The organism is Butyrivibrio sp. VCB2001 (genome assembly GCF_000423965.1).
Taxonomy (GTDB): Bacteria; Bacillota; Clostridia; order Lachnospirales; family Lachnospiraceae; genus Butyrivibrio.
Genome location: NZ_AUIZ01000008.1, coordinates 1 through 57,671, shown reverse-complemented (window position 1 = coordinate 57,671; position 57,671 = coordinate 1). Strand labels below are relative to the sequence as shown.

Genomic DNA, 57,671 nt, shown 5'->3' with positions numbered 1-57,671 from the left:
AAGACACCGGTGATGGTCTTTAATATTATTTTAATATCAAGGAGCATACTCCAGTTATCAATATAATCTGTGTCAAGCTCTACAATTTTATCGAAATTAGTTACAGAGCTTCTGCCATTTACCTGCCACATTCCGGTGATTCCTGGCTTAATACTAATTCTTCTCCACTGCTTGGCAGTGTATTTTGAAACTTCATCAATTGTCGGTGGCCTTGTTCCTACAACAGACATTGATCCAGCAAGTACGTTAAAGAATTGTGGTAATTCATCAATACTTGTTTTTCTGATAAAGCGACCTACCCTTGTTATCCTTGGATCGTTCTTTATCTTGAACATCAATCCGTCTTCCATCTCATTTTGATCTTCAAGTTCATCCTTCATCTCTTCAGCATTCATACACATACTTCTGAACTTCCAAATCTTGAAATGCCTACCGTTTTTACCTACTCTGACCTGCTTAAAGAAAACATGACCTTTTGAATCAAGCTTAATTGCAATTGCAGTAACTATCATTATTGGTAAAGTAACAATAATTCCAGCCAAAGAGAATACAATATCAAAACCTCTCTTGAACACTCTTTCAAATGGATTCACCGGAACAGTATGGAATGTATAAACTGGGTATGTTCCGACGCTGCTTACATAAGAGAAAGCCTTTCTTCTTCTGAATGTGTCGATAATAATTCGACAAGTTACACCCATCTCGATGCATTTATCAACGTAGCTCTGAAGAGCAATGATATCCATATCTCTCTTCTGTAAAATATAAATCTGATCAATATTGTATTTTCTGATTATTGATTCAAGATCAGAAATCTTACCAATATATTCCAATGACTCATCATCATCGTCAAAACTTATAAAGCCAATCTCATTTACAATAGTAGAAGTCTTGCCAAGGAAATATCTGAATTTGTTATAAGAGTCCTTACTTCCGACATACAAAACTCTCGGAACATGTTTCCTTGCAATAAACTTATCAATTATTCCCTTAAAAAATACTATTTGCATAGTAAGAAGGAAATATGATGTGCCTAAAAGCCACCAAATAAAATCCAAAATAAATCTTATATCAGATACATTGAAATAGATTATTGCGCCACAGCAAAGTGCACCAACAAAAGCAACAGTCTCTCTTTTAAATATTCTGTCTATATAAAAGAAAACAGTGTTGTTATATATGTTTAAAGAATTATTAATTAAAAGAAAAACCAGTATGCAAACAAGATACAACGAAATAAACGCTTTCCACTGCGCACCTGTGTAAGCATTTCTTCCCCCGAAAAATGAATACGTTATACCAAACGAAATCAAATGAACTAAAGCATCCAAAAAAACATGAACAATATCAAAAGACGCCCTCGAATTTGCTCGATTCATATTAAATTCCCCCTCAACAATACAACCAATTAAAAAAATATTAAAAATTTACTAAAAATTCACCACTGATACTTTAACAGAATGGCATGCAATTAATCAACCCAAAAAGAATACAAATATTAAAATTTTATAAACTAAATTTATGTTAGAATTATATAAAAAAGAGGGAAACTTCAGTTTCCCTCTTTCCTTTGTTTTACCCTACTTTTTGATATATTAGTTTATTTTTGTTTCACTAATAAACGAATTCTACTGTTCGTAATCATACGAATCTGTTCTTACTCCGCAGACAATAAGTCTTGTATTTTCATCTGCAGTACATGTTGACAGAGTAATTACATGATCAGATTCATTTGTCTGAATTCCTGTATCAATTACTGAATCCCGCTCGAGCTTTTTGAGAGTCTTCCAATAATTCGATGGCTCTTTTCCATACGTCCAGAAAACGTCATGGCTATCAGCTACTTCTTCGCAAGCAAAAACCTGATATCTATAAACAGAATCATTTGTGAATATCTGAAAGTACTGATGCTCATTGTAATATTCCGGATCGGTCTCATAGTAGCGCAACTTACCAAACATAGACAGATCTTTCATATTGTGTCCGTAAACCAAGCTATGCGGATCTGAAAAATCCGGTGTAGACTCACAATCAACGAAAATTGAGCCTGCCCTTGCTTTCTCCCCGGTATATGCAGATGTGACATATTTTGAATTATCGCCGGAATACATTACCGGATAACTTATATCCTCATTCTCAAAATAAATCCATCCCACTGCTTCCGGATATTCCTTTTGGAGATCAGTAAGATTAACATTTACGAGATTCCACCATTCATCTGACTTATCTCTTTCTTTTTTGACTCCTGCAACCTGAGGTTTTTCAGGCGAATCAGGTGTTTCCTCAATATATGTTTCTTCTGCCTCACTATAAATGTGCTCGGCTTTTTGGTACTGGTTTCTTGTAGTGATAAGAGCTATTGAAGAAACAACTACTGCTATTGCGCTAACACAGCATATAACTTTAGCCCGGTTTTCACGAATATATTTGATTGTGGACATTGTAGCGGTACTTATTATTGCTCCGAAAAACAGGATAAATCTTTCAAGCCTGCTCAGTTCCGACTTTTCACAGTCTTTTTTACTAGAGTATATTTCATGAGCAGAAAAAGCAAAAGCAATTATTCCTGCCACCAAAATGATCACCCATAGCCATACTATAGGCAATGTATCACCGGTTGCCGGCGCTCGGGAATCATCATCATCTTCAACATCCTTTTGCGCACCATTAACTTCTTTCGCAGCAGTCCAGCCTGCAACCAGTGTTATATTCTTTGTTACGGGTGTATCAAAATTATAAGCAGATGCTGTGGTAGTACTTGACGTCGAGGTCGAGGTACTGCTTGTCGTCGCTCCTTTTTGATACCATCCTTTGAACGTATACCCTTCCTTAGTAGGGTCTTCAGGGCGAGATACTTTATCCCCGGATTTAACTTTAACTGTAGACTTTTCAGTTCCGTTATCAAATGTTACTGTGTAATACTGAGCTGAAGACTGATATGCCACAGCATAAGTTGAGAACTTGTAAGCATAAACAGTAATCTTGCCGTTGTTTTTATCTAAAGTATAATGCTCACCGGAGCCACTTGTGCTCATGGAACTTACTGTTCCTTCATGTTCCCTGAGTAAAGTTATGTTTTTCTTTTCACTAAAATCGTAAGAAATATCAAACGAAAGAAGTACTGCTTTCTTATTGTTATCTACGACTTCTGAAACATTGCTTTTACTTGAAGTACCATTAGTAGTAACCGTCTGATTTACATCAATTTCAATAATATCAGCAAAATATGCTGCTGCACTTCCGACTTCTGATGAATCCTGAGATTCTTTGGTCAGATTCTTTTTCCCTTTAAACTCATCGATTATAGAATCTGACAGTTCAGCGGAAGCAAAGCTCATATTTACTTCAACGTCATCATATGGAGTTCCAACAGTTTCAGCATAAGTCTGAAGCTTTGCTTTGCCTTCATGGTTAAGTGAAACTCCTTTTACATTTGTTTGTAATTCGCTTGGTTTATAATATGAAGAAGTAGAAACTCTTTTATGCTTTTCTAATGAGTATACATCCCATAAAGAATCAACAGAGAAGGCAAACTCAACACTTGAGCCGGCAGGGACATTAACCCATGACATACCCAGTGAGCTGAGTTTGTTCTCAAGCAGATTAAGCTCACTACTTGTATAAGCCAGTGGATGTGAAGGATTTTGAATTCCCATCCATACCCTTAGACCTGTCGATGTTATCGGCACAACTGCATATGCCGGTAACTGGATTGCATCTGCTTTGTTTTTCATTTTAGTAGCTGCTGTTTTAATTGAATCTACAGCCATGTAAGAGACACAATCTATGGTGCCACTGTTCTTATTGGCATAAAGAGTACCTTTTGTTGCATAGGTTGCGATTGTATTATCGCCTATAACAGCATCTTCTCCAAATGCAAACGAACGATAGCCATCAAGGAGATTTGCTGTACCATACAATAGCGAAGGATCATTCTCATTAAATCTGAAATATAACTCCTTTAAAGTTGCACCGGCGCCAAAACTTGTACTTGTCGGGCTTGCCTGCTCGCTGGATAAAACCTTCCATCCTTCACCACTTGCTGTAGTTGCAAGCATATCATCTTCAAAGTCTCCGATAACATCAAAAGTATTTACCAGTCTTCCTCCTGAAGTTGTTACAGAACTAAGTGTATATGCCATAGTTCCATTTGTGACATAGCATTGATCCACAGGAGTATTGACGCCGATCCAATCTCGTAATAAATCGGAGCTTTCAGTTATCACCTGAACAGCATTACTGGCTTTTCCATTGATAAGACATCTGTACCATTTTCCAACAGCTGCTGCAGAACTTGCAGCATATTCTTCGGTATTGGCATACATGATAGGAGTAAAAGAGCTGTCAACATTCGAATCACTGCTCTCCCATTGATAGGAAACAGCTCCCTTTTCTTGCGCATTACTATTAATCCTTATAGGCATTTTAAGTCTAAAGGAATTAATACCAAGTTCTATACCGGATGGATAGCCTCCATTTTCAAAGTCTACTGTTTCAGCGGAAATATCACCAATGGTCAATGTGACAGCATATGTAAGTCCGCCATAAGTTATATCTAATGTCGTTTCGAGATTCTTTTGATCCTTTTGGGGCTTTTGAACTACTAAGAACCACTTACCTGAGCTACTTGGTTTAAACAAACCATTATCATCAATTGTCGGTATTGTTTTGCCTACTGAATCTGTCTCATATTCCAGTGTATCAACATAGATGTAGTTCACTAACGTGTTGTCAGTGGTTACTGCACTGATTTCTTTCCCATCGGCATCTTCGGCGATTTGCAGTTCTTTAAGAACATCATCTAAAGAAATTACTGACTGCTTAACTTCGTAATCCAGTACTCCTTCATAGCTGAATCTGAGAACATACGTCGAAAAGCCATAAGTTACAGCTTCTATTGCCTTAGCATCGTCTGCATCAACAACTACCGATGATAACTTTTCAACCAACATATTTCCTAAAGATGCGCTATCTTCGGACATGCTACGAGTTGCTCCAAGAACAGCTGAGCCGGAATCTTCCGGTTTCTTTTCATCCAATATATGATAAATATCCGCTTTAAGAGATTCGTTTGTTACTTCTTCTGACTCAAAAGATACAATTACACGACCCTTTTCAGTGTCAGGCTCAATTTCTTCACCATTTTCATCAAGAATCTTAATGTCAAATGAGTATGACTTTACAACATTATCATCTGTCTCGATTTGATCTGATAATACGCTGTTTACCTTTTCTTCCTGGTCTTCGTCAAGCTTTGTGGCGTTTACAAAAGCACCTTCAGGAAATACTCCCTTGTCAGCTCTTACTCTGATTTTTACGCTGTCTACTTCTACAGTTTCATCGAACTCAAAGCTATCTTCTATGATCTTAACAGTAATTGTTGGAAGCTCAGCCTCAATATAATAGAAATCCGGAATCAGCAATATCGGTGTGAATACATACTCCATTCCCACCATCTCCGGGTTATATTCGTCAGTTCCGTTTAGAACAGGATTGAGTATCCACTGGATTTCTGAAACCATTTCATGACTAATTTCGTCGTCATCATCTACATCAGCGACATCATTAACTTCATCAATAGTTTCAGTTGCATGGACTCTGCCCATACTAAGAACGTCTTTTATTTTGCCTATGAGCCCCTCTCCGCTCTCGCTTTCTTCCTCATTAACTGGTTCATCCGATTCTTCAAACAACAAAATAGAATTTTCTTCTTCATCATTTGTTTCAATAACAGAATCGATCGAATTGCTTTCATCAACAGCTGTAGATGCCTCACCTGTTTCAGAATCAAAGAATAGAATCTCATCACCTGTTTCTTCAGATTCTAACTCTTGAGCCTCGGGCTCTTCAGATCCCTGCTCTTCAGAATCAAGGTCATAGTCATGCCTATTATTTAAACGTTCTTCACCAAGTTGTCTTGCTATTCTTTCATCACGATCAATATCTTCAACAACATCAATTTCTAAAGTATCCGGAAAGATAATATCTTCTAATGCAGTTCCTGCTTTTACTTCCTGGTAAGCAATTTCTTCCGGTAATTCTTCAAACTTTGATATCTTGACATAAACCTGTTCATCCGGAATTTCAAGCACTTCAGGGATGTCATCTTCTTCAACTTCTTCTATTGAAGTATTCTCATCTAAGCCTGTATCATCTGCAAAGAAAACAGCATCAGATATAAAAGGCGCAAATGCAATGTTTGAGACAAAAATAATATTAGCAATAAGGACAGATACTATCTTTTTCTTCATATCAATCTCCTGCAAAATACTTCGAATATATAGAAAATCTCACAATTATATTTTATCGAATTATTGTTACATTAAATTGAGTTATTAAGAAATTTAATTTTTTTTTTATAATATCGTGTGACAATATAGCGTTAAGTCAGGTTATCTCAAAACTCTATAAGCTATATTTCTGATTAAATGTGCAATAATGCCGTAATCCCTTGTAAGCGTCTGTGGAAGTGAAGGAATTCTGTCAAAAAGCACTGCCTGAAGCCCCTCATGGTGAGATGCTGTGTAAAAATGAAGAACATACATTATATTGTCATACGAAAGTGGATTTCTTACGCATGGTGCAAGGTTTCTGTCATAATCCGGAGTACCGACAAGAATAAGGGAATCAGGATTATTTTTACGTATAATTTTTATTATCTGCTCAGAATATGTATAAACATCATTCCAATCTGTATCTCCATTGGGTTCATTACATGCATCACAGGGTTACCTGATTCATCAATGTGAATCAGTCCTCTTTTTTTGGTTATTCATCATAAAGTTCCATAGCTCTGCGAATATCAGACATTTGGAAACCTTTTCTCAGAAGAAATGCCATTATCTTCTGCTTTTCTTTATATTCTGTCTGTTCCGGATCATAATGTTTCTTGGAAAGTAGCTTTTTAATCTGTTCAAGTTCTATATCAGAGTCCTCTTTTACATATAGTTCCTCAACTATAGGCATAAAGATATCTTTACTGATACCCTTCCCTGAAAGGTCCTGGATAATTCGGTTCTTAGACCTTATGGACATATGATAAGTGATATAATCCCTGGCGTATCGTTCATCATCTAAGTAGTGATATGCTTTTACATAATGAATTGCATCATCAGTGATTTCTCTAGGATAAAGACCTTCTGATAACTTGTCTCGTAGCTGTTTCTCAGTGTAGTCTTTCTTTTGCAAAAGGTTCATAGCCCTTAGTTTGCAGCGCTTAGGAAGAACAACATCCATAATCTCTTGGTAATTTGCCTCAGATAGCTCCTGTCCTTCTCTTATACTGTAATCTCGTAATTCCCCTTTATATAGAACGAATGTAAATTCACCATCCAAATATACTTTGCATCTCTTTTTATCTAATTCAACTATATTTGTGACTGTCATAATATCCCCACACAATATTTAAAGTAATCCCCTGATAGTTATATGAACTATCAGGGGATAAAAAGTCGACTAATTATGGTACTATCATTCAGCCTTGGCTGCTCTGCCCTTCTTAGCAGGCTCTTTCTCTGCAGTCTCAGCTGCCTTAGGTGCTGTCTTAGCTCCATCAACAGGAAGTCCAAAGTGAGCTCTTACCTTGGCATCGATCTCTGCAAGTACCTGTGGGTTGTTCTCAAGGTAAAGCTTAGCATTCTCACGGCCTTGACCAATCTTCTCACCTTCGTACTGGTACCATGCGCCTGACTTATTGACAATGTCAGCGTTTGCTGCAAGATCAAGGACATCACCGGTCATGGAGATTCCCTTACCGAACATGATATCAAACTCAGCCTCTTTGAAAGGAGGAGCAATCTTGTTCTTAACCACCTTAACTCTTGTTCTGTTACCGATGTTCTCACCATTCTGCTTGATAGCTTCAATTCTACGTACATCCATACGAACTGATGAGTAGAACTTAAGCGCACGTCCACCGGTTGTGGTCTCAGGATTACCGAACATAATACCAACCTTCTCACGGAGCTGGTTGATGAATATTACTGTGCAATTAGACTTGCTGATAACTGCTGTAAGCTTACGAAGAGCCTGTGACATAAGTCTTGCCTGAAGACCAACATGTGAATCTCCCATATCTCCATCAATCTCAGCCTTGGGAACAAGGGCTGCAACAGAGTCAACTACTACGATATCAATTGCTCCGGATCTAACCATTGTCTCTGTGATCTCAAGAGCCTGCTCACCTGAATCAGGCTGTGAAATATACAGGTTGTCAACGTCAACTCCGATATTCTTGGCATATACAGGGTCAAGGGCATGCTCAGCATCGATAAATCCGGCAATACCACCCCTCTTCTGAACTTCAGCGATCATGTGAAGTGTTACGGTTGTCTTACCACTGGACTCAGGTCCGTAGATCTCAACGATTCTTCCCTTAGGGATTCCACCAAGTCCAAGTGCAATATCAAGGCTCAGAGATCCTGTAGGGATAGTCTCAATGTTCATTGTATCCGAGGAATCACCAAGCTTCATAACAGCGCCTTTTCCGAACTGCTTCTCAATCTGGCCAAGGGCTGCTTCCAATGCTTTCTGTTTTTCTTCTCTTTCCATATTTCCTCCTTTTAGAACATCCGTTCGTCTTGATAATATAAATATAAAACAGATGTTCGATTGTGTCAATAAATTTTTAACTGCAAAAATGAAAATTCCGGCAGATTCGCCAGACGTTTAGTCCCCACTAAACACACAAGTCATTGCACAGACACTGCAATGACTTGGTTATAATATCATATTCAAATTTTAGTGTCAAAAGAAATTTCCTTATCACATGGACATGTCATAATGGCTACAGCGAACTCTGTACTCTTCATTAATAAGCTGCACCATGTAGGAGTCACCACTAACATTATCCGGGTGGAACATCTTCATGAGGTCCTTATATCTCTTTTTCAAAGTAAGCGGACTGTTAACGCCTCTAAAGAGCATATCCACGGCATCATACTCATCCTCTCTCTGATAAGCCTTTTCTCTCTCGAGTCTGATAAATTCACTCTCGAGCTTCTTTTTATCAGAGTTGAGCTGGTCAAAGCCATTGTTTAATATCCTAAGTCTCTGGTCGAATAAGGCCTTTTCATTGTTGAGCTTCCTGGTTGCTGTCTCAAGCTTCTTCTCAGCAGCATCCATTCTCTCTTTAAAAGCCATTTCATCCCTGTAGAGTCCTTCATACTGCTCAGAAAGAGCACTTTCCTGATTCTCCAGGCGAACACTCTCCTTGAAAAGCCAGATCCTAAGCTCTGCAAGTTCGTCTTCTGTTCCGTTTAAAATGATTTCTTCGATATTTCTTTTTTCTTCCATAAGGAATCCCCCCGCCTTGTGGATTTATTACTTCTCCTCAGTGCCCTCAGGGAAAGCAATATTTACTGCTTCATCATCATCCATGATTCCTTCGTTCTTAGCGCTGAACTTGTTCATTATGTCCGGAACCAGATCAAGTACTTTGGTAACTGCGTCCTGATTCTTGATGTTTACAAGTTTAGTCGAACCGTTCTTTATAACAAGGACTGCACTTGGTGACATCTTGGCACCAAATCCGCCACATCCTCCATTCTTTTTATCGGCAGAAGTTGAGCCTGCCGCAACCCCAAATGAAACATCTACGAGCGGAAGTATGATTGTATCTCCAACCTTAGTAGGCTCACCGATCACTGTCTTGGTGCTCATTACTCTGTTCATGCCGCTGAGTAAGGACTCTACAACACCGCCAAAATTATTATCTGCCATGATACCCCTCCAAAAATATGTAAATTATGAATTGATAATCTTCTTAAACCTCTTTATTGTCTTCTTAACGTCTTTATTGAAGTAACAAACAGCGGCGCTATAGACAATGGTAAATAATGTTATATGACCTTTGATATGAGCATCCGTCATTATGACCTTCCGCTCGAAATCAGGTTCAAATCTGACCTTCTTATACAGATACGGATAAAGCGCTCCATAGCCGGCCATGATCTCTGCTGTCTGGGCCGGATCTCCGGTGCCAAGCATTAAATCTATATCGTATTTATCCGGCAGGATCATCTTGATTATCTTGATCAGTTTCTTCTTAACAAGTGCAAATGCTCTCTTGAAAATATCGTTTTCAAGGGTGCTTTTAATCATATCTATCTTATCACAAACTCTAGATATTGTATATCGTATTTTTTCAAACACATTTAGTGGTGTTTTCAGAATATTGTCTATTTTATCTATAATATTCCATAAAACATCAAGGAAAGATTTTGGCTCATCATCCTCAGTTTCCGTTTCAAGCTCAGAATCTGTTTCTGAAGCCTCAGAATCTGTTACTTCTTCACTTGGTTTAACATCCTCCGGTTTCTCTTCTTCCTTCTTTTCCTCCGAAGGCTTATCTTCTACCGGCTTCTCATCAGTCTCTTTTTCCTTGTCCTTATCCTTGTCCTTCTTTTTGTCTTCTTTTTCAGGCTTCTCTTTCTTTGGAAGGATCTTTATTCCAAAAACTCTCAGCGTGAACTCTTTGTTCTTGGGGAACTCGATTCCTCCTCTTATAACAAACAGCAGCCAGTGAAAAGACACTTTGGCAAATACCTTCTCCATATCAAAGCTGTTATCGAGCTCTGTTTCCGGGATATTTGCATCTATCCTGTAAAAGATCGGTGCAAACAAAACCAATAAAAGAAGCAAGAGGATAACTGCCAGTATCACCAGCAGCACAATTCCTATTATTTTTAAAACCGTCAAAACTCCAGTCAGTAACATAAAACACTCCGGTAATTATTTTTTATTATCCTTATCATCCAAGTAATCCAGAATTCTTCCCTCATAACCGGCTTCCATAGCCTCTTCTGTAATCTTAAGTACAAGGTCAAGGGCTTCTTTATAACTGCTTGCAATTCCGTATATATATGCAGGATTATCTCTGAAATATTTCTGTTGAAGGAATGCGCTGTGGATAATATCAAGCTGATCACCGTCTGAATCAGCTCTTTTTATGCAGTAGATGGTGAACTGACCGCTTCCATGATAAAGCTTCCATTTCACCTGCGAATGCATCTTAATAGAATCTCCCCAATAGAGGTTCTTATAGAATCGGCAAAAGCCTCTTGATCTCATACCCCAAAACATCTCCCAAATATCGTTTATCTGCATAAAAACAAATTGAATGTCGCCATATAAACAGATATACTTATATTATCATATTGATTTATATTTTTAAATTATGATTGCACTTCATTTATCGGAGGAGTTGTATGAAGTCTGTTGCTAGAATGGAGCTAAAACCGGGGATGGTTGTAGCTGAAGACGTCTTAAATTATCAGAATGAGATCATCGTTTCAAAGAACACCAAAATAAATGATACAATCATCGAGAAGCTGGCAAGGCAGTCTATTTTGGTTGTTCCTATCAAGGAAGAAGCAGACTTTGCCACCACTCATTTCGAAAAGGTCCGTCTGACTGAAGGCTTCAAGGCCTTTGAGTCCACCTATAGAATTTATTTTCCTGTTTTCAAGAATCTTGTGGTAAGTGCGGTAACCAACAGAACTCCCATCAACATGAACCAGCTTATGGAGGTTTATCGCAATATAATAGTATGTGCAAAAAGCGGTGAACTACTGCTCGACTACCTCTACAACATGCTTCCGGGCGAGGATGACATGACTCATGCTCACTGCCTCAACTCCGCTCTCATCGCCGGTGTATTTGGTACCTGGCTCGGTCTTTCCAATGAGGACATCAACCTTCTCATTCAGTGCGGATTTGTCTATGATATCGGCAAGCTCAGCATCCCATATCAGATCCTATGGAAGCCTGAGAGGCTCACTTCCGAAGAATACAGGCTTGTTATGAGACATACCACCATCGGATATGACTTTTTAAAAAGCTATGGTTCTTTTGACGAGCATATTTTAAATGCTACTCTTCAGCATCACGAGAGGTGCGATGGTTCTGGCTATCCCAAATCACTTCAATCAAATGAAATCGATCAGTTCGCCAAATATATAGCAATCATCGATACTTACGAAGCTATGACTTCACCCAGAACCTATCGTCAGAAGCTCAATCCTTTCCAGATCATAGCTAACTACGAAAACGAAGGTTTCGTTAAATATGACTTTGCTGCCATCAAGTCCATCCTGTCACATATAGCAAACTCTCAGCTTGGCTTTAACGTACAGCTTAGTAACGGCCAGATCGGAGAAGTCATATTAATAAATGAGAAGGCGCTCTCACGCCCTCTCGTTAAGCTTAGTGACAATTCACTTATTGATCTTTCAGCCAACATGCAACTGGCCATTGTTTCAGTATTCTGATGCTCACTCCACTCCGAAGTATGCATCGAATATTCTCTTAGCAATAGGTACAGCGAAACTTCCGCCGCTTCCTGCGTTCTCCACGATAATGGTCACGCAGATCTCCGGATCATCAGCAGGTGCAAATCCTGTAAACCATGCATGAGAATCAGTTGTAGTATTGGTAAATTCAGCAGAACCGGTCTTTCCTGCCGCTGTGTAGGAAAGGCCTTTTAATTTGCTTGCAGTTCCGGACTCAACAACTTCTTTCATCATGCCCTTTATTGTATCGGCCTCGAGGGCTGTCATTAGTCTCTTATAGGAATCCGGCTCATAATTCTTAACAGTCTTCCCGTCTACACTCTTTATTGAATCCACCAGAAATGGTTTCATCAGAACACCTTCATTGGCTATTGCACAGGTGATCATATTCATGTGCATAGGGGAAACTGAAGTTGCTCCCTGACCAATAGATAGCTGCATTACATCTCCCACACTTGTGCTCTGGTCAACTTTGGCACTGCTCTTTGCATACAGGATATCTATTGGAAGCTCCTGGTTGAACAAAAGCTGGTTTATTGTTTCGGAAAAGACCTTTCGATCAAGGCTTACACCTATGTTGGCAAATGATGAATTACATGACTCGGCAAATGACTTTGTAAGATCCACACTGCCATGTACCTCTCCGTGAAAGCACTGAATGCTCTCTCCCTCAGCCTGAAACCTTCCATTACAGCTAAACTTATAATTTGGATAATCCTGTGGATGCTGCTTTAAATATGCAAGGGTTGTAATGATCTTAAAGGTAGATCCCGGAGGATACATTCCCTGTGTTGCCCTGTTTAAAAGCTTGGCATCAGGAGATTTGTCAGCAAGAAGGCTCTCCCAGTCACTCTGAATGGTGTTTGGGTCAAAATCAGGTTTTGACACCATGGCAAGGACTTCTCCTGTCTTCGGATTTGTTACAACTATTGCTCCCTTTCTGGCTGAAAGTGCGTTGTAAGCGACCTCCTGGAGATTTACATCAAGCGTTGTTATACACATGTCTCCCGGATACTTGCTTCCCTGTGTATCCAGTGCAACCTTGTCAGGAAGGTCAATACTGGTGTTTATCAGGTAATAGTTGGCAAGGGCTTCTATTCCGGCCTTTCCGTTTGTCGAATAACCTACCACATGAGCAAACTCTTTTCCATAGGGATAGACACGTGCATCCTTACCATTTGCATCGGTTTCCGAGTAAGCCAGCACATCTCCGTCTCTTGAAAGTATCGATCCGCGAAGGTTCTGGTTTAAAAGGATCTGCTGTCTGGTGTTGTAGCTGTTATTCATAAGGACCTGTCTGTTGTTATACGCATAAACACTGATATATCCCAGCATCACACAGAAAATCAGAGCATAAAACGCAGAGATGACAAGTATTGGATATGATCGTATTTTCTTTTTCTTAGGCTTTTGTTGTTCCATTCTGTCTTCTTTCCTGCTCGCGTTTTAGTTTTCGCCTCTCCATGGCTTCGAATCTCTCATCTGTCCTTATCATACAGATACCCTCTGCTATCATGATCATCACAATTGTGACGAGGACTGATGTTCCTCCATAGCTTACAAGAGGAAGTGTTACACCGGTCAGAGGGATGAACTTGGCACCTCCTCCGATAGTAAGAAACGTCTGGAATATGTATGCTACGCCTATTCCGCAAACCACCATTCGGTAGTATTTATCCTTAATATAATATCCTTCGTACATGAGCATAAAGAATGTGCTGACGCAGACAAGCGCCATGAGAACAGCATAAATTACCCCCATCTCCTCAGCAATTGCGGAGAAAATGAAGTCCTGCTCAACATAAGGGATTGATCTTGGCGAGCCACCGTAAAGTCCAAGCCCAAACCAGCCTCCACTACTAATGCCGAACAGTGATTGTGAGAGCTGATAGCCCGAAGTCTCTATATCTCCGAATGGATCAAGCCAGGCCTGAACTCTTAGTCTTATATGGGAAAAGAGCTTGTAAGCAACTATGCTCGCTACCGCACCCAGCCCAAGACCTATGAAGAGATATCCGATGTTCTCAGTAGAAATATAAATCAGTGCCAGATATATCACAAAGAATATCAGCGCACTTCCAAGGTCCCTTGAAAGAACCAGAATTATCACATGTCCTGCTGCAACGACTGACGCAAGAAACAGCTGCCAGATATTCTCAGCCTCAAGAAGTGCCCCGGCCATGAAGAATAAGAACAATACCTTAACTGCCTCAGACGGCTGGAATGTGATTCCCACAAGGGTAAAAGAGATCTTGGAACCATTAGTGACAGCACCATATAAAAGCACTGCTCCTATAGCAACAATCCCGGCTCCTGCGTATATCCAGGTCAGTTTCTTCAGATAATCAAACCTAAGGATAACCTCCGGAATAAAAAAGCCAATGATAAAGGAAGCAGTTACGATAAAGAACTGCTTGACGGCCTTATCATAGGAAAGTCTTGTCAGGATTATCATTCCGATCATCAGAAGAAGGCAGGTGTTGTTGATAAGAAGCCTGTTGCCTTCAGGATAGATAACATAAAACAGCATCAGCACCGATGCGAAGATGATTATCTGAAACGCAAAGAAAAAGAGATAAACAGGCTTACCGGTCCTTGCTATTATCTGGATAAAGCAGGAAACCTGCATGGCAAACATGCAGATGATCTGTCTTATGTATAAGCCTTTTCTCTTCTTCTCTGTCTTGTATCTAAAGGCCATGAAAGCCTCTATTACATAGATCAGCATAAAAAGATCTATGACATATTTTGATATCTCAGTTACGTATAATTCCATTTAAGTTCTTATTCTGCTCCGCGTTTAAAATGTCCTGTGGTAAAGCTGCCACTTTCAAATATATCAGCCGCATCTGCTCCGTTATACAGATCCGTGTAATAATCCAAAACTTCTCCGCATCTCTTTGCACTCTCGACTGTAAAGTCGATGCGGTAGTGATCAAAGCTCTTTTCATTCATGATCTTGCCCATTCTTCCATGAAGAGATGTTGGATGGACGTTCCAGATCACGTTATAGCAATGTCTGCAATTACAGGTTACAGGCAGCACATTGCCAAGTCTGTCTATAATGGTGGTGTTCTCAGTGTAGAGCTCATGAACTCGTCCGCTGCATCTGTCGGTAGTCTTCTTGATACAGCCTGCACTAACCATCATAGGCATATGGCCGTAGAGATTGTATGATACAGGAATATCCACTGTCTTCTTAAGCTCTCCTGCCATATCTCTTGCTTCGCCAAAGTTGAGCTCATAAGGCACAGATACTTCCTCTAATCTGAATCCGCCCTGCTTATTGCAGTCTATGAGTTCCATTGCAGCCTCTTTGTTCCAGGTATACACACTGTAATCAGAGACTGCTTTGCCGGTAAAACCTTTATCGCATAAAAAGCCCAGCTGCTCAAGATTTCTTACAAGAACACCTGTATATCCGGATTCTGGGAGCTTATCAAGTACTCTCTGAACTTCCTCGCTGCCGTCGAAGTCTTCCTGCCTTGTGACATAAGGAAGCGCTACAAACATCTCCATATCCGGAATGTTAGTCGAAAGTTCTTTTACATCAGCAGATAAAAAGACATTGCTGTCTACATATATTCTTCCGATATCAGTATTATTCTCAGCTCTATCAAGTACAGTCACAAGCTGCTCTTTTGTGTTACATAGGACATGCAAAGGTCCTCTCTTAGTGTCTGCAGATTTATATGAATCAAGATCAGTAAAGTGCCTTACATTCTCATAAGAGTTTATCTTCTGCGCACTCTTTTTAATCTCATAAAGCCTTTCGATTACCTTGGCAACGAGAGTTCTTCTTAGTTCGTTAAGCTCACTTACAGCGATGAATATACCGTTTCCACTGCCCTTATCATCAATAGTAATCTCGATGTTCTCGCACTCAAAAGGTGTTCCGCCAAGCTTAAGGAGCTGTTTTCTTACATTCTCCTCTTCAAGAGGTCTCTTTGATGCAGCCTGTACCACACTACCTGTGCACTCTTCGTAAACAACATCGTCACCAAAAGGCAGTGACATTGCGATCTTAGCTGCCTCACCAACTCTAAGCTCACAGAAAATATCGCACTTAAGCTTAAGCTCTGATGTAAGGAACTTCTCATGAACCTCTGAAAGGATTTCATCCGATGTCGGGTTATATGCAGGAGAAATAATAGTTACCATGGACTTGTCATTGTGTCTGTGGTAATATCCGTCGCTGATACCGGTTCTCTGATAGAGGTTTCTAAGTATCTCCATATCCTCTTTGGATACGCTGTGATCACCCTTCGGATTCTCGTAGTATTTATCAATATATTTCCTGTAAAGAGCCGTTACTCCGGCGGAGTATTCCGGCTTTTTCATTCTGCCTTCGATCTTAAAAGAGTCTATTCCTGCTTCTATAAGTTCAGGAATGATAGCAATCGTGCTCATATCCTTAAGACTTAATGGATACTGCTCTCCTGACTTGCCATTCATTCTATACGGAAGTCTGCAGGGCTGAGCACATCTGCCTCTGTTACCGCTTCTTCCGCCAACAACGCTGCTGAAAAGGCATATGCCCGAATAACAGTAGCACATGGCGCCATGAATAAATGCCTCTACCTCGATGTCAGCCTCATCTCTTATAGCCTTCATCTCAGAAAGGCTCAGCTCCCTTGCAGGTACAACTCTGGTACAGCCTCTCTCCTTAAGGAGCTTAGCACCATATACACCCGTCACTGTCTGCTGAGTGCTGGCATGAAGCTCTATACCGGGGAATTCCTGCCTTATAAGGCGTATAACACCAAGGTCCTGAACAATTACTCCATCAAGCCCTCTGTCTGCATACGGAAGCATAAAGTCATAAAGCTCGCCATACTCATTCTCCTTGACCAGCGTATTGACCGTCATATATATCTTTTTATCATGGAGATGGGCGTAGGAAATAGCGTCAAGAACCTGATCTCTGTCAAAATTGTCAGCATAGGCTCTTGCACCAAATTTGGATCCGCCCAGATAAACGGCGTCAGCACCCGCGTTGAATGCTCCCACCATTGTTTCATATCCACCAGCCGGTGAAAGAAGTTCTACTCTTTTCATACGCTTAAAAAAAGGCTGTCCTGAGACAGCCTTAAAATCCTTACTTCTTGCTACCCTTCACCTGAGTTTCAAGCTGAATGATCTTCTTGGATGATTCATCGAGCTTGGTCTGAAGGTTCTTGCTATTTTTCTCAGTGTTCTCAAGCTTGATCTGAGTTGCGATAAGCTCATGCTTGAGGTCATAGAGCTCTTTCTCCTTCTCGGAGAGCTGCTCTTCCATAAGCTCTATCTGCTTCTTGGACTTGAAGTAGTCATCAGCGATATTGAGCTGAAGAAGCACATTCTGAGTATCGATTGGCTGTCTCTTAAAGCCGTCGATCTTGTTGTATTCAGCAATCTTATTGTTGATATAAGAAGCTACCTTCTGAAGGTATTCCTCACTCTCATATCCGCTTAATGTAAAAACCTTGCCCCCGATCAATACTTCGGTATCTGTCTTGGATGCCATATCTTACTCCCTCATAGAACTTTGATATACGAACTATAACTCATTATAATTCGTTATCACTCGGCATTTCAAGCCCTAAATGATGATATGCAGCTTCTGTTACCACTCTTCCTCTGGGTGTTCTGTTGAGGAACCCGTTCTTGATAAGAAATGGCTCGTAAACGTCCTCTATTGTACCGGGATCCTCTCCTATGGCAGCTGCCAGAGTATCAAGACCAACCGGTCCTCCGGAGAACTTATTGATCATGGTCAGGAGCAGATTTCTATCAGTGTGATCAAGACCCATCTTATCAACATCCATAAGGTCAAGAGCTGTTATGGCAACATCCTCTGTGATCTTACCGTCAAACCTTACCTGGGCAAAGTCTCTTACTCTCTTGAGCACTCTGTTGGCAAGACGCGGAGTTCCACGGCTCCTTCTGGCCATCTCGACAGCACCTGCGTTATCAACCTCAACATCAAGAACTCTTGCGGACTGAAGGATAATGCTGCAGAGCTCCTCTATGTCGTAATACTCCATTCGATGAATCATTCCAAACCTGTCTCTTAAGGGCGCTGACAGCATTCCGGCTCTGGTGGTTGCACCAATAAGTGTAAAGTGAGGCAGGTCAAGCCTTATTGATCTGGCTGTGGGACCCTTGCCGATCATGATATCTATGCAGAAGTCCTCCATGGCAGGATAAAGAACTTCCTCTACCTGTCTGTTAAGTCTGTGGATCTCATCTACAAAGAGAACATCGCCTTCCTTAAGATTATTGAGGATGGCGGCCATATCTCCGGGCTTCTCAATAGCAGGGCCTGATGTGATCTTAATGCCAACTCCCATTTCATTGGCAATAATGCTGGCAAGTGTAGTCTTACCAAGTCCGGGAGGTCCGTAAAAAAGCAGATGATCAAGGCTCTCGCCTCTTCCCTTGGCAGCCTCGATGTAAATCTTAAGGCTCTCTTTTATCTTCTTCTGACCTATGTAGTTATCTAAAGTCTTGGGACGAAGGGATCCTTCAATCTTGACATCCTCAGGACTAAATTCCGCATCCATCCCTCTGGCAGTAGTTACAATCTTACGCTTCTCCATCAGAACATCTCCTTAAGAGCAAGTTTAAGCAGCATCTCAGTATCACCGGATGCAGAGTCATTCTCAGCAAGAACTTTCCTGACAGCCTTCATAGCATCGGATGAGTTGTATCCAAGTGCCACAAGTGCAGCTACTGCCTCATCTCTTGCCGATGAAGCCTCGCCTGTAAGATCATCAAGTGTAACGGAAGATGAGCTGCGAAGCATATCATCTTCCGTAGCCTTGATCTTGTCACGAAGTTCAAGAGTTATCCTCTCGGCAGTCTTCTTGCCAACTCCCGGAGCTTTGGAGATAGTTCCTGCATCTCCCGCCATTATTGCAAATCTGAGATCATCCGGTGTCATGACCGACAGAATGGAAAGACCTCCCTTGGGGCCTATTCCGTTGACAGAAATGAGCATCTTGAATAAAGAGAGCTCATCCCTTGATAGAAATCCGTATAGAGTAAAAGAATCCTCTTTTACCGATGTATATGTATAGAGCTTAACAGCCTCGCCGATACCAGGCATTCTGTCCATTGTTGAGCCTGAGATAAATACATTCATCCCGACTCCGCCAACATCGACTATGGCAAGTCCCTCTTCAATACTCTCTAAAATGCCGTTAACATAAGCTATCACAGCAATTTCCCCCACAACCTGATTTTCTAAAGAATATTATAGAACATTTGTTTGCTTTAATCAAGGAGTTCTCCCATCTCCTTGATTGAGTCGAATATAACAGTGGGTTTAACCTCAGAATCCGGCACTTCTTCAAGCTTGCACTCACCGGTCAGAACCAGCACTCCCATTGCCCCGTTATTAACACCGGTGGCAACATCAGTATATATGCGGTCTCCGACAAAAGAAATCCTGGAAGCATCAACTCCTGTCGCATCAACAACCATATCTACCGTCTCTTTAAATGGCTTTCCGACAAACTTGGGACTAACCTTTGTTGAGAGCTCAATTGCAGCACACATTGCGCCGCAGTCAGGAATAAAGCCTTCTTTTACAGGGCAGTTAATGTCCAGGTGTGTTGCCAGGAATTTAGCACCCTTCATGATATAAACGCAGGCGTTTGAAAGCTTCTCATAATTTAAAGTCTTATCAAAAGCTACAACCACAATGTCCGGTATATTCTCGCAGATTGCATGGCTCATAGCTGCCTTTTCATCTCGCTCAGATTCAAAGAGATTGACCCCTGCCTCTCTAAAGCTCTTTTCCAGTTCAGGTGTTCCAAGCAGGTATACACTCTTGTCAGGATATTTATTCTTTAAAAATCTGATCATCACATCTCCGCTGGTCATGATCATGTCCCTGGAAATGTGACAGTTCATCTTTTTTAGTTTCTCAATATAGTTCTCTGATGACACAGATGAGTTATTTGTGAAAAAGATATATTTCTTACCGGCTCTTTTTACAGCCTCAAGGAAATCAAGCGCTCCGTCAAGGATCTCATCGCCCAGATAAAAAGTGCCATCCATGTCAAGCACGAAGAGCTCAGTATCCTTTAAAATCTTTCTCTTTAATTCTATATCCTGTAAGTCTTTTAAAATATTCTCACTCACGGTTCTACCTCAAATAATTATCGCTTGCGCGTGACACATTTGTCACAATTTAGATTATCACTCTCTTATACTTATCCTGTAAAAGAATAACGTCTCCGGCATTTATGACAACACTGCCACGAGGAATGATAGCTTGTCCATTTCTCCTGATAAGGAAAATATGACTCTGCCTTGAAATATCCAGATCTTTTATGGCTACTCCATTCCAGGAATGACCTTCGTTTATTGTGATCTCTCTTAGCTCAATCGGCTGCAGATCTTTTGCCTTCTCGGCACAAAGTGCAACGACGTCTCCTTCTTTAAGGACAACATCTCCCCTCGGAATTATGGTATCATTCTCTCTCTGAATGGAGACAACTATCATATCCTTAGGAAAACCAATCTCAGAGATTCTTTTTCCATTCCATGAATCCTCTTCACCAAGCTTGATCCTGATAAAGTGAATATTTTCTTCCTCTGCAAACTGACCTACTGCCTTAAGCTTCTGATACTGCTCGACGAATCCGGCACTTATGATACCGGTAGGTATAGCTACCATTCCAACGCCCAGAAAGCTTATGAGGATTCCCAGCATCTTACCTGCTATGGTTACCGGATATATATCACCATATCCAACGGTCAAAAGCGTTGATACCGACCACCAGATTCCGGAGAAAGCATTCTGGAACACTTCAGGCTGAGCATCGTGCTCAACACTGTACATGCAAAGGCTGGAAGCCATCATAAGAATCAGAATAATAAATACTGACGCCGTGAGCTGCTGCTTCTTGGATGAAAGGACTTCTGTGATAACATTCAGCTGGTCGTAATAAGAATTGATTCTAAAGAGCCTTAGTATTCTTGCCACTCTAAATAGCCTGAAGACAGTTGTTCCAGCAGGGAAGAATACAGGCAGGTAATATGGCAGGAAAGATAACAAATCTACCAGGCCTGCGAAGGAAAAGATATATTTTATTACCGAATCTTTTTCTGAAAGCTTTGGATACAGCTCTTTTGCTGTAAAAAGACGAAGCACGTAATCAACAGCAAAGAAAAATGTCGTTACTGCTTCAATAGCAAGGAGGAGCCCTTTATAGTGCTCCTCCATATAATCAAATGTTATTGCGAAAGCCGCAAAAAGATTGAGTATTAGGGCAACAATACTCAGGATGTCGTAAAGTTTGTTGATCGGCTGATCAACAACGCCGGTACTGACCATATTAAAGACTTTAGCTCTTACACGGTTTAGATTACGACCCCCAGTTTTTGTCATTTCTTATCCCCGCTCTCCCTGTTCTTCCTTTTTCCGAAGCTCTCCATTACAAGATCGCTCATATCCTGAAGATAATCAAGGCTCCTCTTTTTGTTCTGAGCTTTTACAGACTTCTTTTTGGACTTTGACAGGTTCATGGTGTCCTCGTCCTGTCCGACATACCAGGCTTTGGTTGAGCCCTCGCCCTTGATGTTGATACGTCCTACATTTTCGAATGCATCTGATGAACGCTTTCTTGCAGGTCTGTCATTTGAAGGTCTGCGAGATTTATCAGCTGATCTGTTCTCTTTCTTCTTGTAAATATCCTTGAGCTCGTTAAGATCGCCGATGTCGAGTTTGTTCTCAGGCTTTTTATCAGACTTCTTATTGAATCTCTTCTCAGTCTTCTCGAATTTGCCTTTCTTATCAGAACGTCTTCCACGTGAAGATCTCTTTTCATCATCAGATCTTCCGCGCCTTCCGCCCTCGTCCTCGCGCCTTTTTAGTCTCTCACCGGTTCTTCTGTATCTGTCGCGCTTGGATTCTCTCTTTTCAAAAAGAACTAAATCCTTAATATCAGCGCCCATCTTGAGCTTCATGAATCCGGCTGCCAGCTGCTCAGCTGTGTACTCGCCCTCATCAACCTTGCTCTTTACATACTCAAGAACCTGAGTGATGTCGTCATTCTCAATGATATCGATAACTTCGGCAAAGACCTTCTGAGACTTGGCTCTTGTTATCTCTTTTGCTCCGGGAACTCGTCTCTCTTCGATGGTTGTATGGCAGATCTTCTCGATCTCGCGAAGCTTGTACATTTCTCTGCCGCCGACGAGGGTAAAGCTCTTTCCGCTCTTACCTGCTCTTCCGGTACGTCCTATTCTGTGAACGTAATACTCAATGTCCTCAGGAATATCGAAGTTAAATACTGCCTCAACTCCGCTTACATCAATTCCTCTAGCAGCCACATCTGTAGCAATAAGGATGTTGATTCTGCCGCTTCTAAAGAGATTCATTACGGTATCGCGCTGGTTCTGAGAAAGATCTCCGTGGAGTCCGTCACACAGATATCCCTTGCCCTTAAGTCTCTCAGAGAGCTGGTCTACCATTCTCTTGGTGTTACAGAAAATAAGGCTTCTTGCAGGATTATAGTAATCCATGAGCCTTGTGAGTACCTCTTCCTTCATCTTCTGAGGAACTCTGTAATATGCCTGTTCGATGGCTGCCACGGTTATTTCCTTGGGAGTCATCTTTATAAACTTAGCATCCTCTTTCTGATACTTCTTGGTGATCTCGAGGATGGGCTTTGGCATTGTTGCTGAGAAAAGAGCTGTCTGACGCTCCTGTGGCATTCCCTGAAGGATGGTCTCGATATCATCTCTAAAGCCCATGTCGAGCATCTCGTCAGCTTCATCAAGCACGAGAACTCTGACATCCTTCATCTTCATGGTATGTCTTCTCATATGATCCATGACACGTCCCGGGGTTCCGACTACTATCTGAACACCTGCAGAAAGTGCCTTTATCTGTCTTGAAATATCCTGACCGCCATATACCGGAAGAACTTTAACTCCCGACATAAACTTGGCAAAATCTCTGATATCGTCAGCCGCCTGCATCGCAAGCTCTCTTGTAGGACATAAAACCACTGCCTGAAGGTGCTTGTTATCCGGGTCTACCTTCTGAAGAAGAGGTATTCCAAATGCAGCTGTCTTGCCCGTTCCGGTCTGGGCCTGACCGATGATGTCTACTCCCTCCATCATCACAGGGATTGCAGCTGCCTGAATGGGCGACATGTACTCAAATCCCATCTCGGTTACTGCTCTGATAATTCTCTCGTCAAGACCTGACTCGTCGTATCTGATCTTAACTTCTTCTTTTACTTCTTTACTACTCATTAATACTCCTAAAATCGCTTAAAAGGGACCGCTCATTACGTCCTTATTCTTGATAAGGTAGTCCACAAGTGAAACGATAGTCAGGACAAGAGCTATCCACTTGATGATCTGTGTTATAAGCGGAAATGGTGTCATTCCGATATTGGCAATCATAAGGATTACCATGAACATCTGGAATGTAGTCTTAAATTTTCCCCAATAGCTTGCCGCGATAACTCTTCCGTTATCTGCTGCAATAAGTCTGAATCCGCTGATGATGAACTCTCTTGCAATGATCACGATTACGATCCACGCCTCGATCCTGCCAAGTTCAATAAGGCCGATCATTGCGCTGCAAACAAGAAGCTTATCAGCTAAGGGATCCATGAATTTTCCAAAATCTGTTACAAGGTTGTACTTTCTGGCAATCTTGCCGTCAAGAAGGTCAGTAAGGCTCGCAACAATGAAGATTGCAAGCGCAACCCACTTAAAGTATGGGTTCATTGAATCATTTAAAAGGAAAAACACAAAAAACGGAATAAGAATTACTCTTGCTACAGTTAACTTATTTGGTAAATTCATCTTTCAGCTCTCCTATCAAATCATATTCGTTCGAGCCGGTAATAAGGACATCAACATAATCCCCTGTCATCAGCTCCCTCTGCACTCCTGTTATAAAAAGATATCCATCGATATCCGGTGCATCCTTGTAAGTTCTTGCTACGTATGAAAGGCCATCGTCATCATCAGCATCTGTGATCCTGCCTTCCACAACTGCTCTTACAGTTTTTCCTACCATGTCCTCCGCAGCTTCAAATGCGATCTTCTGCTGAATTCGCATAAGTTTGTTTCTGCGAGTGTTTTTTACTCTCTCAGTAACCTGATCCGGCATTGTGGCAGCCGGTGTGTCCTCTTCCTGAGAGTAAGTAAATACCCCTAATCTGTCGAATCTAAGATCACTAACAAGTTCTTCTGTCTGCTTGTGATCCTCGGCAGTCTCTCCCGGGAATCCACTGATCAGTGTAGTTCTGATGCAGATGTCCGGAATCTCTTCTCTAAGGTGCGAAACCAGCGCTCTTATCTCGGCGCTGCTTGTTCTTCTTCCCATCAGCTTAAGGATCCTGTCAGACCCTGACTGAATGGGGATGTCAAGATAATGACATATCTTGGGCTCTTCCTTCATGACTTTTATAAGTTCGTCGTCAATCTCTTCAGGATAACAGTACAATACTCTTATCCACTTAAAGCCCTCTATCTTACAGAGCTTTCGTAAAAGCTCCGGAAGCATCTTTCTTCCGTACAGGTCTGTTCCATAGATGGTGGTCTCCTGAGCAACGACGAGAAGCTCAGTAACTCCGCCTTCCGCCAGGTCTTCTGCCTCAATAAGAAGCTCATCAATGGGAATACTGCGATATCTGCCTCTTACCTTGGGGATGATGCAGTAGGTGCAATGCTTATCACAGCCTTCCGCAATCTTGAGATAATCAAAGAGTCCTCCTGTAGTGATAACTCTCTTATATCCGCCCTTAGCCGGCTTGTCGATGTCCTCGAAGTAGTTTTCATGGGAAAAGAGCTTGTTTCTCTTTACAGTAGCTTCGATAGCATCAACTACCTTGTCCATGGAAGTAACTCCAAGGATTGCATCTACTTCAGGAATCTCCTTCTGTATCTCATCCTGGTATCTCTGGCCAAGACAACCTGTAACTATAAGTGCCTGAAGCCTGCCATCTTTCCTTCGCTCTGAGAGTTCAAGTATTGTATCTATACTCTCCTGCTTGGCATCATTTATAAAGCAGCAGGTGTTTACAACTGCTGCTTTTGCTTCATCCTCATCATCTGTAAAGCTGTAACCGCGTGCCTGGAGCATTCCAAGCATTACCTCGGTATCAACTCTGTTTTTGTCGCATCCTAGCGAAACAAAAAATATTTTCATATTATTCGTTCTCTGCTGTCTCCTCAGCTGCGGCTGTCTCTTCGTTCTCTGAAAGAAGGGCTGCCTTCTCCTCATCTGTAAGAATACGAAGCTGTGCCTGGTTCATCTCGTCTACTGCAATTGAAAGAGGCTTCTGCTTGTCCTTAACCTTAACCATTGGCTCGTCACCGGCAATGATCTGTCTTGCTCTCTTCGCAGTAGCCATAACTACTGAATATCTGGAATTGATTACAGGCTGCTCGCCCTCTTCAACTTCCTTATTTACTACATTCATAAGATCTACATAAGAAGGGTGTATCATTTTATTCCTTTCCTGCGGTATTAACCGCATATACAAGCTAAAGGTTAATTTAACCCATTAAGCTCATTTCTGATGGTTTCTATAAAATCAAGATTTCTTGAAGGTGCTCCGTGAGCTGCTTCTATTATACTATGAAGCCTCTCTGTGCACTTTTCAAGGTCATCATTGATAACAAGATAGTCGTACTTCTCGATTCCTACGGACTCTTCCTTAGCTCTTTTAAGCCTCTGAAGAATTACTTCCTCAGTCTCTGTTCCACGTCCTCTGAGTCTCTTTTCAAGCTCAGCAACTGATGGAGGCATTACGAAAAGAAGTACTGCGTCAGGATACTGCTCTTTAATTTGAAGAGCTCCCTGAATCTCTATTTCAAGTATAACATCTATTCCCTGTGAAAGCTTATCTTCTACAAACTTTCTGGGAGTTCCGTAGTAATGATCTACGTAACCTGCGTGTTCTATGAGGCCGTTCTCATTAATGAGCTTCTCAAACTCCTCATTTGTTACAAAGAAATACTCTCTGCCGTTAACTTCTCCGGGCCTCGGGTTTCTGGTTGTAGCTGATACTGAAAGAGCGTAATTATCGTATTTCTTGGTCAGCTCTTTCATCAGAGTGCCCTTACCGGCACCGGAAAATCCTGAAACAACTATTATTATACCTTTGCGATTACTCAATGTTCTGTATCTGCTCCCTTACTTTCTCAATGTCAGTCTTAAGCGCGATTCCTCTGTCTGAAATCTTGAGATCTGTGGACTTTGAAAGAATTGTATTGGCTTCTCTGTTCATCTCCTGTGCCAGGAAATCAAGCTTTCTGCCTATTCCGTCCTTGTCATCTCCTGTAGAAAGAGCTTCCTTAGTAGCAAGAATGTGACTTCTAAGTCTTGTAAGCTCCTCATCAACGCAAACCTTGTCAGCGTAGATGGTAACTTCCATTGCAAGTCTGTTCTCATCAACCTGCTTGTCCTCTAAGAGATCTGCAATCTTCTCTCTGAGCTTAGCCTTGTACTCAGTGATGATCTCAGGAGATCTCTCAGTGATATATTCAACATTCTCAAACATACCATCAAGCTTGGCATTTAAATCCTTAGAAAGGAATTCGCCCTCTCTTGTCCTTGACTCTAAGAACTGCTTGCCTGCCTCATCAAGAGCCTTCTTGATTCCGCTCCAAACCTCTTCTTCGTCAAGTTCCTCTTCTTCCATAGTAAATACTTCCGGAAATCTTGAAAGTACTGAGATACGCACATCATTATCAAGTCCGAAATCATCCGCCATCTCTTTTAAATAATTGAAATACTCTTCAGCGATAGCCTTATTATATTTAACTCTGGATTCTGATTCAGAAAAATCCTCATAACTAATGAAAACATCGACCTTGCCACGCTTCATGAAGTTCTTGAGTTCAGCTCTTATCGCTGATTCAAAAGAATTGAACTTCTTGGGCATCTTTATATTAATATCAAGGTACCTGTTGTTAACAGACTTAAGCTCAACAATATACTTGCGCTGACCTTCTGTGACTTCACTTCTGCCAAAACCAGTCATACTGCAGACCATATCTAGTAATCCCCCTTATTTTGGGTATAAATTTACACAAGTTATTATAATATAACGCAATTTCAAGGTCAATGTCAACGAAATCCGTAACTGTGCCAAAAGACAGAATTAAAAATTATTAAAATTTTACTATTGTAAACGCTTACATAATTTGCTATAACAATATTTAGAAAAGAATTTAAACGCAAATAATTGTAAGCGGTTACATTACAGGAGGTAAATCTTTATGGAGTTATTAAACTATGACGTGCTCGAAAAATCCGGGTACAAGGGGTATGTTTTAAAGGATGCACCTATCAGGGTTCTTCAGTTTGGTGAAGGCAATTTCATGCGTGCATTTGTTGACTATTTCTTTGACATCAGTAATGAAAAGGCCGGATTCAACGGTAAGGTTGCACTTGTACAGCCTATTTCAATGGGTCTTACAGAGCTTGTAAACAAGCAGGAAGGTCTTTATACCCTCTATCTCAGAGGTAGCGAAAATGGTCAGAAAATTGATGCAAAAAGAGTTATCTCAGCATGTGACTGTTGTCTGAATCCATATGAAAAGAGCGATTTCGACAGAATTATGGAAATTGCTGAAAGCGATGATCTCGATATTATTGCTTCCAACACAACTGAGGCAGGTATTGCTTATGATCCTTCATGCAATTTTGCTGATCAGCCTGCAGCCAGCTTCCCCGGAAAGCTCACACAGGTTCTTTACAGAAGATTTAAGGCAGGTAAGAAAGGCATCGTTGTTCTCTCCTGCGAGCTTATAGATAATAACGGAAAAGAGCTTTTAAAGTGCGTTAATCAGTACATCGACCAGTGGAAACTTGAGGATGAGTTTAAGAACTGGATAAATAATGAAAACATCTTCTGCTCTACTCTTGTAGACAGAATTGTTCCCGGAAGAATCCGTGATCCTAAGGAAGTTGAGAAGCTTGAAGCTGAGAACGGATATCATGACGAGCTTATCGATGTTGGTGAGATCTTTGGTGTATGGATCATCGAAGGACCTGAAGGCCTTGAAGACAGACTTCCATTTAAGAAAGCCGGCGTAAATGTACATGTTGTTCCGGATGTAATGCCATACAAGCATCGTAAGGTTCGTATCCTCAACGGCGCTCACACAGGATTTGTCCTTGGTGCTTACCTTGCAGGATTTGATATCGTACGTGACTGCATGCAGGATGATGCAGTTTCAGGCTTTATGAACAAGATGCTCAATGAGGAGGTTATTCCTACTCTCGTTGATCACCTTGATGAGAATGACCTCAATCAGTTCGCAGCTGCTGTTAAGGACAGATTCAACAATCCTTTTGTAAACCACGAGCTTATGTCAATCTCACTCAACTCAACAAGTAAGTGGAAAGCTAGAAATATGCCTTCATTCCTTCAGTATATTGATAAGAATGGTAAGCTTCCTGTTTGCCTGACAATGTCACTTGCAGCATATATCGCTTTCTATTCAAATGATGTACAGGAACTTACAGATGCAGGACTTGTATGCAAGAGACCTGCAGGTAATACCTACACTGTAAATGATGACAGATGGGCAATTGAGTTCTTCTATGACCACAAGAATGATTCTGAGGAAGACCTTGTAAAGGCTGTCCTTGGCAATGAAAAGATGTGGGATCAGGACCTCAACAAGATTGATGGTCTTACAGATACAGTTATTGCTGATCTTAAGAAGATCCGCACCGAGGGTGCTAAGGCTGCATACCAGAGCTGCCTTTAATCCTTAAATACAGTAATTCTATTTTTCATTTCAACTCCTAATCCTTTTAAAAACGCCGCTTTCAGTAAATGAAAGCGGCGTTTCCCTTTATATCATCATAATTAAATTAGAGCTGATAAAATCCGATCTTCTTATAAACCTTACGAAGTGTCTTGTTTGCAATATAAGATGCTCTCTCGGCACCCTCTTTATATACGCTCTCAAGATAAGCCTTATCAGCAATAAGTCTCTTAGCTTCTTCACGAATAGGATTAAGTGTCTCAAGAACTGCCTCTCCTACTGCAGGCTTAAATGCACCATAGCCCTGTCCTTCGAACTCTTTCTCAATCTCTTCAAAAGTCTTTCCTGTGATTGTTGAGTAGATATTCATAAGGTTTGCAACACCGGGTTTGTTTTCCTTGTCGTATCTTACGCAGTTCTCTGTATCGGAGTCTGTTACTGCTCTCTTAAACTTCTTCATTACAACGTCAGGCTCATCCATAAGGAATACACATCCGTTAGGCTCTGACTTACTCATCTTGGAGCCTGGAGTTGTAAGGCCATAAATACGAGCACCTGTCTTAGCAATGTAAGGTTCAGGAATTCTGAACACATCGCCATAAATATTATTGAAACGCTCAGCAATATTTCTAGTAAGCTCTACGTGCTGCTTCTGATCCTCTCCTACAGGTACATAATGAGGCTGATACAGAAGAATATCTGCAGCCATAAGAGAAGGATATGTGAAAAGACCGGCATTGATATTGTCTTTGTGCTTCTCGGATTTGTCTTTAAACTGAGTCATACGGCTAAGCTCGCCGAACATAGTATAGCAGTCAAGAACCCATCCAAGCTGTGCATGAGCCGGAACATGTGACTGAAGGAAAAGAGTGTTCTTCTCAGGATCAAGTCCGCATGCAATATAAAGAGCAAGCATCTCAAGAGAACGTCTTCTGAGTTCCTTGGGATCCTGTCTTACTGTGATGGTGTGCATATCTGCCATAAAGTAATAGCACTCAAAATCATTTACCCTGTCTGCCCAGTTCTTAATGGCTCCAAGGTAATTTCCCAAATGTAAATCTCCGCTTGGCTGAATGCCGGAGAGCATTATCTTCTTTTCGTTTTCCATAGCTAATCCTCCAAAATGTATACTAAAATACTATATCAGCAATTTCAAAAAATCTCAACCAAATATGCTATTTTACTGTATAATAGTCATGCATTTATTATTTGAAAAGGAAACATTTGAAATGGCATTTGACGGAATTACAATTGCAAACCTTACAAAGGATTTCTCCGACCTGCTTGTCGGAGGACGAATATACAAAATAGCGCAGACTGAGAGTGATGAGCTTTTTATCACTGTTAAACTCTCTTTTGAAGCAGCAGATAAATTCGGAATCAAACAGACAAAGCTGGTGCTCTCAGCAGATGCTACTCTTCCACTCGTTTATCTTACAGATGAAACAAAAGCATCTCCTATGACTGCACCTAACTTCTGCATGCTTCTAAGAAAGCATATACAAAACGGTAGAATCATATCCATAACACAGCCCGGCGGTCTTGAGAGAGTCATTCGCTTCGAGGTTGAGCATTTAGATGAAATGGGCGATCTGCGCCATAAAACCCTCATAATCGAGATCATGGGCAAATACAGTAATATTATCTTTACAGATGAAAACGACGTTATAATCGACTCTATTAAGCATATTCCTGCATCTGTGAGTTCTGTAAGAGAGGTTCTCCCCGGGAGAACATATTTTATCCCCTCTCAAGAGAAAGCTAATCCGCTCGCAACCACAGCTGATGAGTTTTCTTCACTTGTGCTCAGCAAAGGAATGCCTGTCTTTAAGGCAATCTATTCCAGTTATACCGGAATATCTCCTATTATCGCTCAGGAAATTTGCTTTAGAGCCGGAATTGACGCTGATAAATCAGCCATTGCTTTAGATACAAAGGAATCTACTTCTATCTACAGACACTTTGGAGATATAGTTGAGTGTATCAAATCAGGCAACTATAATCCTGCAATTTACTATGATGGCAGTGCTCCCAAGGAATACTCTTCCATCCCTCTTACACTTTATGGTTTCGGAAAAGGCCTTTCTGAGTCTGATAGCTCATGGATGATAAAAGAATGCGATTCGATCTCTTCACTTATTGAACAGTATTATTCTGAAAAAAACACTTTCACAAGAATCCGTCAAAAGTCAGTTGACCTTAGAAAAATCGTTCAGACTGCTCTTGAGCGTAATGTCAGGAAATATGACCTTCAGTCCAAGCAGATGGCAGATTCCGAGAAAAAAGATAAATACAGAGTCTATGGAGAACTTCTGAATACCTATGGCTACAGTGCTAAAGAAGGCGATAAATCCATCACAGTCAATGACTATAACACAGGAAAAGATATTACTATTCCCCTGGATCCTACTCTTACACCTAATCAGAATGCCAAGAAGTATTTTGACAAATACACTAAGCTAAAGAGAACTCAGGAAGCTCTTGAGGAGCAGATGAAAGAAGTGGCTGAAGCTATTGAACAGCTCGAGTCTATTGCTACTTCTCTCGATATTGCACAGAAAGAAACTGACCTGGCTCAGATAAGGCAGGAACTTGCAGAAAGCGGATATATTAAATCCCATGTATCAGGTAAAAAAGGACGGAATGATAAGGTCAAGAGTGCTCCTTTCCACTACCTCTCCAGCGATGGCTTTGATATTTATGTAGGAAAAAATAATATTCAAAACGATGAACTTACCTTTAAGACAGCAAACGGTGGTGACTGGTGGTTCCATGCCAAGAAGATCCCCGGTTCTCATGTAGTTCTTTTGACCGGAGGCAAAGAAGTTCCTGACAGAGCTTTTGAAGAAGCTGCAGCTCTTGCAGGCTTCTATTCAAAAGGAAAGAATCAGGAAAAGGTTGAAATAGACTATCTTCAAAGAAAAGATGTGAAAAAGCCTAATGGAGCTAAACCTGGATTTGTTGTTTATTACACCAATTATTCCATGGCTATTTCACCGGATATATCATCTCTTAAACTAATAAGCGATTAAATCTAAAAACTAAGACGCCTGACCACATCAGTGGCCAGACGTCTTATATTTTTTCTTATGTAGTAGGCTTATTCTTCGTTTTTCTTTCTCTTGATGAATATCATTGTAAAGCCAATACCTGCTGCTACAATAATTGTTATAATTCTTCCAAGAGTGTTTGCAGAATCTTCTGTACGACCTCTTCTAGCTCCGAGAACTGCTGCTCCATCAACAGGTCTTACTGCTCCAAGTACCTGTCCCTCTGCAGGAGGTGTTATTGTTGGAGGAGTATCCTCCGGTGGTGGATTATCGTTGCCTCCGGGAGGTGTAACAGTAAGTGTTCCAAAGTTAGTTGTGATGTTATAGTTTTCTGCAAAAGTATTCTCACTCTTAAGAGTGTAAGTAAATGGATTGCCACTGCTACCAACTTCAGTCTGAGAACCTGTTACATTATATGTAGCGCCTTCCTGACCTCTTATGTTTCCATTAGCCCATCCATCACCTGAAACACTGACTCCATCCTTTGTAAGAGCTGTTCCATCATAAACCTTGCTTGCGCTGCCTGATGAAAGAACTACATTTCTCTTAACTACATGAAGCTGTGCAACAACCTCTGTATCTTTCTCTTTTGCCTTCTCAGGATTACTCTCTGTTTCAGTTTCTTCTCCGGTCGACTTCTTTCCTTCGATTTCTACAACAAACAGATCCTTAACGTCTACTGTCTTTCCTTCATACTCAGTAGTAATTGTCATACCACTGTAATCAAGATTTACATCGTAGTCGCCAACATTAAGACCTGGATCAGCTATTTCCTTAATTCCAGCAACATGTACTGTAAGACCTTCAGTTACCTCAATGTCAACTGCATCGACAGGAGTCTCCTCTTTCGGATAATCAGCTGCATGAACTGTAAGTACTCCAAGACTTAATAATCTGGATACAGCCTTCTTAACCTTTGATGAAAATCCTTCATCTGCGATTACATGTGAATCTACAGTAACTTTTACTCCGCCGTAATGTAAGCTTCCATCGTAAACGACTGTCTTATCAACATCATCACCCTCAGAATCAGACTGAATCTTGATTATAAGCTTATAAGGCTTATCTGCTTTTTTCCAGATTCCATAGAGGTGTACCTTCTTGTCAAGAAGTACTGTTGGCTTTACTTCTGCTGCAAGATCAGCAACAGGGTACTCTGGTGTCTCCTTCTCAGGATCAAGATCAGGATTTGTATCCCATCCTAAGAATTCATAGTTAGGATTCTTAGCTGTGAAATAATTATTCTCAAGGACAATCTTATTGGTTCCAAATCTTGCTCTTTCATCTTCGTATGAAAGCTCATCTTCATAAATCTCATTTGCAGGAAGATTAGCATGATAAGTTACATAAGATGTTACATATCCATCGATATGGTTAGCATCTGACTGTTTCTTATAGACATACCAGATTATATCACTGGCATCAAATTTGCTTCCTTCGCTGCTATAAGTGGTATCTACATAAGATGAAATAGTATCCTCAATGCCCTCATCATAGGTATAGCCAACGATATCCTTGTTAATACCCTCCCAGTCAAAAACAGATTTATATCCATATGAATCTTGATAGGAAATATACTGCTCATCTATCGAATCTATATTATTAGCATTGCCTGACCAAATATAATACGCGGTTCCATTTTCGTCAGGATAATATCTTTCGACAGGTTGTGGTCCCTCCTGAGGATCATTCAGTCCCATCTTCAATCCTAACAGGAAATAATAGACCTTCCTATCATCACCTTTTTTGAATCTGGCATATATAGTTACATTTTTCTTAAGTGCAGTGATTCCCGTAAATAATTCTGAATAATATGAATCGTTGTAAAGATTATCAAAATCAAAACCAAAATTGTATTTGCTAACATAGTTAACAGCTTCATCTCTGGTTAATTCTGAATTCTCATAAAGCTGAACAGTCGCCAAATCTCTGGTTCTGACAAGCTTACCATCGATATAATATATTCCCCTGTATGTAACAGTATATTTAGTATCCTCATCCCATACAGCATAAAGGTCAATGTTTTCATCATTACTTACATCAACAGATTCAGGAATAAAGGCACCATCTTTGAGCTCATATGTAAGGACAACTGAACCATTCTCCATTACACCCCAGCCCTTGAATGTTCCATGCTCATTTGCAGGAAGCTTAGTTGCATCATAGGTAAGTAGTGTATGACTTCCCTTGCCATCCTGATCTTCTGTTTCCCACTTAACGCTATAAGGATCAGTTGCTACATCATTACCAAAGTTGCTGTGGTAAGTTACAGTTGCACCATAATTAAAGTCAGTAACAAAATTGAACTTATAATCGAATCCAAATTCATTCTGCCTGTAATCATGAGCATTTACACATCTCTCATATGCGTTTTTGTTTTCTGCTTCTGTTGCAACATGAATATATGGCTTTGGATTACCCTGAACATAGACAGTGAATGTTATCTCATTTGATGAATATACTTTTCTTAATGTATAGCCGTCTTTTGTTGCAGGAAGTGCAAGTCTCAACTCTTTAACATCAAGATCTGACTCATCAATTCCGCTTCTAAGTCTATACTCAACTCCATTAATAGTGATAAATGCCTTCTCAATTGTTGGAATCTCTTCATCAGTAAATCCAAGATCAATGTGGCTTGTGGTTGAATATGTACCTGGTTCTACCTTTTTATAGAAGAATTTAACAGCTTCTTCTGAATCAACAGGAATTGTAGTCAAAGTATTGTCATCAAGTGCAACCCTGGCATCAGTTGAAACGAAATAAGTGATGTTTTTTTCACCTAAAGCAGCATGATCAAAAACATATCCGTCCATTACAGGCGCTACATTTGATGCAGCAATACATCCAACTCTTTCATAATAAAAGATATGTTCAATATATCCTACTTCATCAATTCTAACCTTACGAATAGAATTATTCTTATCTATAGGACTACCATCAACATCATATACACCGGCATTAAATTCATAATGTGCGTTAGAATTAAAGCCATTTCCAAAAATTGTTACAGTGTAGATTGAGAAGTGCTCAGCATCAAATTTGATCTCTGTGGCATCTTCATTAGCAGAAGCAACCTCAGTAACATTAGTAACCTCATCACCTGAAGTCTCAACGTGATAAACAGCCAGTGATGTATCATCTGACTCAGCAGCTACTATGTTCTCGAAAGTAACTCTTACAGTTCCATCTTCGGGCTGTACATATCCACCTGCGCTCTCTGACTTGATATTGATGTCATAAGAGTAGGTTTTCTCTACCTCTACGCCTTCTTCTGTTTCACCATCGATAGTCTCAGCAATTTTCTCTTCAAGACTGCTCTCTACCTTAACGACTTCAAGCTGTGCATCGTTAGGAAGAACATTCTCTGCTGCATAAAGAGAAATCTTGATTCCGTCCTCAGCGATAGTAGTATCAGCAAAGAAAGGAAGATCCTTAGCAACTTCTTCTTTAACTTCTTCCTTAACTTCCTCTGTTTCAGCCTCTTCAGCTATTTCCTCTGTTTCAGCCTCTTCGGCATCTTCCTCGGTTTCTTTCTCAGCTGCCTGTTCGGCATCTTCTACCTGATTTTCGTCTTCTTTGTTTTCTTCGACGATTTCTTCCACCTGATCATTCTGAATATCAGAATCTGCCACCTCTGCATTCTCGGTAACAACAGATTCTTCATCAACTTCCTCAAAGATTGATGGAAGTTCTGCCTCTTCAGCCTTTGGAGCATCTACGGTGATCTCATCTTCTTCACCGGCAAATACTCTTAAGCCATTGAAATCACTATTAAAAGTTGTGATAACAAGGACCACAGCAAGAAGAAAAGCCAGAATTCTATTGAATTTCTTCAACATATAATTCTCCTCCCTACATAAGAAAAAAATAAGATGTGAAATTTTTGTGAAAAATTTCCACACCTTATTGTAATCTTTTTTCAATCATAAAGTCCATCATATTTTTGATTTTTTTTGTAAATTTTTAAAAAAATATAAAGAAACTATAATATTTTTATTTTCTTTAGTACTCTTGCTATACTTGCGCCCTTCGGAAAGCGCTTGATATCCTCCTCGGAAGCCCCTCCGCTCTTGATCAAAACTGCAAAATAAACCACTATCGCAACCACAACAGCAATCATAGTTGCAATCAGATTAATGAAGTATTCTCCTCTTTCAAGATGTCCGAGCAAAAGCATAAAGACATAATGAATTCCGTATGCCACAGCACCCATTACTATTGCAGAAATTGTCGGAAGTACAAAGGTCTTTTTAATATCAGTGGTAACGTCAAGGCTTCTCTTCATAAAGAAGTTATTGAGAACACACATCATCAGTGAGTATGTGATTGTCACAATACAAAGGGCTATATCGTTAAGATTGGTATATAGAAGCAGCAATACCAGCACAGCCGCCTGAACAACCAATGATAAAAATGCATTAATAACAGGAATATATACCTTGCCTATTCCCTGCAAAACAGCATTGGTCACTGTTGAAAGTGAATAGAATACAACAGTGATTGCAAGGAACATCAGAAGCATCGACGCCTCATCAAGAGAAGCCTTCTGCGGAAACAGGATCATCATGACAGGCTTAGCCAGTGCAAAGAGTCCCACAGCGCATGGAATTGCGATCATCAGAATAACCCTGTTGACCCTCGCAACAGTCTTAGCCGCTTCATCCATGCCATCTTTAGCAAGAGTAGCTGATATCTCAGGAATCATGGCAGCTGCAGCTGCGCTGGCAAGGGCAATCGGAAGGTTTGTGATGACCATGGCTTTACTTGAGAAGATTCCGTACTGATATGCCACAGTGCTCTCTTCCATTCCCTTAACATATATAAGTATTCTTGTAAAGAAGGTTGAATTGAGCGTCGTTGAGACATTATAAATGAAAGTACTAAGGATAAAAGGTGTAACGACCATTAAGATCAGTAAAAAAGCCTGTCCATAGCCCATATCCTCGCTCTCGTCGCTCTCAATCCTCCTATGAATATTGCTGCTGTTGAACTTATAGACAACAAACATAAAGATCAAAGCAACCAAAACGCCCGAACCAGTTCCTAAGGCACTACCTATAGCTCCGTAAACAGCTCTTTTAGATGGATCATCATTACCCACCATTCCGGTCAGTATAACAGCGCCGATAATACTGACTATTGCGTTAAAGACCTGCTCCACCAACTGTGAAATGGATGTTGGCACCATGGTTCTGTGGGCCTGAAAATAGCCTCTTAAAACGCCCAAAAATCCAAAGAAGAAAATTGTGGGTGCAAAGAATCTAAGGACTGTCGCACTTCGTCCAACAACCAGGAAGTCTGCACCAAAGAAAAGAATAAGCGCACCCAAAAGGCCTACGATAGAAACATAGACCAGAGCTGCCTTGAATATCTTATGGGCATTTTTATATTCTTTTACTGCCAGTTTGCCTGAAAGAATCTTGGAAATAGCTGACGGAATACTGTAAGAAGAAATAAGAAGGACGATGCTATAGAAGTTATAAGCCGTCGAGTAATAGCCGTTACCTTCGTCTCCGATAACGGCTGTGAGTGGGCTTCTGTAAAGCAGGCCGATAATTCTTGATATCACACCTGCAATAGCAAGAATCCCGGCCTGTACAAATAGTCCTTTTTTAGAGTTTTCGTTTGTCTTGTTACTATCCATGTAGAAAAAACTGTTATGGCCTTAGCCAGTCGTACATCTCCTGATATTTTTCTGCGGAAACCTTCCATGAGAAGTCCACAGCCATTGCTCTGTCGATCATCTTGTTCCACTCGCGCTTCTGATCATAGTAAACATGTTCAGCTTCGCGGATGGTACCAAGCATCTCATGAGCGTTATAGTTAAGGAATCCAAATCCTGTTCCTGTTCCCTCAAACTTGTTGTAAGGCTCAACGGTATCGATAAGGCCACCGGTCTGTCTTACGATCGGAATAGTTCCGTATCTGAGAGCCATGAGCTGTGAAAGTCCGCAGGGCTCAAAGAGTGAAGGCATCAGGAATACATCAGATGCTGCATATATCTTGTGTGACATAGGCTCTGAATAGTAGATATTGGCAGAAACCTTGTCATTGTACTTCCAGTCAAAGTGTCTGAAGGAATTCTCGTACTGTTCAGAACCTGTTCCGAGAACTACCAGCTGGATTGCATCCTGGCACAGCTCATCGAGAACGTAGTTGATGAGGTCAAATCCCTTCTGGTCGGTAAGTCGTGAAACAATACCGATCATCATCATCTTGTCATCTTCCTTAAGGCCAAGCTCTTTCTGAAGAGCACGTTTATTCTTAACCTTCTCCTTACGGAAGTTGATAGCATTGTACTTATAAGGTATATACTGGTCTGTCTCAGGATTGAACTCGTCGTAGTCAATACCATTGACAATACCTCGCAGGTCATTAGCCCTTGCTCTCAAAAGACCGTCCAGTTCCTCGCCGTAGAACTCAGTCTTGATCTCCTCAGCATAAGCCTTACTAACTGTTGTAATAGCATCTGCATATACGATTCCGCCCTTGAGGAGGTTGGCATCCTTGTAAAGTCCCAGTTTATCCGGTGTGAAGTAGTAATCCGGAAGTCCTGTGATCTCCTGAACCTTCTTGATATCCCACTTGCCCTGGAACTTCAGGTTGTGGATGGTCATGATGGCCTTGATTCCTCTATAGAATTCACTTCCCTGGAATCTCTCCTTGAGATAAACAGGGATAAGACCTGTCTGCCAGTCGTGACAATGAATGATGTCAGGTCTGAAATCAATTGCCGGAAGAATTGACAGCGCTGCCTTTGAGAAGTAAGCAAACTTCTCAATCTCAAAGATAACATCATCACAATAAGGCTTCATGCCATTGAAATAGAACTCATTGTCGATGAAGTAATACTTGATGCCGTCAACCTCAGCCTTAAAGATTCCTACGTACTCGTTCTTCCAATGGAAATCCATGTAGAAGTTGGATACGTACTCCATCTTGTCCTTCATCTGCTGATTGATGCACTTATATAAAGGCAAAATGACCCTTACATCAAAGTATCTCTTGTCGATATTTTTGGGAAGTGATCCAACAACGTCGGCAAGTCCGCCTGTCTTAATAAAAGGTACTCCTTCTGAAGCCACAAACAGGATGTTTTTCATTAGCTGTCATCTCCTAACCTATGCAGAATATTTAACTAATTATATATAATAGAATATCTTATTTCATCTTAAGTGACAATGCATATTGTTCCTGAGAAACTTTCATCAAGACATTTCTTGTATCCGAGGTCTGACCCAAGAGCCCGAATTGTTCGGAAAACAGTGCAACTCCAAACTGCAATTTGCCACGGCATCTTCTTCTGACGCTGTTTTCTATCTGAACCATTATGCTCTGCATAACCATGTCTCGAAGTCCCCATTTGTCTAAAAGAGATAACATCTCATCGACAGTTACACAGCCCATCAAAGTCTTGGCTTGAGCGGACGTTCCGCCAACAAGTGCTACATGCGCTGCAAAAATTTCTCTCCTTGCATCCGAAGCAGATGAATTGGTATTCATGATACCTGCAGCGAGCTTAACAAGCTTGCCTGCATTTCCTACAAGAAGGAAGTTCTGGACTCCCTCAGCAACAGCTTCATCAATAGCTTCTCCCGGAAAGTTATAGCAGAAAATACTGGTCTTAAGGTCAACATGCAGACTCTGATTTATCTTGTCCGCACAGTATCTTCCGGGACTTACCAGAATTGATCTTATGCCCTGCCTCGTCTGGAAACGGATCTGCTCATCGATGGAATTGGAAATCTCCCTCATATGGATCGGAGGAATGCGTCCGTAGCTACCCATGATGGTTATTCCGCCCGAGAAAGCACTCTGTCCCAACGCCTGCTTGGCAGCTATCATCATTCCTTCAGGACAGGATACCGTTATCATCAGAAGCTGATAGCCATCTGAAGCCTCGCACACATCAGCAACTGCGTCAAATATCAGTGCTCTACACTCCTTCTCGATAAGAGGCTGGCCTTTCTTTATTCCGTTCATATCTACAGCTGCAGTTCCGATTCCTTCTCCGCCTCGTAAAAAGAGATTTGGATAGCGAAGGTCTATATGAGAGTTATCTGCAGTTTCATTTATATCTTTGATCCTGGAAACACATACATGAATGTTGGCTCTTTCTCTGATATCGGGAGCCATTCCTCCCTCCATCTGGGCCACATACTCAGACTGGTCATTGTCACACTTATCATCCAGGCGCTGCAACATATAGGTCCTTGAAGCACCATGTGAATGATTTATCGTTACATTTTCATTGTTGATCTTAAAGATAAGATCCGCAGCAGCAGCTCTTGCAGCTGCAGCAGCGCAATCTCCTGAAGATATCTGACTTAGCGAAAATCCCATGTCTCTTGCAGAAAACCTGTCCATACAAATCCCCTCGCAATCGATGATGTCCTACAGTTATATTATAAATTATACTATATATCGTTAGACAATTATTTATTATTTCGAATTACTTTATGTTTTCTTTATAAATCGTCCATAATTTGTCCAAATTTAACAAGTAAGATATTAACATATCAGAAGTAACAAACTTCTGACTCCCCCAACAAAACTTTTTTCATACCGGGTCGATTGGCTCCCCACTAATCGACCCCTCCTCCCAAAATCATGGCACCTGTTTAACAGGTGCCTTTTTTATTGGAAAGTTCGTTATGCGGGGATTGCTTCGCCCTCTTCCTTCTTCTCGGAAACCTCTTCTGTTGATATCTGGTCTGACTTCCTTGGTCCCCTTACGCCGAAGCTTCCGTTGTAGCGAAGTTCTTTTAGAATCTTCTTTACATTCTTGATCTCTTTATCAATATCAAGAGGTGAAACGCATACAACAGTAGGTACTCCGCTTCCGCTCATCTCAACGCGAAGGCCTGCATCCTTAAGAGCTTTAAATGCCTTTAATTTGTCTGTTGTGCTGATCTGTTCCAGTTCTTTCTCGTTCTTGTTCATATATCTTGTGCCTTTCTTTATTCTAAACACAATATAACATACTTTTTCACATATTTCAAACGTTTGTTCCTACAATATGCACAAATTAGTATTCGTTATTTCGTTTATATTTATTTAAAATCAACTATAAAGAATAAACTAAGTTCACCGATATATATTGTGAGAACAAAATTCTCACTCCCCCAACAAAACTTTTTTCATACCTGGGCAGTTTAACTCCCCATTAAACTGCCCTCCTCCCAAAAAAATCTTGTGAAACCATTAAAAAAGAAGACTCTCCCTAAGTCTTCTTTTTTAATGTCTTTATTTACTTGTTATTGGTGTAGGCCTTAACAAAGAAGTCCTTGTCATCCTGACTTACCATATAGTTTCCGTCATCCGATATATAGTAGCTTTGTCCGCTGGCTGCATAAGTGTTATGAATGTTACCTGTCAGGTTATTCCACTCATCATAACACGGGTCGCTCATTATCTCTCCTGCCTTCTCAAACACCAGTCTTCCCTTGGTATTAGGTTTGATCAGGATAAAGAACTCATCCCCTGTCTTTAGAGAGACAGGCTTCTCAAGTTCAAAGGAGTGATATCCTCCGCTTATTGCCTCTACCTTCTGGGTAGTCTCAGGCTCTTTTCCTGCAAAAGAGACTCCCTCATTCGTAACTTCCGGATTAAGATAAACACTTATCTCGTACTGCTGGTACAGGTCAAAAGCCATAATGCCTATTGCCTTAAGCTCCTCGTCAGAATGAGCCTTATACATCATTCCGTAAGGGTTTGATGCTGCCGAATAAGCCTTGGCTGTATTAAGCGAATCATCAAGCGTACTTACCGCGTTTGTGATAAATCCTGCAACCTGATAGTTATTGTCGTACCAGTTGTCATCGCTCCTAAGTGCCACATCATAGGAAGCAGCATTACTTATAGCTGTGGTCTCGTCATAATACGAAAGATAAAAGCAGCCTTTCTGTCCGGAGCCCTCTCCCCAACTGTTTCTGCAGAGCCAGGCGCCATCTCCCTCAGGCGTATACTTAAAGTTTGATGCGCTGTAATCGTCATCCCATCCGATGATCAGAACCTCATGATCAGCTGTCAGCGGAGTCTCACCACCAAAGGTTGAGTAGAGATTGCTGCTGTGATCCTTGAAGAACTTACCATCTGCGCAAACACCGACAGTTGCTGCGCCGTGTTCCATTATCATCTGCTTGATCAGAGTGTTATTGTTAATGTTTGACGGCATCTGAAGCACGCTCTGTACGTGATAATCTCCGCCGTACGCATCCGAAGGCTTATCCGTGTTATCGGTAAAGAGATAATAGCTTCCGTACAGGCTCTTAAAGGAGTCTGCATCTTTATCGTCAACAGGGCCCTTCCAGGCGCTCAGAATGCTTATAACGAAATTGGTAACACCGCCGCAGGCAAGATATCCTGTATCTGCATCTACGACAAAGGCATCAGCTTCTCCCACGTCATTTACAAACTCGCGATAGTCGCTATCAATCCCGCCGTCCAGCGAGCCTGTTGCTTCATGCATATTGTAATAGGCAAGATGCTTCTCAGAAAGGTTGATATCCTCGTAGCCGATATCCTCATGATGCTTTAATATATCGCTCTCACAGGCGCCCATAGCTGCAAAGCTCCAGCACAGATAGGAATATCCCTGATCTTTGACAGGAGTTACATATCTCTTGCCATCTACATCTCTTGAATCGTATTTGGACGGAATGTCTGATGCGGAAAAAGAGCTGATGTCTACCGGAACAACATCCTTATACTCTTCATCGCTGTAGAAAGTTCCTATATCACCTTCGCCCATGACAACAGCTTCGTTGAGGCTTATTTCTCTGACTGTCTCAACATCATCGCTAAGGGGCTGATTGGCATCCTGTTCAACAATGCTCTCTGTAAGCCCACCGGTATTATCCTTTGGCGTCTGTGTAGCAGCCGGCGTTACTTCATCCCCCGTAACTGCCGACAGATCTTCATCCGTGACAGCTCCGGCGAGCTGCGCATCATCGCGCCTTGAAGGATTTGCACTTCCTGCCGGTCTCATTTTCACAATGACAAGAACGCAGATCGCTGCTGCAAGCAAAAGAACAACTGCCAAAATAATTCCGGTTTTCTTCTTCATTTCAAGCCCTCTTAAGAAATCCTTGTGGTGTTAAAGGAACCAAAAATTGACTGTGATATATCTTTTGAAAATGCTTCGTAATCTATGTAGTGGATGCCCTTCTTCCAGCCGTCTATAACTCTTAGCATGGGATAGAGCTTATCCCCAACCTTCCATATGCTGTAACCTGCCACAACTATTGTGTGGTCTTTATAGAACCCCCTTGCAATGTTCATGATGACCGGTCTTCCTTCCGATATCTCACGAACCACATGTTTCTCAAAACTCCAGACGTAGACGCCTCTGCATCTTGCCTTTACTCCGTACTCCTTAAAGGTCTCCCTTGTAATACCTGCGATAAAGAACGGCATTGTTCCTCTCTTATCTGTATAGCCGTAGGCTTCTGCCACCTCTTCCACGAATTTGTAAAGCTCGTGAATATCCTCAGGAATTCCGGGGAGTTTTAGCTGCTGGCGATAGTAATCCACTACTCTTGTAACTGCCACTACAGAGCAGTTTCTTGTAACACGGCCGCTTATCTGCTCCATGGACATCTGATTCATAAGGATGGATCTGCCTCTTTTGACCAGAATTCCTCTCTGTCCATATTGCTCCATCAGATATTTAGATACGTTTGTTATGCCCCCATACGGCTTTTTCATCAGAAAAATTCCTTATCGCTCGTATACTTTATCATTGATGATATAGAACAATTTACCGCTATTATCCTTAAATCCCGGGACTGCATCCCTGGAAAACACATAGTCAAATGAGTCACAATCACTTGCTATGAGCTTTGTTTCACCGGTCTTTATACTTAAGCTGTAAATATTACCATCACTTATATAATAGCATTTTTTAAAGAATTTATCCCACCTAATGGAATCAATATAATTCTTACCGCATTCAGCCACAAACTCTTTTGCGCCGTCTTCTGCTAAGCTGTAGATATTATAAACGTATTCGTCTTCCACTTTTTCACGTATGAGCATAACCCCTTCGCTCAGATCATCATTCATTGAAATGTAGGCAATATGTTCTGTGTCCTCATACAGTGTAGTTTCTAAAACCTCACCACCGGTATATACTGCCTTTACAATGGCATCGTCTCTCTCGAAAACACAGCCCGGTCCTTCCTTGGATAAGCCAAAGTTATTGCAATAGCCATCTGCTAAAAGAACAGCTTCCGGAATCACACCATTTATGCAATATACACTCCTGTAGCCTGTTATTATTACATTTTCTTCAAAATCAGATGCATCAAGGACCATTGAGTAGTATGAATCATTCATTACATAGTTATAATCTCCGAAGCCTTTAAGCTCGCTGATATCATCATCAATGCTCAGGTCCACAATAGAATCGGTAAACACATCATAATACCTTATTCTTTTGTCGTAATAAAACAGAACCTTCTGGCAATTTCTGTCAAAAAGAAGTGTCCTGGTATAGTTTTTGCTGAGCTTCATTCTCTCGCCGTTATTGGAGCACATAAGCCCTGTTCCAATGGATGTATCATTTGCTTCATAGAAAGCATACTTGCCATCATCAGATACTACATAAGGATGATAAAATCCGGAATCAGTCATATCTATACACTCCGGCTCCTTGTCAATTCCGGCAATATAAACTGCTGTATCTCCGCCGCTTTGATATTTAACATAACAAAGCATCTTACCGTTAGGTGATATGCAGGCGTCAAAGCCGCTATCATCTATCACTATTTCTTTCTTATTTTCAATTTCATAGAGGCAAATTCCGGAATCTGATGTATAAAAAGCGTATGTTCCCTCAAAATTTATTCCGCAGTAAACACAGTCCTCTGCTATCTTGGTGTAGTTAAGATTGGAATCTATCAAATAGCAACTGCCCTTATTCTGAAGCACTCCATACTTTCTGTCAGCATCAAAGCGTATAGGAAGTCCGTAGCTGTCCTCCTTAAAAAAGTCAGTAAGAACATCTCCCCTGTCATTAAAGATATAGCTGTTGCACTCATATATCCTTGCGCCCTGATAGTTTCTCTTCTCCTTCTCTTCATATCCCAGGAGCTTCGTCTCATCAATGCCTAAATGCTGATCCAATGAAATGCCGAGTTTCTCCTTGCTTGCAGACTCGATATTCTTGGAAACCTCCTCAAAGCGCTTCTTGGCGTCTTTGTTAATGGTCGTGATAAACTTATACCCCGCAACCAGCGACCCTGTAATTATTGCTGCCATGAGAAGCACCATTATCAAACCTGTTAAAAGACCTTTTCCCTTTTTCATCACACTTTCCTTACCTTAATTTCTTTAAACATCAAACCATGCCATTATACAGCACGGGAGTAGGTTTTGCACTTGCAATTTTGTTTGTGCCCATTAATAATGTAAATATGGGCAAAAAAGATTTAGACAACGAGACAATCAGCATATCAAAGGCCTCCGAGATCCTAGGAATTTCAGAAGCTACCGTCAAAAACTGGGTAAAGCTTGGAAAGCTCTCCTGCATCTCAAGGCGTCCCTATGTCTTTTTAAGGGCTGATATCATGCGCCTTCACAAAACCCTTGACACTTCCGAATACTTAAAAAGCCGTCGCAACAAGACCAGGAATAGCGAAAACTATATACCAAAGTCCTACATCGACAGCAATTCACCAAATTATCCAATTATAAAAGCTCTTATTGTCGAGCTGACCGGTAAGCACATCAACATCCGTGACATTATCCATGCCTACGCACGCTCTTTTTGCAAGTCAAAAGACATTCCGGCAGGCGTTATAGATTCCCTTTTGGGAAAGGCTCAGAGAGCCCTTCCTGTCACTCTTTTGGACAAGTATCCTCTAAGTTATATTGAGGGGGAGGATACCCTGGGCATGCTCTATATCTCGCTCCGCCGTCTTCAGGAAAAGAAATCCACCGGTTCCTACTACACTCCTTTCTACGTGGTGGACAAGATCGTAGATGAAGCGTTCCCCAAAGATCTGCCTTCCGATATGAAGCTGATGGATCCCGCCTGTGGCACAGGAAATTTCCTGCTTCGCCTTCCAAAAGGTCTGCTACCAAAGAACGTTTATGGCTCTGATATAGACCCGGAAGCTGTCGCCATAGCCAGGATCAATCTGGTCCTTAAATACAATATAAGAACCGCTTCTAATTTAGATACAATCAAAAGTCACATTTTGTTGCAGGATTTTTTAAAAAATAATTCAGGCGATCATTTTGACCTGATGATTGGCAATCCGCCCTGGGGATTCGTGTATTCTAAAAATGAGCAAAAGGTGCTAAAAGAGCTTTTTGTCTCCTATACCGGCGACAAGAATCCCGAGTCCTTCTCATTATTTATAGAAAAGAGCCTTGAAAGCCTTGCAGATAACGGAGTAATGTCTTTTCTCCTACCGGAGTCGATACTGGATGTCAGGCTCCACACGGCCATTCGCAGCCTCATGCTGGGGAAAGCACAGGTTCTGTCAATCCATTATCTCGGTGAGGTATTTGATAAGGTCCAGTGCCCATGCGTGATACTGACACTGAAAAAGACATCCAAAAAAGCTAAAGACTATAAGACCGCGGTCTCTTTTTCGAAATCAAGAAAATCTGAGATCATCACCAAAAAGAGCTTTACTGCTGACTCGGGACACCTTGCATCTTCAAGTTTCCAGCTTATCTGTGACGATACGGAGTATGCTCTTTTGAAAAAGATTGAGTCAGCGCCCCATTTTACCTTGGAAGGCAATGCAGACTTTGCCCTTGGCATTGTAACCGGCTCCAACAAGACTCTGCTCTCCGATACGGCTCTTGCCGGCTACGAACCTGTGATTACAGGAAAAGAGCTGACGAAGTATTCACTGTTTCCGGCTAGGAAATACCTGCGATTTACCCCGGAGAATTTTCAGCAATGTGCTCCGGAGAGGTTCTATAGGGCAAAGGAAAAGCTCTTTTACAGATTTATAGCTGATGAACCGGTGATTGCCATTGATGAAGAAGGGCTTGTTTCCCTGAACAGCGCAAATATCATCATTCCGCATATGAGCGGCTATAATGCCAGATATATTATGGCAATCCTGAATTCCTCAGTCATGAGCTTTTATTACAGACACAGGTTCAGAAACATGAAGGTTCTGCGCTCTGCTCTTGAAATGCTCCCTATCGCAAAGTGCTCTGAAGCTGACCAAAAGAGGCTTTCTGAGCTTACAATGCAGCCGGATCCTGCAGAGATTGATAAAATAGTCGCTTCGCTCTATGATATTACTGATGAAGAATTAGCTTTACTTTTACGGTTTAAAGTGCTATAGTGAAACTCGACTATTAAATTTGGAGGAATAGAAATGTCTTTTGAATATATACAAAAGCTCCCTACTCCCGAGGAGATCAGACATGAGTATCCCCTTGGCAAGGAGCTGACAGCACTCAAAAAAGAGAGAGACGCCATGATTGCTGACGTATTCACAGGAAAGAGCGACAAGTTCCTGGTTGTTGTAGGCCCATGCTCTGCCGACAACGAGGACGCTGTCTGCGATTACGTATCACGCCTTGGCAAATTAAACGATAAGGTTAAGGACAAACTCATCCTTATCCCCAGAATCTATACCAACAAGCCTCGTACAACGGGCGATGGCTATAAGGGAATCACCTCTCAGCCCGATCCTGAGGGCAAGACAGATTTCAGAGCAGGCCTTGTTGCCATGAGACACATGCAGATTAAGGCCATCGAGGAATCTGGTCTTACAGCAGCCGACGAGATGCTCTACCCCGAGAACTGGGGCTATGTTGCAGATATCCTCTCCTATGTGGCCATCGGTGCCAGAAGCGTTGAGGACCAGGAGCACAGAATGACAGCCAGCGGCTTTGATGTTCCTGCCGGAATGAAGAATCCCACCAGCGGAACCTTAAGCGTTATGCTCAACTCCGTTTATGCAGCTCAGCAGCCTCACACCTTCGTTTACAGAGGCTATGAAGTAAATACCAACGGTAATCCTCTTGCACACTGCGTACTCAGGGGCTCCAGCAACAAGCATGGCCAGTCGCTTCCCAACTACCACTACGAGGACTTAAGCCTTCTTCTTAAGCTCTATGAGCAGAGAGAAATCGTTAATCCGGCTGCCATCATTGATGCCAACCACAACAACTCCAACAAGCAGTTCAAGGAACAGATCAGAATTGTAAAAGAAGTCCTTCACTCAAGAAACCACAACCCCGACATCAAGAAGCTTGTAAAGGGCGTTATGATCGAGAGTTACATTGAGGAAGGCTGTCAGAAGATTGGCGAGGGAATCTACGGAAAGTCCATCACAGATCCATGTCTTGGATGGGACGACACAGAAAGACTTCTTCTTGATATCGCAGAAATGTCATGACATTGAAATGAGCCCTGGGGACGGAGTCAGGGGTTCATTTTCAGAAAATTCTGAAAATGAGCCACTGACTCCGTCCCTAGGGCTCTTTTTAGTTTCTAATCCTTGCCCAGGCGAATGGGTCTTTTGAATTATCTTTCTTCTTAATATATCTGGATATTGTATTACTCTCCGAATATCCCATCAGTTCCTGAACCGATGATACATCCGCTCCGTTGTCAACCAGATGCACAGCAAAGGAATGCCTTAAAGTAAAAGGTGTAATATCTGAATTGATCCCTGCCTTCTTTACATAGGTCTTTATCAGCTTCCACAGTCCCTGTCTGCTCATTGGTGTTCCGCTGCAGTTAAGGAAAACCGTCTCGTCATCTTCATCACCTTCAAGGAGCTCTGCTCTTGCCTTTAAAAGATAGCTTCCAAGTGCATCCTTGGCTTTTCTGCCGTAAGGCACGAGCCTTTCCTTGGCGTTCTTGCCACTTCCCGTAATCCTTATACAGCTAAGGCTAAGGTCAACATTTGACAACTTAAGCCCTATAACTTCCGATGCCTTAAGGCCTGTCGCATACATGAGCTCGAGTATCGCTCTGTCTCTGATTCCCTTGGCATCGCTGCCAAAGTCCTGGCTCAGAAGGTCCTCAATTTCTACCGTAGTCAGTACTCTTGGTCCCTTCTTCTCTATCTGAGGACTCTTTAGTGTCTCCGCCGGATTATCATCAATATTGCCGTTTTCAAGCATGTAACGGAAGAAAGCCTTGATCGAGGTGTAGTGCCTTGTTATGGACGACGCAGCAAAATGCTCATCCTGAAGGCTCCCTGCGTAATCCAAAAGACGATCCTGAGTTATGTCCTTAACATCGGTTATTCCTCTTCTCTCCATGTAAGAGACCATTCTCTCCAGGTCTCTTTTATAGGAAATAACGGTGTTATCGGAAGTCTTTTTTACACTTTTGAGATACCTTGTAAACTCCTGTATCTGAGTGTCCATCATAACTTTTCATCAACTTTCATAAACTTTATACGCCTTCGTTATCCATGATTTCTTTTAACTTATCATACACTTTAAGGCCATCGAAAGTAGCAAAATAATCTCTTGGAGTCTCAGCTCTTCTGATAAGCTCTACGCTTCCATCCTTCTTAAGAAGTAGTTCTGCGCTCTTGAGCTTGCCGTTGTAGTTGTAGCCCATTGAGAATCCGTGAGCTCCCGTGTCGTGGATAAAGAGATAATCTCCCTTATCGATCTTGGGAAGTGCTCTCTCAATTGCAAATTTATCATTGTTCTCACAAAGTGAGCCGGTTACGTCATATACGTGATCAAGAGGTGCATCCTCTTTGCCAAGGACGGTGATGTGGTGATATGCGCCGTACATAGCAGGTCTCATGAGGTTTACAGCACAGGCATCAACACCGATGTACTCCTTGTAGATGTGCTTCTCATGGATTGCCTTTGTAACAAGAGCGCCGTAAGGAGCCATCATATATCTGCCCATCTCAGTGAAGATAGCCACGTCTCCCATTCCTGCGGGAACGAGGATCTTCTCGAACTGCTCACGAACGCCTCTTCCGATTGCAGCGATGTCATTACTCTCCTGGTCAGGCTTATATGCAACGCCTACACCACCTGAGAGGTTGATAAATGCCACCTTGGCACCTGTCTTGTTCTGAAGCTCCACAGCAAGCTCAAAGAGCTGTCCGGCAAGCTCAGGATAATAATCATTGGTTACGGTATTGCTGGCAAGGAATGCGTGAATACCAAATCTCTTGGCACCTTTCTCCTTGAGGATCTTAAATGCTTCAAAGAGCTGATCCTTAGTCATTCCGTACTTGGAATCTCCGGGGTTATCCATGATCTGATTGGCCATGGTGAATACTCCGCCGGGATTGTATCTGCATGAGATGGTCTCAGGGATTTTGCCAATTGTCTTTTCAAGAAAATCAATGTGAGTGAAATCATCAAGATTTATGATTGCTCCAAGCTTGTCAGCATATACGAACTCTTCAGGGGGAGTATCGTTGGATGAGAACATGATGTCCTCTCCTGTTGCCCCGATAGCATTGCTGAGCATAAGCTCTGTCATTGATGAGCAGTCAAAGCCGCATCCAAGGCTCTTTAAGATCTCCATAAGTCTTGGGTTAGGTGTTGCCTTTACTGCGAAATATTCCTTAAATCCCTTATTCCATGAAAAAGCCTCATATACTGCCTTGGCATTCTTGGTAAAGCCCTCTTCATCATAGATGTGAAAAGGTGTCGGGTAGGTTTTAACGATCTCCTGGACTTGCTCCAGGGTTACAAAAGGTTTTTTCATAATATCCTCCTGGTACTCATACAATAAAAACTTACCTCAAACTTTAACACGTTGGTGTGCTATATTGCAAGAGTAAACTTAAATATTCTCTATCTGCCAGTCAATTGGCTCAAGGCCATTTGCTTTCAGGAACTCGTTAGCCTTGCTGAAATGCTTGCAGCCAAAGAATCCTCTGTAGGCAGATAAAGGGCTTGGATGAGGTGCTGTAAGGACCAGGTGCTTGGGGTTATTGAGCATTGATCTCTTCATCTGTGCTGGTCTTCCCCAGAGCATATAAACAACAGGCTCGTCTTTCTTGTTAACAGCCTGGATTATGGCATCCGTAAACTGCTCCCAGCCTTTTCCCTGATGGGAATTGGCAGCATGCGCTCTGACCGTCAGAACAGTGTTCAGCATAAGAACACCCTGGTCAGCCCATTTCTTAAGATATCCGTTATTAGGTATATAGCACCCAAGATCATCATTAAGCTCTTTATATATATTCTGAAGTGACGGCGGTGTATCAGCCTTACCCGGGAGCACGGAAAATGAGAGTCCGTGTGCCTGTCCCGGCTCATGATACGGATCCTGACCGAGTATCAGTACCTTCACGTCCTTAAGAGGCGTAAAATGCAGAGCATTGAATATATCCTCAGATGGTGGATATACCACATGTGTGCTGTATTCATTTTTTACAAATTCATAAAGGTTCTTATAATACGGCTTTTTAAACTCACCGCCAACTGCTTCAAGCCAGTCGCCTTCTATCATCCCCATCTGACCTGAACTCCTTTCCCTGCGAGGTACTCTTTTACCTGATTGATCTCAAACTCTTTATAATGGAAAAGAGAGGCAGCAAGAGCCGCGTCAGCTCCGCCCTCTGTAAGTGCATCATAAAAGTGAGACAACTCTCCCGCTCCGCCGGAAGCAATAACCGGTACAGAAACAGCATCGGCTACAGCTCTTGTAAGCTCTATATCGTAACCGTTCTTGGTTCCGTCACAGTCCATACTTGTAAGGAGAATCTCGCCTGCTCCAAGCTCTACGCCCTTCTTAGCCCATTCTACGGCATCAAGACCCATATCTATTCTTCCGCCGAATTTATATACGCTCCAGCCATTTCCGTCCTCACGCCTCTTGGCATCAATTGCAAGAACAACGCACTGGCTTCCGAACTTCTCAGCAGCCTCTGCAATTAGCTCCGGTCTGTCTATGGCAGCAGAATTGACAGCCACCTTATCGGCGCCTTCTCTGAGGATTGCCCTGACATCATCAACAGTCCTGATTCCTCCACCAACGGTAAACGGGATAAAGACCTTTTTGGCCACTTCCCTTACCATGTCGGCTACGGTAGCTCTTCTCTCATTGGAAGCAGTGATATCGAGGAAAACCAGCTCATCGGCTCCTGCCTTGGAATAGGCTTCACCGACAGATACCGGATCTCCTGCATCCTTAAGATTTACGAAATTTATTCCCTTTACAACCCTGCCGTTGTTTACATCAAGGCAGGGAATTATTCTCTTTGTAAGCATACTTTTTGCTCCTATATGTGTAAAAAGTTATCCAGTATCTGCATTCCAACATCTGCGCTCTTCTCAGGATGGAACTGGCAGGCAAAGACATTTCCGCACTCTACAGAGGCATCTATTGTTACAGAATAGTCTGTAGTGGCTGCTACAATGGATCTGTCTGCAGCCTTCAGATAGTATGAGTGAACAAAATATACATAAGGTTCACCTGAAATCCCTTTAAATAGCCTTGCGCCTTCTGTGATCTTAAGACTATTCCAGCCAATCTGCGGAATCTTGTATGAGTTTCCCTTATCATCCTTATCCGGAATATCTATTATCTCACCACGCAAAATGCCCAGGCCACGAGCTCCCTCCGACTCCTTACTGGAATCGAATAAAAGCTGCTGACCCAGGCATATTCCCAAAAAGGGGACTCCCTTTTTTACAACTTCATTTATTATGTTCTCAAGACCATACTCCCTGATACGGCTCATGGCATCGCCAAAAGCGCCGACTCCCGGAAGAACTACATGGTCTGCTCTGAAGATAGTTTCAGAATCTCTGGTAACTTCTGTGTCTGCCCCAAGATACTCAAAGGCCTTCTCAACACTCTTTATATTTCCTGCATCATAGTCGATAATTGCTACCACTGGCATCTTCTCCCTTCCCAGGTATCGATGCCTCAAAGCAGTTACGACTCCAGAGTCCCTACAATCTCCATGAGTCTGATAGTATAATCTCTATCCTTCTTGATCGAGTTAATCTCCTCAACGTCTGCCTCTGACAGACCATAACTCTCTGAAAGCAACGATTCTATACTATCGTACACGCTCTTAACTTCAATTTCAACACTATACTTTTCAGCTTCCGCTAAAAGAACTTCCTTATTCCTCTTGGCCATAAGAAGCATATCAAGCGCTTCTTCCTTCATATTCATAGCGGTGTAATTGTCATATCCGTCGAGATACCTCTGTGCCCAGGCAAGAACTCTTGACTGCTCATAGATAACAGTCTCCTTCTCCGTCATGTCTTTTCCGTAGAGCATCTTGTAGGCTGTGGTATATTCTCTGTGAGTATACGCTGTCTCTGCTCTCTCTGAAGCAATCCTGTCAGGAAGAACAAGAGCAGGTATCATAATGAGAATACCAAGGCTCGCTGCGAATATTCCGGAAATAGCAATCTTCTTAGGTGAAATAGCCTTTTCAGGAGCTCCGGGATCCTTAGGAGGCTTTGGCTTTTTCTCCTTCTTGGGCTTCGGAGGCTTCTTTTCCTTCGGTGGCTTTTCCTTCTTTGGCTTCTTCTCTTTGGGCTTCTTTTCCTTCTTTTCTTTCTTTTTCTTGCCCTTTGGAGCTCCGCCTTCGCCAAGCTCATCAAGCACCTGCTGATTTTCTTCAGTCAGGCTTGCAAGGCCCTCATTCTCGGTTTCTTCATCCTCTTTAGTAAGAGCCTGTAACAGTCTTGCAAAAAAGCCGGGCTTCTTTTCTTTATCGCCTTTATCGCCCTTCTTTTCTTTCTTTTTCTTACCTTTTGAGGGCTTTTCACCCTCTTCTCCGGAGTCGTCCTTACTCCTCTCAGGTATTGATGCAAGTTCTTCAAGAGACGGCTCACCGGCTCCTTCATCACCAAAGCCATCCTCTGTCAGCGCATCAAGTATATCTTCCTTAGGAATCTCAGATTCCTCTGCATGTCCTGTCTCTTCATCCTTGGCAGCTGTGCTCTCTATGTCCTCAATCTCATCATTTGCGAGAGAGTTCATAAGAGCATCAAGATCCTGCATGGATACTTCTTCACCGCCTGATTCCTCACCGGCAGCGGCGTTGGATTCCGCAACTTCTGCAAGGGCTGCTACTTCTCCGTCTGTAGCGCTTGTATCTCCTTCATCAGCACCAAGAAGATTATCAAGGCTGGCTTCCAGGGCATCCAGATTAAAGTCATCCTCAGATATAGAATCCAGAGAAACATCACCGCTATCTTCAGCAGGTGCATCAGCTGCAGGTGCTTCTGCGCTCTTTTCATCACTGCCTGCATCATCGGGCGATTCCAAAAATGAATTCAGGTCGATTTCTATTGGTGGTGCATCAGATTCTTCCGGGGCAGCTTCAGGTGCTGCCTCAAGATTATGCTCTTCAGGTTCTCCTCCATCCAGAGTAAATCCTGAAAGATCTATATCATCTAATTCATCTTTTTTCTCATCAGGCGCACTCCCTGCATCTGCCGGAGGTTCTTTTGCCTGAACATCAGCGCCGGCCATCTCATCCATGGCATTTTCAAGATCATCAAGCGAAAGGTTATCTACATTTAGTTCTTCCGGATTTGCCTCCTGCTGTGCAGCCTCATCCTCGCCCTCTTCCTTCATATTATCGAGAACTTCGCTGAGACTGTCCTGCATATCCTCTTCGCCCGGATTCATCAGTGATCCGTCAGGCATATCATCCAAAAGATCTGTCAGAATCTCTTCAGGAGTCTGATCTGCATCGGAGCTTGCATCTTTTTCCAAAATAACCTGATTATCCTCCGGAAGCGAAACCTCCGGAGCCATTTCTAAAAGAGCGTCATCTCCCTCCGTGGTATCGACAAGAGGTGCTCCGGTATTGGCCGGCATTCCGTCAAATTTGCCGCTCTGGATCTCTGCATCCATTCTCTCGGCATCGGCAATAGCTTCATCAAGTGCTATTTCCTCAGGGTCTCTTACATCATCACTCGTAGGATCTGCGCCAACTCTGAACACCGGAACAGCCGGATCCGTAGGAGATTCAATATCATCTAAAAGATCTGCCATCCTGTCATCTACGATCTCATCAGCATCAAGCTTACTGAGGATACTTCCGATCTCATCCAGATCTTTATTGCCATTTGAATTATTTACAAGCGCGCCAATATCCCCTGATCCACTTGGTGAACCGGAGGAATTACGCATAGAGGACATTCTGCTAAGTGCAGACTGAGGGTTGTTGCTATTCGATTTTTGAGCGGAATTAAGTAAACTGTCGAGATACTCCTCGTTGTTCGAATTCATAGCCCTTCACTCTCCTGCAAAATATAATTAACCGAATTCATCTGTATAGAATCGGTTTTTACTTTTATTTCGGGGGTATGATGAAACAGCTTTTCGTGTACTCTGATAAGATGAGCCTTTTTATTTATAAAGGTAACCTTCTCAAAAGGCCATCTTATAACAGTGGGATAATCCAGGGAAACACCAAGCTCAAGAATCAGCAGGTTTTTACCCAAGGTGCTTGAAAGATATTGCTGATACTTATCCCAATAATATAAATAAGCTCTCTCGTTATATTTAATTTTACTATATTCTTCGCGTTTTTGGTTAAGATATAATAATTTTCCGTCAAAAAATGGTTTATAAAAGGTTTCTTCCTCTCCCAGTATGCCATTTCTTTCAGTAATTATCTTATGTATCCTGCTTACTATTCCCTGAAAATCTTCTGATTTGGTAACTTCTATGAGTTCTTCCTCAGGGTCATTGCTCTGAAGATATCTGTAATTACCGCAGGGATAAACACAGTTTTCTTCTTCAAAGCCATTTAAAAAAGCGTCCTGAATAAAAATATCAGAAACGAGGAAATAGCTCTTTTGCCCTACTAATTTTCTAAGGCCTTTATAAGCTTCGTCTATTCTCTCATCGTTATTGTAATAGCCATATTCAAACTCAACTATGGGCCAAAGCCAGGCGTTTTCTTCTTCATCGCAGTATTTACGCAGTTCCTGGTATCGCAGGTCTTTCTTAATACCCTTTTTTATCCAGTCCCATTCACTACCAATTCCAATAACAAGCATATCGCTTTCGTTTATATATTCTGACAGGCTCTTTTCCATAATCATTACCCCGTTTAATAAAAAAATCTCCCTTTACCAAAGCAGTCATTGAAAACATGTTTTCATAACTGAGTTAGCAAAGGGAGTTGGGATCAGTTAATATCAGCCATCCGTTGCATTTACTAGTTCATCAATTACAGATACGAGATTTCCAATCTCAGGTTTTGATAACTGTCTGTCAGCTCCAAGGGATTCTCCCTTTCTGCGCATTTCCTCATTAACAAGGGATGAGAAAATGATAAGCGGTATATCCTTGGTAGCATCATCGCTCTTAATGAGCTTTGTAAGCCTGTGTCCATCCATAATAGGCATCTCAATATCAGTTATGATGCATTTAACTTTATCAAGCTCGTTTCTGTCCTTACAAGCTTTGATATAGTCATACGCAAGCTTTCCGTTTTCGAAATGTCTTACGTTGTTGTATCCTGCCTTGTTAAGGGAATCAACGATAAGCTTATTAAGAAGCTGTGAATCCTCAGCAAGAACAATAGGAACCTCATTACGAGGACGGGATCCGATGTCTCCGAGAGCATCCATATTAAGACCGGTATTAGGATTGATATCAGATACGATCTTCTCAAAATCGAGGATAATGATCAGCTGATTCTCAAACTTGATGATACCTGTTGAAATACTCTCTTCAGCCTTTGAAATTGTAGCATTAGGCTTAATAATATCAGCCCATGATACTCTGTGGATACCAACTACAGAGTCAACATGGAACGCAATATCAAGTTTGTTGAAGTTTGTGATAATGAATAATCCGCCAGCCTTAGAAGCGCCACGCTGCAAGCAGTTTCTAAGATCGATAGCCGTGATCATAGTATCACGAGGCATAAATATACCTTCTATACTAGGGTGGGCGTTGGGTACAGGCGTCACTTCCTGATAAACAATAATCTCTTTAATCTTTGCAACGTTGATTCCGTAGCAGTGATCATCGATTTTAAACTCAAGTACTTCTAACTCGTTGTTGCCGCTTTCAAGCAGGATTTTTGATTCCATTCGCTCACCTCACGTAAGAAATTTAAGTTAAAAACTAACATAAAACCGATTGAAAATTATTTAAATATCCTCATTAAGTATATCATAATTTTTTACAAATAAATACAAAAAAACAAAAAAGACGGGCAGTTGTCCGTCTTTTAAGATTTGATTTATAAGTTTTTTATAAATTTTGTATTTCGTTTAAAAATGCAATAAAAAATTGTACCCTCAAAACCGAACACTGAAATCTCTTAGATCCGTCTCTAACCTTTGCTTTTTGGATAAGCCCTCGACCTATTAGTACACATCAGCTGAACACGTTACCGTGCTTACACCTTGTGCCTATCTAACCTCGTACTCTCCAAGGGGTCTTACTCCATAAAGGAGGGATATCTCATCTTGAGGGGGGCTTCACGCTTAGATGCCTTCAGCGTTTATCCCTTCCGGACGTGGCTACCCAGCCTTATGCACCTGGCGGTGCAGCTGATACACCAGCGGTCCGTCCATCCCGGTCCTCTCGTACTAAGGACAGCTCCTCTCAGATATCCTACGCCCGCGCCGGATAGGGACCGAACTGTCTCACGACGTTCTGAACCCA

At 41.7% G+C, this 57,671-nt stretch carries 44 protein-coding genes, 1 rRNA gene and 1 pseudogene (1 of these 46 running past the window's edge); 5 read left to right on the top strand and 41 right to left on the bottom strand.

Annotated elements, in window-relative coordinates:
* The 9 genes and pseudogenes from G589_RS0109880 to G589_RS0109845 all read right to left on the bottom strand — a co-directional run.
* Nucleotides 1-1,379, bottom strand: the 5' portion of a protein-coding gene (locus tag G589_RS0109880; RefSeq protein WP_026522022.1) for a sugar transferase. 22 nt of this gene lie to the left of the window's left edge; only the first 1,379 of its 1,401 coding nucleotides appear in the window; the start codon lies at nucleotides 1,377-1,379; the stop codon falls past the left edge of the window.
* A gap of 249 nt (nucleotides 1,380-1,628) precedes the next feature.
* Nucleotides 1,629-6,251 carry a class B sortase gene (locus G589_RS21130; RefSeq protein WP_051192299.1) on the bottom strand — a complete coding sequence of 1,541 codons (4,623 nt, stop codon included), beginning with the start codon at nucleotides 6,249-6,251 and terminating at the stop codon, nucleotides 1,629-1,631.
* Between the two features lie 141 nt (nucleotides 6,252-6,392).
* Nucleotides 6,393-6,710: pseudogene (locus G589_RS22485) on the bottom strand (cellulase family glycosylhydrolase); the annotation flags it as partial.
* A 58-nt stretch (nucleotides 6,711-6,768) separates the two neighbouring features.
* Nucleotides 6,769-7,386, bottom strand: a complete 618-nt coding sequence (locus G589_RS0109870) for a regulatory protein RecX (RefSeq protein WP_026522021.1) — start codon at nucleotides 7,384-7,386, stop codon at nucleotides 6,769-6,771.
* 84 nt (nucleotides 7,387-7,470) lie between these two features.
* Nucleotides 7,471-8,550: a recombinase RecA gene (gene recA / locus G589_RS0109865; protein WP_026522020.1), complete on the bottom strand. Its 1,080-nt coding sequence runs from the start codon at nucleotides 8,548-8,550 to the stop codon at nucleotides 7,471-7,473.
* Nucleotides 8,551-8,763: 213 nt separating this feature from the next.
* Nucleotides 8,764-9,294 carry a hypothetical protein gene (locus tag G589_RS0109860; protein WP_026522019.1) on the bottom strand — a complete coding sequence of 177 codons (531 nt, stop codon included), beginning with the start codon at nucleotides 9,292-9,294 and terminating at the stop codon, nucleotides 8,764-8,766.
* 27 nt (nucleotides 9,295-9,321) lie between these two features.
* Nucleotides 9,322-9,720 (bottom strand): GerW family sporulation protein, encoded by a 399-nt coding sequence (locus G589_RS0109855; RefSeq protein ID WP_026522018.1) that lies wholly within the window; start codon nucleotides 9,718-9,720, stop codon nucleotides 9,322-9,324.
* Nucleotides 9,721-9,744: 24 nt separating this feature from the next.
* Complete coding sequence (locus G589_RS0109850; protein WP_026522017.1) at nucleotides 9,745-10,716, bottom strand: DUF2953 domain-containing protein; 972 nt, start codon at nucleotides 10,714-10,716, stop codon at nucleotides 9,745-9,747.
* 15 nt (nucleotides 10,717-10,731) lie between these two features.
* Nucleotides 10,732-11,070: a hypothetical protein gene (locus G589_RS0109845; protein ID WP_026522016.1), complete on the bottom strand. Its 339-nt coding sequence runs from the start codon at nucleotides 11,068-11,070 to the stop codon at nucleotides 10,732-10,734.
* 137 nt (nucleotides 11,071-11,207) lie between these two features.
* On the opposite strand from G589_RS0109845, the gene G589_RS0109840 reads away from it, so the two are divergent.
* On the top strand, nucleotides 11,208-12,269 hold the full coding sequence (locus G589_RS0109840) for an HD-GYP domain-containing protein (RefSeq protein ID WP_035775819.1): 1,062 nt from the start codon (nucleotides 11,208-11,210) through the stop codon (nucleotides 12,267-12,269).
* A 3-nt stretch (nucleotides 12,270-12,272) separates the two neighbouring features.
* On the opposite strand, the gene G589_RS0109835 is transcribed toward G589_RS0109840, so the two are convergent.
* Genes G589_RS0109835 through G589_RS0109770 form a run of 14 tightly spaced genes read right to left on the bottom strand, consistent with a single transcriptional unit; the run spans nucleotide 12,273 to nucleotide 27,310 of the window.
* Nucleotides 12,273-13,712 carry a peptidoglycan D,D-transpeptidase FtsI family protein gene (locus G589_RS0109835; RefSeq protein WP_026522014.1) on the bottom strand — a complete coding sequence of 480 codons (1,440 nt, stop codon included), beginning with the start codon at nucleotides 13,710-13,712 and terminating at the stop codon, nucleotides 12,273-12,275.
* On the bottom strand, nucleotides 13,693-15,066 hold the full coding sequence (locus tag G589_RS0109830) for an FtsW/RodA/SpoVE family cell cycle protein (RefSeq protein WP_026522013.1): 1,374 nt from the start codon (nucleotides 15,064-15,066) through the stop codon (nucleotides 13,693-13,695). The genes G589_RS0109835 and G589_RS0109830 overlap by 20 nt, the downstream gene beginning before the upstream one ends.
* A gap of 8 nt (nucleotides 15,067-15,074) precedes the next feature.
* Nucleotides 15,075-17,348: a peptidase U32 family protein gene (locus tag G589_RS0109825; RefSeq protein ID WP_026522012.1), complete on the bottom strand. Its 2,274-nt coding sequence runs from the start codon at nucleotides 17,346-17,348 to the stop codon at nucleotides 15,075-15,077.
* A gap of 40 nt (nucleotides 17,349-17,388) precedes the next feature.
* On the bottom strand, nucleotides 17,389-17,796 hold the full coding sequence (locus tag G589_RS0109820) for a cell division protein ZapA (protein WP_026522011.1): 408 nt from the start codon (nucleotides 17,794-17,796) through the stop codon (nucleotides 17,389-17,391).
* A 43-nt stretch (nucleotides 17,797-17,839) separates the two neighbouring features.
* Nucleotides 17,840-18,871 (bottom strand): Holliday junction branch migration DNA helicase RuvB, encoded by a 1,032-nt coding sequence (ruvB, locus tag G589_RS0109815; RefSeq protein ID WP_026522010.1) that lies wholly within the window; start codon nucleotides 18,869-18,871, stop codon nucleotides 17,840-17,842.
* Nucleotides 18,871-19,491: a Holliday junction branch migration protein RuvA gene (ruvA, locus tag G589_RS0109810; protein WP_026522009.1), complete on the bottom strand. Its 621-nt coding sequence runs from the start codon at nucleotides 19,489-19,491 to the stop codon at nucleotides 18,871-18,873. Before ruvA ends, ruvB begins: the two co-directional genes overlap by 1 nt.
* A gap of 56 nt (nucleotides 19,492-19,547) precedes the next feature.
* Nucleotides 19,548-20,420, bottom strand: a complete 873-nt coding sequence (locus G589_RS0109805) for an HAD-IIA family hydrolase (RefSeq protein ID WP_330366679.1) — start codon at nucleotides 20,418-20,420, stop codon at nucleotides 19,548-19,550.
* 49 nt (nucleotides 20,421-20,469) lie between these two features.
* Nucleotides 20,470-21,672: an ion transporter gene (locus tag G589_RS22415; protein ID WP_026522007.1), complete on the bottom strand. Its 1,203-nt coding sequence runs from the start codon at nucleotides 21,670-21,672 to the stop codon at nucleotides 20,470-20,472.
* The gene (locus G589_RS19500; RefSeq protein WP_081668993.1) at nucleotides 21,669-23,546 is read right to left on the bottom strand and encodes a DEAD/DEAH box helicase; all 1,878 of its coding nucleotides are present in this window, start codon (nucleotides 23,544-23,546) and stop codon (nucleotides 21,669-21,671) included. Before G589_RS19500 ends, G589_RS22415 begins: the two co-directional genes overlap by 4 nt.
* Nucleotides 23,547-23,564: 18 nt before the next feature.
* Nucleotides 23,565-24,107, bottom strand: coding sequence for a CDP-diacylglycerol--glycerol-3-phosphate 3-phosphatidyltransferase (pgsA, locus tag G589_RS0109790; RefSeq protein ID WP_026522006.1), 543 nt, complete (start codon nucleotides 24,105-24,107; stop codon nucleotides 23,565-23,567).
* On the bottom strand, nucleotides 24,091-25,458 hold the full coding sequence (gene rimO, locus G589_RS0109785) for a 30S ribosomal protein S12 methylthiotransferase RimO (RefSeq protein ID WP_026522005.1): 1,368 nt from the start codon (nucleotides 25,456-25,458) through the stop codon (nucleotides 24,091-24,093). Before rimO ends, pgsA begins: the two co-directional genes overlap by 17 nt.
* Nucleotide 25,459: 1 nt before the next feature.
* Entirely contained in the window at nucleotides 25,460-25,759 is a 300-nt protein-coding gene (gene rpoZ / locus G589_RS0109780) for a DNA-directed RNA polymerase subunit omega (protein WP_022767004.1), read from the bottom strand.
* Nucleotides 25,760-25,803: 44 nt separating this feature from the next.
* Nucleotides 25,804-26,430, bottom strand: coding sequence for a guanylate kinase (gene gmk / locus G589_RS0109775; protein ID WP_026522004.1), 627 nt, complete (start codon nucleotides 26,428-26,430; stop codon nucleotides 25,804-25,806).
* A complete protein-coding gene (locus tag G589_RS0109770; RefSeq protein WP_026522003.1) occupies nucleotides 26,423-27,310 on the bottom strand; it encodes a YicC/YloC family endoribonuclease in 888 nt (295 codons plus the stop codon). Before G589_RS0109770 ends, gmk begins: the two co-directional genes overlap by 8 nt.
* Before the next feature lie 226 nt (nucleotides 27,311-27,536).
* Here G589_RS0109770 and G589_RS0109765 point away from each other — a divergent pair, with 226 nt between their 5' ends.
* Complete coding sequence (locus tag G589_RS0109765) at nucleotides 27,537-29,036, top strand: tagaturonate reductase (protein ID WP_026522002.1); 1,500 nt, start codon at nucleotides 27,537-27,539, stop codon at nucleotides 29,034-29,036.
* 106 nt (nucleotides 29,037-29,142) lie between these two features.
* Here the strand turns inward: G589_RS0109765 and trpS are convergent, their stop codons facing one another.
* On the bottom strand, nucleotides 29,143-30,144 hold the full coding sequence (gene trpS / locus G589_RS0109760) for a tryptophan--tRNA ligase (RefSeq protein WP_022765591.1): 1,002 nt from the start codon (nucleotides 30,142-30,144) through the stop codon (nucleotides 29,143-29,145).
* 121 nt (nucleotides 30,145-30,265) lie between these two features.
* Here trpS and G589_RS0109755 point away from each other — a divergent pair, with 121 nt between their 5' ends.
* Complete coding sequence (locus tag G589_RS0109755; RefSeq protein ID WP_026522001.1) at nucleotides 30,266-32,068, top strand: Rqc2 family fibronectin-binding protein; 1,803 nt, start codon at nucleotides 30,266-30,268, stop codon at nucleotides 32,066-32,068.
* A gap of 68 nt (nucleotides 32,069-32,136) precedes the next feature.
* Here G589_RS0109755 and G589_RS0109750 read toward each other — a convergent pair whose 3' ends face one another.
* The 8 genes from G589_RS0109750 to G589_RS0109715 all read right to left on the bottom strand — a co-directional run bounded on the left by G589_RS0109750 (nucleotide 32,137) and on the right by G589_RS0109715 (nucleotide 45,397).
* Nucleotides 32,137-35,925 (bottom strand): hypothetical protein, encoded by a 3,789-nt coding sequence (locus G589_RS0109750; protein ID WP_026522000.1) that lies wholly within the window; start codon nucleotides 35,923-35,925, stop codon nucleotides 32,137-32,139.
* A gap of 143 nt (nucleotides 35,926-36,068) precedes the next feature.
* The gene (locus tag G589_RS0109745; protein ID WP_026521999.1) at nucleotides 36,069-37,730 is read right to left on the bottom strand and encodes a putative polysaccharide biosynthesis protein; all 1,662 of its coding nucleotides are present in this window, start codon (nucleotides 37,728-37,730) and stop codon (nucleotides 36,069-36,071) included.
* Between the two features lie 13 nt (nucleotides 37,731-37,743).
* The gene (gene glgA, locus G589_RS0109740; RefSeq protein WP_022766997.1) at nucleotides 37,744-39,189 is read right to left on the bottom strand and encodes a glycogen synthase GlgA; all 1,446 of its coding nucleotides are present in this window, start codon (nucleotides 39,187-39,189) and stop codon (nucleotides 37,744-37,746) included.
* Nucleotides 39,190-39,247: 58 nt separating this feature from the next.
* Complete coding sequence (locus G589_RS0109735) at nucleotides 39,248-40,453, bottom strand: cobalt-precorrin-5B (C(1))-methyltransferase (RefSeq protein WP_026521998.1); 1,206 nt, start codon at nucleotides 40,451-40,453, stop codon at nucleotides 39,248-39,250.
* A gap of 285 nt (nucleotides 40,454-40,738) precedes the next feature.
* On the bottom strand, nucleotides 40,739-41,029 hold the full coding sequence (locus G589_RS0109730) for a hypothetical protein (protein WP_022766995.1): 291 nt from the start codon (nucleotides 41,027-41,029) through the stop codon (nucleotides 40,739-40,741).
* A 307-nt stretch (nucleotides 41,030-41,336) separates the two neighbouring features.
* The gene (locus tag G589_RS0109725) at nucleotides 41,337-43,154 is read right to left on the bottom strand and encodes a C1 family peptidase (protein ID WP_026521997.1); all 1,818 of its coding nucleotides are present in this window, start codon (nucleotides 43,152-43,154) and stop codon (nucleotides 41,337-41,339) included.
* An 11-nt stretch (nucleotides 43,155-43,165) separates the two neighbouring features.
* The gene (locus G589_RS0109720; RefSeq protein WP_022766993.1) at nucleotides 43,166-43,795 is read right to left on the bottom strand and encodes a C39 family peptidase; all 630 of its coding nucleotides are present in this window, start codon (nucleotides 43,793-43,795) and stop codon (nucleotides 43,166-43,168) included.
* 12 nt (nucleotides 43,796-43,807) lie between these two features.
* Nucleotides 43,808-45,397 (bottom strand): hypothetical protein, encoded by a 1,590-nt coding sequence (locus G589_RS0109715; RefSeq protein WP_026521996.1) that lies wholly within the window; start codon nucleotides 45,395-45,397, stop codon nucleotides 43,808-43,810.
* A gap of 107 nt (nucleotides 45,398-45,504) precedes the next feature.
* On the opposite strand from G589_RS0109715, the gene G589_RS19495 reads away from it, so the two are divergent.
* Both G589_RS19495 and G589_RS0109705 read left to right on the top strand, forming a co-directional pair.
* A complete protein-coding gene (locus G589_RS19495; RefSeq protein ID WP_196811868.1) occupies nucleotides 45,505-47,403 on the top strand; it encodes a TaqI-like C-terminal specificity domain-containing protein in 1,899 nt (632 codons plus the stop codon).
* A gap of 33 nt (nucleotides 47,404-47,436) precedes the next feature.
* Entirely contained in the window at nucleotides 47,437-48,465 is a 1,029-nt protein-coding gene (locus G589_RS0109705; RefSeq protein ID WP_026519029.1) for a 3-deoxy-7-phosphoheptulonate synthase, read from the top strand.
* 88 nt (nucleotides 48,466-48,553) lie between these two features.
* Here the strand turns inward: G589_RS0109705 and G589_RS0109700 are convergent, their stop codons facing one another.
* The 9 genes from G589_RS0109700 to G589_RS0109660 form a co-directional block, all read right to left on the bottom strand.
* Nucleotides 48,554-49,450 carry a tyrosine-type recombinase/integrase gene (locus tag G589_RS0109700; protein ID WP_022766989.1) on the bottom strand — a complete coding sequence of 299 codons (897 nt, stop codon included), beginning with the start codon at nucleotides 49,448-49,450 and terminating at the stop codon, nucleotides 48,554-48,556.
* A 25-nt stretch (nucleotides 49,451-49,475) separates the two neighbouring features.
* Entirely contained in the window at nucleotides 49,476-50,768 is a 1,293-nt protein-coding gene (locus G589_RS0109695) for a diaminopimelate decarboxylase (protein WP_026521995.1), read from the bottom strand.
* A 75-nt stretch (nucleotides 50,769-50,843) separates the two neighbouring features.
* Nucleotides 50,844-51,521: a uracil-DNA glycosylase gene (locus G589_RS0109690; protein ID WP_026521994.1), complete on the bottom strand. Its 678-nt coding sequence runs from the start codon at nucleotides 51,519-51,521 to the stop codon at nucleotides 50,844-50,846.
* Nucleotides 51,512-52,276: an imidazole glycerol phosphate synthase subunit HisF gene (gene hisF / locus G589_RS0109685; protein ID WP_026521993.1), complete on the bottom strand. Its 765-nt coding sequence runs from the start codon at nucleotides 52,274-52,276 to the stop codon at nucleotides 51,512-51,514. The genes G589_RS0109690 and hisF overlap by 10 nt, the downstream gene beginning before the upstream one ends.
* A gap of 11 nt (nucleotides 52,277-52,287) precedes the next feature.
* Nucleotides 52,288-52,905, bottom strand: coding sequence for an imidazole glycerol phosphate synthase subunit HisH (gene hisH, locus G589_RS0109680; RefSeq protein ID WP_026521992.1), 618 nt, complete (start codon nucleotides 52,903-52,905; stop codon nucleotides 52,288-52,290).
* 41 nt (nucleotides 52,906-52,946) lie between these two features.
* The gene (locus G589_RS0109675; RefSeq protein ID WP_026521991.1) at nucleotides 52,947-55,271 is read right to left on the bottom strand and encodes a hypothetical protein; all 2,325 of its coding nucleotides are present in this window, start codon (nucleotides 55,269-55,271) and stop codon (nucleotides 52,947-52,949) included.
* The gene (locus tag G589_RS21125; protein WP_155832524.1) at nucleotides 55,268-56,086 is read right to left on the bottom strand and encodes a hypothetical protein; all 819 of its coding nucleotides are present in this window, start codon (nucleotides 56,084-56,086) and stop codon (nucleotides 55,268-55,270) included. The genes G589_RS0109675 and G589_RS21125 overlap by 4 nt, the downstream gene beginning before the upstream one ends.
* 102 nt (nucleotides 56,087-56,188) lie before the next feature.
* Nucleotides 56,189-57,091 carry a chemotaxis protein gene (locus G589_RS0109665; protein ID WP_022766981.1) on the bottom strand — a complete coding sequence of 301 codons (903 nt, stop codon included), beginning with the start codon at nucleotides 57,089-57,091 and terminating at the stop codon, nucleotides 56,189-56,191.
* A 259-nt stretch (nucleotides 57,092-57,350) separates the two neighbouring features.
* Nucleotides 57,351-57,671, bottom strand: a 23S ribosomal RNA gene (locus G589_RS0109660); the annotation flags it as partial.

Coding starts and splice junctions, on each gene's coding strand:
- hisF (WP_026521993.1), bottom strand. CDS start 52,276: ATGCTTACAAAGAGAATAATTCCCTGCCTTGATGTAAACAACGGCAGG.
- G589_RS0109770 (WP_026522003.1), bottom strand. CDS start 27,310: ATGGTCTGCAGTATGACTGGTTTTGGCAGAAGTGAAGTCACAGAAGGT.
- G589_RS0109825 (WP_026522012.1), bottom strand. CDS start 17,348: ATGAAAAGAGTAGAACTTCTTTCACCGGCTGGTGGATATGAAACAATG.
- G589_RS21125 (WP_155832524.1), bottom strand. CDS start 56,086: ATGGAAAAGAGCCTGTCAGAATATATAAACGAAAGCGATATGCTTGTT.
- G589_RS0109845 (WP_026522016.1), bottom strand. CDS start 11,070: ATGAGATCAAGAGGCTTTTGCCGATTCTATAAGAACCTCTATTGGGGA.
- G589_RS0109690 (WP_026521994.1), bottom strand. CDS start 51,521: ATGGGGATGATAGAAGGCGACTGGCTTGAAGCAGTTGGCGGTGAGTTT.
- pgsA (WP_026522006.1), bottom strand. CDS start 24,107: ATGAATTTACCAAATAAGTTAACTGTAGCAAGAGTAATTCTTATTCCG.
- G589_RS0109855 (WP_026522018.1), bottom strand. CDS start 9,720: ATGGCAGATAATAATTTTGGCGGTGTTGTAGAGTCCTTACTCAGCGGC.
- glgA (WP_022766997.1), bottom strand. CDS start 39,189: ATGAAAAACATCCTGTTTGTGGCTTCAGAAGGAGTACCTTTTATTAAG.
- ruvB (WP_026522010.1), bottom strand. CDS start 18,871: ATGGAGAAGCGTAAGATTGTAACTACTGCCAGAGGGATGGATGCGGAA.
- G589_RS0109675 (WP_026521991.1), bottom strand. CDS start 55,271: ATGAATTCGAACAACGAGGAGTATCTCGACAGTTTACTTAATTCCGCT.
- G589_RS0109860 (WP_026522019.1), bottom strand. CDS start 9,294: ATGGAAGAAAAAAGAAATATCGAAGAAATCATTTTAAACGGAACAGAA.
- G589_RS0109735 (WP_026521998.1), bottom strand. CDS start 40,453: ATGGACAGGTTTTCTGCAAGAGACATGGGATTTTCGCTAAGTCAGATA.
- G589_RS0109700 (WP_022766989.1), bottom strand. CDS start 49,450: ATGATGGACACTCAGATACAGGAGTTTACAAGGTATCTCAAAAGTGTA.
- G589_RS0109705 (WP_026519029.1), top strand. CDS start 47,437: ATGTCTTTTGAATATATACAAAAGCTCCCTACTCCCGAGGAGATCAGA.
- G589_RS0109765 (WP_026522002.1), top strand. CDS start 27,537: ATGGAGTTATTAAACTATGACGTGCTCGAAAAATCCGGGTACAAGGGG.
- rimO (WP_026522005.1), bottom strand. CDS start 25,458: ATGAAAATATTTTTTGTTTCGCTAGGATGCGACAAAAACAGAGTTGAT.
- G589_RS0109665 (WP_022766981.1), bottom strand. CDS start 57,091: ATGGAATCAAAAATCCTGCTTGAAAGCGGCAACAACGAGTTAGAAGTA.
- G589_RS0109750 (WP_026522000.1), bottom strand. CDS start 35,925: ATGTTGAAGAAATTCAATAGAATTCTGGCTTTTCTTCTTGCTGTGGTC.
- G589_RS0109730 (WP_022766995.1), bottom strand. CDS start 41,029: ATGAACAAGAACGAGAAAGAACTGGAACAGATCAGCACAACAGACAAA.
- G589_RS19500 (WP_081668993.1), bottom strand. CDS start 23,546: ATGAGTAGTAAAGAAGTAAAAGAAGAAGTTAAGATCAGATACGACGAG.
- G589_RS0109835 (WP_026522014.1), bottom strand. CDS start 13,712: ATGGAACAACAAAAGCCTAAGAAAAAGAAAATACGATCATATCCAATA.
- G589_RS0109870 (WP_026522021.1), bottom strand. CDS start 7,386: ATGACAGTCACAAATATAGTTGAATTAGATAAAAAGAGATGCAAAGTA.
- G589_RS0109725 (WP_026521997.1), bottom strand. CDS start 43,154: ATGAAGAAGAAAACCGGAATTATTTTGGCAGTTGTTCTTTTGCTTGCA.
- G589_RS0109745 (WP_026521999.1), bottom strand. CDS start 37,730: ATGGATAGTAACAAGACAAACGAAAACTCTAAAAAAGGACTATTTGTA.
- G589_RS0109840 (WP_035775819.1), top strand. CDS start 11,208: ATGAAGTCTGTTGCTAGAATGGAGCTAAAACCGGGGATGGTTGTAGCT.
- G589_RS19495 (WP_196811868.1), top strand. CDS start 45,505: ATGGGCAAAAAAGATTTAGACAACGAGACAATCAGCATATCAAAGGCC.
- G589_RS21130 (WP_051192299.1), bottom strand. CDS start 6,251: ATGAAGAAAAAGATAGTATCTGTCCTTATTGCTAATATTATTTTTGTC.
- G589_RS0109850 (WP_026522017.1), bottom strand. CDS start 10,716: ATGTTACTGACTGGAGTTTTGACGGTTTTAAAAATAATAGGAATTGTG.
- rpoZ (WP_022767004.1), bottom strand. CDS start 25,759: ATGATACACCCTTCTTATGTAGATCTTATGAATGTAGTAAATAAGGAA.
- G589_RS0109720 (WP_022766993.1), bottom strand. CDS start 43,795: ATGAAAAAGCCGTATGGGGGCATAACAAACGTATCTAAATATCTGATG.
- G589_RS0109755 (WP_026522001.1), top strand. CDS start 30,266: ATGGCATTTGACGGAATTACAATTGCAAACCTTACAAAGGATTTCTCC.
- G589_RS22415 (WP_026522007.1), bottom strand. CDS start 21,672: ATGACAAAAACTGGGGGTCGTAATCTAAACCGTGTAAGAGCTAAAGTC.
- recA (WP_026522020.1), bottom strand. CDS start 8,550: ATGGAAAGAGAAGAAAAACAGAAAGCATTGGAAGCAGCCCTTGGCCAG.
- G589_RS0109820 (WP_026522011.1), bottom strand. CDS start 17,796: ATGGCATCCAAGACAGATACCGAAGTATTGATCGGGGGCAAGGTTTTT.
- trpS (WP_022765591.1), bottom strand. CDS start 30,144: ATGGAAAACGAAAAGAAGATAATGCTCTCCGGCATTCAGCCAAGCGGA.
- G589_RS0109830 (WP_026522013.1), bottom strand. CDS start 15,066: ATGGAATTATACGTAACTGAGATATCAAAATATGTCATAGATCTTTTT.
- G589_RS0109715 (WP_026521996.1), bottom strand. CDS start 45,397: ATGAAAAAGGGAAAAGGTCTTTTAACAGGTTTGATAATGGTGCTTCTC.